Origin of the sequence: Halomonas sp., assembly GCF_034520545.1 — a bacterium.
Taxonomy (GTDB): Bacteria; Pseudomonadota; Gammaproteobacteria; order Pseudomonadales; family Halomonadaceae; genus Halomonas.
Genome location: NZ_JAXHNN010000016.1, coordinates 1 through 56226 on the forward strand (window position 1 = coordinate 1; position 56226 = coordinate 56226).

The window sequence follows — 56226 nt, forward strand, 5'->3', positions numbered from 1 at the left end:
AATATCTCAGCTTCCATTTTCGGCTTTTTTGGCATCCCCGCTAGCTTCAGTATCGATCTAACATAGCGTCGGGTAAAACTTGGATAGTGCCTATAAGTACCCATGCTTGCACCTCCCTTGTCTGTAATTTTCATGATTATTAATTAAGAAAATCAATTTTAAAATCTAGATCTTAACTTTTTTTTAGAGGTACCGTGTGTCTGAATCTCATAGGAAAACGTTGTACAGCCCTCGAAAGGTTAAGGGGTGCTCTTTTTCATTAAGAAATTTTAAATATTATCGAGAAGGTTTTCTTTAATGAGGTCAAAATCTCTATCAAGACGGTTCATATTTATCTCGAATATTTTGTATAAATTCAAATCGGAATTCCAGTCTTTTCAAGAATTTCATCATATGCTTCACCTAGCCGTCGCATTATTCCATAGATTTTTTGCTTCTTAATTGCAAGCTTATTGTATTGATAATCTTTGATAAGCTTGCGCATTTCGCTTATCATATCTCGTATGCTGTCACCATCAGATCGATACTCATCAATTATAATTCTGAATTTTTCTTTTTGCTCGAGCAGCTCTTTTTCTTTTCTTTGATTCTCCAAGAACAGCTCACTAACCTCAACTTCTTTTCTTTTTAGCTTCTTATTTTTCATTCGATATTCAGAAATCAGTGCTTCTTTATTTTTGATTTCCGCTACTAGATCAAAGCACGCTTTTCAATGGTTCTTATTGCTAAGTCAATGTCATTGTCTTCAGCTTCCATCTAATTTCCATTACCTCTCCTTCCACAGGAGCCATGCGAGCGCAGAAATTAATGGCTTTGTTCTTTGATACGGCTGTATTTTTCACAATCCATAACTTTTCCCATGCATCCCATTTTGCTGTCTTAAACACCTCTTTAAAGTCATTTTTTAGAGCAAATGGAATTTTTGCTTTAATGTTTTTTCATCTGGTGACAAAGAAAAAATCATGTGATCTGTGCTTGCTATTAGTCGTTCCTACTCCGGTGGATTGAGTGAACCATTCCTGGTTCACGTGGAAGATAATATAGCAACTATATGAACGGATTAAAAGTATGGAGAAATTTTCAATTTATGAGTCACACCCAGAAGACATGTAATTCCACCGGGACCTCAAAAACCATACTCAAAAGAAAATTGTCGTCAAGCTACCTCCATCACCTACCAGTAACTACCATGAGAGACCTGAAGGAATCAGCAGTCTTCTTCGCCTGTCTAGCTTGCCGACAAAGTCACTTTTCCACCAAATTTCCCGGAGAAAGAAGCAAGGACAAGGCTCCACCTTTTTCGCCAACATCATTTTGTAAAAAAGACGTAACGTGGAGGTGCAGGTATTGAGGCAACTGCGACATCGGCCTCCTCTCTCAGGGTTGTGCCTGAAAAAATGATTTTGAGCCCACAAGCACCCTCCTCCGGCTCCAAAATCATTTTGTGAAGGCGAACTGCCCCATGGCCACAGGTCCTTGGGCACCATCCTCATCGACCTTGTCTGGTCGTACCTGAAGAAAATGATTTTGCGCAGCACAACCACCCTCCACGTAAAATCATTTTTCTTACGGGCTCTGGGGCTCTGGGGCTCTGGGGCTCTGGGGCTCTGGGGCTCTGGGGCTCTGGGGCTCTGGGGCTCTGGGGCTCTGGGGCTCTGGGGCTCTGGGGCTCTGGGGCTCTGGGGCATCAGTGTGAGGGCCGGTCCCACATCAGATGCCAGACAATTCGTAATCCAAGCAGGCTCTCTGCCGCCGCCTCGATCAGGACCATGGGCAACATAAGCCAAAATAAGGCCAAATTTTGGATTCATGCCTCATATATTCCCTAAGGCATCACCAGAAACCAAGGAAATAAAAAGATAGATAATCAGAACGGTTACGAATCATTTCTTCATGTCTCCTTTAATTATTCCTCATCCTGGCTTGACCTATTATGAATTCCCGGAATATCATATAAACACAACGAGCCAGGCAACATCGAATTAGAAGCAGGGGCATACGCTTCTTCCATCTTCCCCGCTCATGTTGTGTGGTGATGTACTCACATACTTGCGCCATGGTATTCATCAAGCCAGCAGCCACGTACCGGAAGCACGGATGCCGACCACCCTCCTTCGAGAGGATTGTTCACCGCCCTGTGGGCGGCTTAGAGAGGAAAAGTAGTAGAAATAATGTCCGATCGTTTACCGCCCTGTGGGCGGCTTGGAAAGAAAATGTGGTCGAAATGGATGTCCGACCGTATACCGCCCTGTGAGGTTGAAAGAAGATGTGGTAGAAATGATGTCCGACTGTTACCGCCCTGTGGGCGGCTTTGAAGGGAGTGCTGATAGAAATGATGTCCGACTGTTTACCGCCCTGTGGGCGGCTTTGAAGGAGGATGTGATAGAAATGATATCCGACTGTTCACCGCCCCATGGGCGGCTTAGAGTGAAAGTCGTCGAAATGATGTCCGATAGTTACCGCCCTGTGGGCGGCTTTGAAAGAAAACGTGGTCGAAATGGATGTCCGACCGTATACCGCCCTGTGGGCGGCTTTGAAAGAAGTTGTGGTAGAAATGATGTCCGACTGTTCACCGCCCCTGGGGCGGCTTCGTGATCGAGCCACGACCCGGTGCGCAAAATGCTGCCACCCTCCTCCGAGGTGTTGCCCGCAACGTTTTAGGGTTTCGGGACGCGGCCGCGGACACCGTGACCCAAGGTCACGGTGCTCCGCACCAAGGTGGTTGATACAAAGGCAGTTTGTTGCTCGGTTCTCCCCACGCTAGCGGTTCGGGGGTCCATAGCACTGCCACCAGCTCCCTGGGGACCACGTTGACGCAATAGGGCAAATCAGGTGAAGCACACGGCAAGGACGCAGTAATCCATAATGCGAACCACTGATTCACCGCCTAATGGCGGTTTTTTCTTTTGAACACAAAATCACTTTTTTGAAGCGCTTGAGAGGCCAGCTGATGAATTGCCACTCCCTTATCAAAGAAAGTGATCTTCTCCATCTCTTCATAGAACGATTGATAGGGCGAATAAATGCCAGCAATCTCTTTCTCACTTTCTTTACCATTCCAAAACTCTTTCAATCAGATACTCGATAACTCGTATAAATATCTTAGGCTTTGCGAACACTGAATTGTTGACTAAGAGCATGGCTTCATCATACCATGTAATTACTAACTTTGCGACGAACTATGAAAGCTTGAAGACATTATCCAGGAACGAATCAGAAGAGTATCTTGATACCATTGGCCATGACAGCCTCTCCGGACTTTGATGAACCCGAGGCCAAAAAACTTATTTTTCGGTTGGCCTTTGCAGAATTTAGAGAGCTTGAGTATATCGATGCTAGAGATTCCTCACTGCCTCTACAAGGCTTTGATTGATCTGATTAGAGCACGACAAGGCGAAGAAATATCGTTCCGGAAAAAGCATATGTTTGATTGACCACCCATTTTCCACAGCATTAGGCCAATGGTGGGTTGTCGTTGCTCTCTTTCGCTGTTAGCCGTAGATGTAGCTTTCCATCTGGCCCTCGTCTCGATAGGTGGGCTACCCAGCTTGAGATCGACCAGCAGAGGCTGAAGGTTCTCGATCAGCCCCGCTCGAGGTCGGCCTCCAGATAGCGTTCACTGGGAAGATTCAGAAAGTCGAGCAGGTATGGGTTCCGCAAGAAGTGCTTGGGGGCATACTCAGCCAGCGCCTCAGCGCGCTCCTGTGTCATCCTGCTGCACAGCTGCCCGGTCGTGGCTACTGAGCAGCCGCTCGTAATAGAGCTTGCTGGTCTGTCGCTCCAGGGCCCGAGCGCTCCATATCTGCTCGATGGTTTCCTGCTGGTACCAGAGCCGCGCATCTTCACTCTCCACCAGCAACAGGACCGGTAGTGCGTTCAGCTCAATTCGAGACGCAGTGAGTCTCGAATAGGGAAACGCGCTGCTGGAGCTGCCGCTTCCCGTTAGCCACACGCGCCTCTCCGCGCTGCTCGACCTCGACTAGAAGGCACCAGTTAAGTCTCCACACCGTACCGTTGACGTCCTGCCCCGCCTCCTGGCGTGCCGACTCGACCAGATGTCGGATCTCCGCCACCGACTGCGGACTCACTCCTGCCCTTAAGCTGGACTAGTAGCTACACAAGAGCCATCACCGCCTGCCGTCACAGCCACGCAGCAGAGAAAATTCTCTACGTAAACGAAAGATCTTGCAATCATTACTAATGTAGGGTATGGTTTTCGTCGTTGGTTAAGCACGAGAGCGTAATTCTCGGCTTAGCAACCTATTATTAATTTTTTTTAAGAAGCAAGGGGCTGGGTCTGCTGTACCCACTATGCCCTCCCGGAAGATCTCCACCGGGACGCTCGTTGAATTGATGCCATCGCAATCAGGCATCGTTAGAAATTAACTCATCCACCAACTGCCACATGCCAACAAGATAGGAGCCTTTCTCATTTGGCATGACAGTACAGCCTTGGCAAAGCTACACAACACAACGAGCAAAGGAGATCGCTCATGCATCCGTCACAGCAAGCGGAGGCAGCACACCCTCGTCTCTCATTCTGTAGCGACGACAAATCCCCGTGCTTTTTTTACTGGGGATGCCTCGAACGATGCCCTATTCGGGATATATAGCGACCTGCACTGTTCGCGGGAGCGGGTTCTACTGCTGCTGTACGCAAATCCCGGACTACTCCTGACGCAAGATGAGGAATCTCAACTGATTGCTCTCGACATGGAGTACCGTCGCGTCCACCTCATTCTTGAGCGCATCGCCTCTGGTCGTCAGGATCAGGTGCATGTCACCGCTATTCGCTGCCTAATGAAGCGTCAAAATGTGACTAGGCAAGAGGACCTTCAAGGTCCACTCCCTGAAGCTGTAGCCGATAAGCAACTACGGCTGTATTGCCGTTCTGTCGTGTTGGTCGCCGCCATCGAATTCATTATTGGCGATCTCACAGCCCACCTGGTTAATTTACGATAAGACCAAGCTGGGCAAACAGCACAGAAGACAACAAGTGGCTGCTCATGTAGAACAGCCATAGTAGCGCTATCATGCTTCAGAGCACTCTCATGGCACAAATGATTACCTTGCTCGACCTGCGGATCATCTCGTACATCACCAAAGATGACGACCTCAACGGCGCACAAATTGATATCTGCATGGTCTTATCTCAAGGCGCTAAAGCTTTGTATGAATTTATGAGGAATGATGACCACACCGGGTTGTCCCCCTATACTGAGAAACAGTTTAAGGCGGCATTTGATAGAATTCGCGTAGCAAACTGGCCTCAGCTAACACCCGCTGCTTTTAAATATGCCGTGGGAAGGGACCGGATCATGCTGCCGCATGAGGTTTCCGTAGAGCAGCGCGTTCGCATTGCCGGATGCTGGATCGTACAAGAAAGAAATATTGCTGCGATGCAAGGTGTCGAGGAGGCCCTTCGTCGTGGAGATCCAATTAAAAACTTAACCGAGATGAGTGAGGAGACTGCTTTAACACTCCCCTCAAAAGATGCAACCAGGTCTTGTTCAATACCATCGGTGACGGAGGCATCTAAAATCTTTGATGTCGAACCCTCGGCTATCAAAGCTTCCTGGAAGAGCCCCATCCTGCCATAGAGACATTTTCAAAGTACCTTGAGCTAATGTCGAATTCTGAGTTTTGACACAAGCCCTCAATCGGTGATTATTCCCTTTCCTGAAAAACGCTTTGAAGCCTAGTCCGTCATTGCGTACATAGCATTGAGCCCTTGGTGTAGATTACTAGATCAGGGGCATCTATCGACGCACTGCCAGCGCGGTATGGCCGTGTGGGTAATGTGTGATAGTAGCTGCCTGATCAATCGGGTCAGGCACGGTACGTCAAAGCCAAAGAGGTTTCGGACGCCTCATCGAGATCACAAAATTTCGGTTTACTGATTTTTTTTTCAAATCAGACTTGCCGACCTCTTGAATCACACTATATTAACTCCACAACCCAACTGGAGACTCAACTATGAATACCCATCTGATCAGGCGGTTCGTTGAGACTAGTGCACTTCATCAGACCAACCGGATAAGTGAGCATGCTGCTATTGTCGCCGGGGTAAAGAATGCCGGAGGAACAAGACAGCACCCTTCCCTGGAGACCTATATCGACATCGCAGTACAGCATCCAATGGGCTATTGTAGCCGGTTCGGTATCCAATCAGCGATTATGGAGGATCGAATGCCGGCTTACCTCCTCGATGATGTACAAGTCAGAGAGTCCATTGATTTTCTGGTGATGGCTGGGCTGATAGCCAATTCAGACCATGCTGCAAATATGATCAGGCTCACGGCCGATGATACGATCAAGCAGGCCCTGAAGCTCATCTACACACCGAGCTAACCTTGAAGGCAAGGATGAGGCACTAGGGGCATGGATGCCCCACCCTAAGAGTATTAATTAATAATGCTCTTGCAGGAATTGATGAAGGCCAAGCGACGCTTGGCCTTTCCACGGCCGAAAAGTGATTTTCATCATGGTCTGCATAGAAGAAAGCCGTGTCGGAGAAGAATGAGTGACGATCGTCCCATTATCGGTACTCCCACCACACTATCTCACGCCAGGAGCGTTGATCATATCTGATCAAAATCACTTTTTGAGACACAGGCTTCCTGCTTACCACCTGAGAAGCTTGGCCTAATCGGTAATGAATAAAATGCTGGGAACCACCTTCTGGTGGTGATGCTCGACCATGCCCTGAAAAAACTGATTTTAGCCGAAAAAAGGATGGTTGATTGAGGAAACCATGAACCTAATCAATAAAGTAAGGCCGTCAAGAAAATAAATTAAAAATGTATGAAGTGCTTGACTACAACTGGATAGATTCCATATATTAGTACGCAGCTAGACAACGAATGAGGAGCCCACATGTCAGCAAACAACGAACGCCGTCCCCTTAAGCCAATTTAACGTAAGAATGTTAATAGACACTGAAGGATGGTCGGAGGTATGGGATACGGAGGTGCCAGGATTTCATGTGCGGAAAACGTCAAAATCTGCTTCGTATCGTTTATCCTACCGTCATCCAATTACGCACAAGCGCCATACCCTGACTCTCGGTCGAGCAGATCAAATCGCCTTCCGAGATGCGAAAGAAGCAGCAGTTCTGACAGTATCTCAACTTGCCAAGCAGGCGTTGGACCATAAAATCGAGGCAGTACATAACCAGTGTACAGCAGCTCTCCAGAATTCTTGAGCAGGTATCGCTGACTCATTCCGATCCAACCATGGGCCATGCAAAGTGGCCCATAACAGACGGATTAAATCCCCTTACTTACTCAAACTCCTTCATTGCAAAAGGGCGAAGCGCTTGATAGGTAATAACTTTCATATTGTTTACCCGATCACGTCCAAACTGAATATCGTCCATTACCCTCTTCCATCTGGGCCTCGCCGCAATACTCAAGCGGGCTTGCTGAGCTGCTAACCGAATTGCATACTCAAGCGCATGCACCGCCACATCATCCCCAGCTGCCCCTTGACGCATTAGATCCCAGCAAAACGTAACATTGCACTCGTATCTGATATGCGCCTTGCTGAGCAAATCAAGTGCATCACATAAACTACGAAACTTCATTGAAACAATAATGAAGTGTTCAGAAAACTTATCCTCTGAGATTATTCATTTATAAATACCATTTTTTTCATTATTTTACATATATCTATAGGTATGTCATCTGGAATTATCTTGATAAATAACAAACAGGGGTTTGGCTGACAGCTCTACCGAGCGTTAGCGAGAGTAGTGCGTCAGCCGCACAAGGAGGAATCCCTCGGCGAGCGACAGCGAGACCGGGAGGATGACGAGTGGTGCCGGGGTTAGGGGTAAGCGGGTACCATACTCCCCACGATATTCTGAATGGCGGGAGCGCAGCGACCAAAATGAAGCATTAACGTGGGAGTATGGGGAGGGGATTAGCTTTAGGAAGCTTTTATTGAAAAAGATCGAGTGAGCGCAGCGAGTCGAGATTGTGTCAATAAAAGATGACGACAAGCTACGAGATTCGCAAGCGAGCCCAAGCGAGTCTTGCTCGAATCGAAGCCCGACCCGCGATCTGGAGGGACCTGAGCACCGCTTGTAGCGCGTGGTTTTGCGCTACATAAGGAAGCGAAGGTGCCGAGAGGTCGCCCCGCCGCGAGCGCTCTGGCGAGGACACCGCAGACCTCAAGAGCGAAGGTGCCAGCTTGTCGCATTATGCGAGTGCGATATGCTTCAGGGTTCGCACTCACAGAGAGCGGAGATAGGTAGACATCGCAGTACCGAAGAGCGAGAAAAAACAGTCACCATGCGGGGTTGACAATGTATATGGCAAGAACTGAATTTGTCGGGTCAGATCTGACCCACGCTGGGCCAGGACTGGACCACCCTGGGTCAGGTCTGGACCACCCTCGGTCAGGTCTGGACCACCCTGGGTCAGGTCTGGACCACCCTGGGCCACATCTGGACCATCTACTTCAGGCAAGGTATCAGTTCGCGTGTACCAGGGACGATGCCTGTCCTACCCTGTTCGGGAAAGTCCACCAAACGGCTTGCGGCGTCACTGAAGAGCGTGTCCATCGACAAAAAATAGCGGCTTTGGGATTGCGCTCATGAAAATACTCCCATATCGCCATGCGATCAGCGACCGCCTCAGGCGTCCAGACCACCCTCATGCTTGCCTCTCACCCCGTGTGCGTAAAGCGGAGAACTGGTCTTCCACTTCAGCGTTGCTCACGCCCTCACCCGCTTGGAGCGAGCGGCGCGCGATATCGACCTTGCCGCGCAGAAACGCTTCGTACTCGCGCAGCTCCCGCTGACGCTGCACGTAGTCGCGCATCAGCTCACGGACAACCTGAGACGCTGGGCGGTGTGCCGCATCGGCTTCAGCAAGAAACTCGTCGCGCGGCTCTGGTTCAAGCTTCATTGTAAAAACAGCGTGCTTTGCAATGACAGCCACCTCCTGAACGATAGTATGAACGAAGTATATGCCTTGTTAGTACCGATAGCAGCGACCACGCTCAAAAAAACCGTTTGTGAGATTCTCAAAGACGCCACCGGTGCGTCCTTCACGCCTTATTGATAAAAGTTAATAACTGCGCACTGCTTAAACCATATAATAAAATATTCACGATGCAAACAAGTGTGAAAAAAATTCGATTGATTTGTATATAAGCATTGATCCTTTGGGGTAGTGGTTATATAATGAGAAAAATAAAGGATAAAGAAATGAAAACATTTAAAGAATTCAAAGAGCTAGAGAAAAACCTACCTGTTAAAAAAAACGGTCAATACGGGCGTCGTGCCTTAAACATGCTAGACCGTGCCGGTTATGCTTATATCGAGCTTTATTCTGGATCAGCCTCCGCGCTACACGATCAAGGCGATTATTTTAGAGTTTGTGGGTTTTTAAATGCAGGTAATGATTTTGCGCGGGAAGATGATGTCCATAAAGTTGTTAAAGTATTAATTGAGCACATTAACGAGCGTGGCGACAATATAGATAGCTACTAAAAAATAATCAGCCCTACCCCCGGCTGTTGGGGCAAGACAAAAACCACAAAAAAAAAGGGCAAGAAAAATGAATATCAATAAATTTAAGAAGATAGTTAAAGAATTACCGAAGAAAAAAAGGCGATTACGGAGTTAAGGCGCTAAGGAATCTATAAAAAGAGGGTGTTGCGTTTATCGATAACTATAGCAAAAAACACATATTTAAGGACATGGAAAGATAGACAATGGATTTTTAGCGCAATAACAAGGGCGCCGAAGGGACAGTATGAAGTCCATGAAGTTACTGAGATGATCTGGAACATCTGGAAAGTCAATCAGAAATAAGGGTGAACGATGAGGAGTTTACGTTTCTCAATAGCCCAGAGCTACACGAGGACCTAGAAGCGCCGATGAGCGTGCACGACTGAATCACCCCCGCCCTTTCCTTCCCCGCTGGCCTATGCTAATGGGGTTCTTTGTTCATCGAATCCCCCGTAAAATGATCCTTTCGCTAACTTTCTTGCTGGACCTCTCATATGACCGACTTCCGCGACTCTCGAATGGGCATCCGTAACGCCTCTCCGACGCTCGGCGTGAGGGTTACAGAGCTACGCGAAGCGATTCCAGGCTGAAAGCACTGTTCGCGGGGTAGCGCCTCCTCGGCCCTGGTACAGAGCGGAACAGCGAAAATCGGAAATGATGTTCCGCGCTGGAGAAGTAATGGATTTCGCCGAATGCTATTAAGAACCGTGGATGAGGATCCGCCTGGCTCGCCATGACGATGGCCTTGAGATACGCATTCAACGAGAAGCGCTCCACCATCCTGGCGAGCACTACCGGCGCCCTCGCCTCTTTACGACTCGATCCTGGGCGAAGCATCTTCACCAAACGGCGGAAAGCAGACGCTTCCAGCTCCGACACCAGCTGCACGTAATGACGGGTTGGCTCAAGCGTGGCTGATCATGCCGACATAGTGCTTGAGAAAGCGAGGCCCCTTAGGGACGGTGCGCAACGGCCACGGCGGACGCTTCAATAAGCCCTTCAAAAGTAAAATGCTTTTGTTGTTTTTCTTTGACTATGCCATACTAGGACTTACAAAGCCCCTAGAATAGAATCAAGACATTTGCCAGGGAGAAAGGTCATGAGCAAGATAAGCGTAGCAGTGGGTCATCTCAACACGCCGTATGGCAATGTCGTCACGGAAGAAGATTTTAAAGCTGTCTAAGAGCGGGTACGTTGAAAATAGACTCTCCTACCCTAACACCTTCCGCCACTCTAGCATCATCAGTCCAACAGATTACCGAAAATACCCCTAAATTTAATGATCATGTGCATGCATGAAGCTAGGAGCTGACGTCCGAGGTCTGTCAATCGGTTTTATCTCGAAACGCTGGAAAGGCAGGTGCGTACAGATCAAAAAATGGGAAGCGCACAGTTGCCCATTTTCTATAAGTGCTGTTAGAAACAAAAAAATATGTAGCGAATTTTAAATTAAAATATCAAAAGGCAATCGAGATAACCTAGTAAAGAAAACCAGTAAGACGCCAAGTAAGGATTATAAAATTTAAACTTTATTTATTTACCTTGTGAGTCATTGTTTAAAGTTAATTATAAGAGTAAGTAGAAGGATTAAAGATAATGCTAATACAACAAAAGGCGGGCGGCATATTTGATTTGCACACTAGAAGATTTTTACAGATTTAGAACACAGGACGGGTTTCACGATGGACGAGATCTGGCGAGGCTATCGGGCAACTTCTCACCGCAGGATTCGATCAGTCTTTTAGCCTGAAAGGGAGGGCGTTAATTTACGTGCCGCGAAAGCGCTTTATATAATGGAGAGGAATAAGGACAACCGGAAGATGAAAAAAAGGCGCTGAGGCTTGCTAATAGTGCACTTAAGAAAGCGAGGGGTAACTGACGCAGTTCTCTCGCTATGAAAATCGGGATTAGCCGGTCTTTCCTTGACTGAAGATTACCTCCAAGAAGGGCTTTGCGAACGAAGACGAAGCCTGGAGTCCAAGTCCGTTACACAATAGAACGAAAGGTCTTTTTAACTGCAACTGGCGAACCCTTTATTGACTTTATAGGGTTACATTATTCAGACTCAAAGCTTGATGTGGCAGAATAAAGATATACTGATGATAAAACCATGCGTCACACTGGAATTCAATTAGATCAAGCTCTTCAAGACATAACAATAAATTGAGCCAGGATCACAAACAAAAGACATTCTTAAAGAGAGCTGCCTATTATTCATACTTCAGGTGACGCGTCAGCTTTTTTAAACAAAGCCATCCTCGCAAACACGGCAAGCATCAAGACCAAAAAAGAACGCAAGAGTATGCTCGCCGAGCATCACGAACTAATCATGTTTGCCACGTTGAATCCACCGCTTACAGCAAGTCCAGATGGCACTCTTGGAGGCAGAAAGCTTGCACGGGCTTCTGACGAATCCACGTATGTCAAGGCTACCAGCAGCTAGTCCAGTATATGGTGATGAGATCCGTGCGATCGACAATCCTGCCCCAGTCTCTGAGCGCTCTCACAACACCAAGAAAAGCCGGCGCCTGGTCAAAGTCACTGACGAGGTGCTTAGGACCATGGTAACGGATCGGGAAGAGAAAGAGGATCAAGACTCTTTGGATTTAATTACTTCGGTAGGCTTTTAGGCATTCGACCGCAGTAAAGCTCAATCCCTTGAAATCATTAGCGCTGACGATGATAACGGGATCACTGTAAAAATCATGGGGAGTAAAAAGACCCTTCTCGGCAAGAAACAGAAAACGAAAGCCAGGGGATTAGACAGGGTTTTGACAGTTTCATACGACGAGTCGCTATACAAAGCACTACAGCGATCCAAGAATCTGGACCAGCTACGCATCAAGGCGGCTCAGATGCGTATTCATAGAGCTTCAAGGAGGATTTACGAAACAAAGGGTAAACACTTCTGCTTGTACAGCCTCCGATACACGTTTGGCTCGAATCTCAAGCGACTGCTCTATAAGACTGACGGAGGAAGAGTGATCACAGCCGCTATCATGGGGCATAAAAATACAAGCTCGATCTCAAGCTATGGTCACTACCGATCGGGCTCAGTGGGTGCTGACATCTCCACAGGTAGATGATGCGACTATTAAGAAAGTCAGGGATAACATAGGTGAGAGATTTGGCAAGGAAGGCCAGAATTTCGACATTGGCTCTTCAATTCGCAATAGGGAATACATCAAGACAGAGCCTGAATTCTCATGCAAGTATCTAGTCAAATTTTTCCTGAAATGCTCTATCTTCTGACATTTAATATTTCTGGAGGAGAGTGTCCAACTAGATTTCCTCCCATGAATAGAAGCGCTATACAGATGGATATCCAATCTGTATAACGCTTTTATATCTTTCGATCTCAACCAAATCACACAAGGTTATTTCCTAGTGCTTTTCCTGGTTGCTTAACTTATAACAAGCTGGCAGAATGTGTGAGATGTATTCTTGAATGTTTCAACATCCGACAACCACTCTATGACATCGGACAGCCTATAAAATACACTCCTCCCCAATTTTACGTACTTAGGTGTAGGCTTCCTGAAGAGATTTCCTGTATATCTACTCTTCCTTGCAGTAGTAGGCTGAGCAGGTATCAGTTGGGGAATACTTGATGTTCTTTAAGAAGGATCGTACTAAGCGGCTGCCCTAATCTATCTTTCCCAAGATATCTGAACTGAGCGTGCTGCGGTCGATAATTTCATTTTGATTCATGTTGGTACTTCATTCGTAAAGTCATATTCACATGATCGTTTGAAAATGTCAACACCCAGCTACAGACATTTTTCATCCTAGCCTATCACCAGCTACAGCAGAGACCATTTCAGCCATCATTAACGCGAAAATATCCAGCATGGCCACGACATAGCCCCCACCTGCGTCGTCGTGACACGAAGGCTTGCTAGGATCTAATCCTTTGTCCCTCACGCCTTCAAAAACACAGGCGCGGGCAGGATGAGGGGTGACTACCCTGCTGTTAATGGCCAAGTAAACTGACCCAGTACTGGCCAACGCTTTTGACCCACCCCCGAGGTGGCAGCGCTGCCACCATCCACCTACCGTGTCGGCTCAGCCAAGGGTCGGGACGGAGACGTGAAGGACTGGGGAATGATTCACAAGATCAAAGCATTACATGACGACGGACAGGGCCTGTCCATCCGTGCCATCGGCCAGGAACTGGGCATCTCGCGCAACACCGTGCGCAAGTACCTGCGTCAGGACGTGGCCGCCATCGAGGCGGCACAGGCGAACCGGGCGCGCGAGAAGAAGCTCGATGCTCACCGCGACTACCTCGCCTACCTGCTGCGCACCTTCCCGCGACTGAGCAGCGTCAAGGTGGCCCGCAAGCTGCGCGAGAAGGTCGGTGAGCTGGACGTGTCGGAGCGCACCCTGCGCCGCTACGTCCAGCAGATGAAGGCCACCATTGCCAGCCGCCAGCGCCGCTACTACGAGCCGGTGCTGGACATGGTGCCTGGCGTGCAGTGCCAGGTGGATCCCGGCGAACTGCGCGAGGTCGAGATCGGCGGCGAGCTGCGCACGCTGTACTTCGTGGTCTTCGTGCTTTCGTACTCGCGCCTGTCCTACGTCGGCGTCAGTCTGACGCCGCTCGACACCACCACCTTCATCCGCCTGCACGACGAGGCCTTCCGCTACTTCGGCGGCCTGCCCGAGGAGTGCGTCTACGACCAGACCAAGATGGTGGTGATCAGCGAGCAGTTCCGCGAGCTGGAGGTCAATCAGCGCTTCCACGAGTACGCCGCCACCGCCGGCTTCCGGATCCACGCCTGCTGTGGCTACGACCCGGAGAGCAAGGGCAAGGTCGAGGCCGGCGTGAAGTACGCCAAGCAGGACGCCTTCTATGGCGAGACATTCCGGGACGAGGGTGACCTGCGGGGTCATGTGCAGCAGTGGCTCGACGAGGTCGCCAACGTGCGCACCCACGGCACCACCGGCCGGCAGCCAAGGGCGCACTTCGAGGCCGAGGAGCAGGCGCATCTGCGCCCCTACCTGACGCCAGCCTGCGTGACACGAGGCGCCGACGACCTGGCCCCGCGTCAGGTCGACAAGACCGGCCTGATCGCCTGGAAGGCCAACAGGTACTCGGTGCCGATGGCCTACCAGCAGGGCCGCGTGGGTGCCCGGGAGCAGGACGACCGCCTGGTGATCCATGACCTGGAGAGCGGCGAGGTGATCGCCACTCACGCCCTGGACCTGGGCAAGGGCCACACGCTGCGCAACAAAGATCATTACCGCGATCACCGCCAGAAGGAGGCCGACCTGGAGCAGGCCATCGCCGCCTGCCTTGGCGAGCCGCTGGGCCGCAAGCTCTGTGCCCGCCTGCGCGAGAGCATGCCGCGCCACTACAAGGACCAGCTACGGGGCGCCAAAAAGCTGCTGGAGGCCGAGACGGAGCTGGACCTGGCCTTGATCGGCGACTGGGTCACCCGCGAGCGACTCACCGCCGGTGGTCTCAAGGAGCGCCTGGCGGCCGCTCGGCTGGCCAGGGCGCGGGGACGCGAGCGCGATGAAGACACCCCGGCCAACCCCGGTACGCCGCCTGATCTGCGTCAGTACGCCCAACTTGGCCGCTCCAGCGGCCAACAGGAGTTCCCGGCCAGTGGCCAATGCCTTGTCCTTGCAACGCAGCTCACGCTCCAACGAGCGGAGTTTCTTCTGTTCCGCCTTGCGAGCTTCTCTGCTGCTTCTCCTGTTTGACCGCATCGGCGTTGGCGTTCAAACAGGCCACGCGCCAGTCCTTCACCTACTACTCCGGGTTGAGACCATGCTCACGGCTGTAGGCACTGAACTCCCCCACGTTCATCGGAGCAGACTCCAGGACGATGCGGAATTTCTCCTAGCTGGACCGGTCGGGCGTGGCGGATCGTGATGGCTAAAACCTGTCCTCGTGCTCTGGCCTGTTTCTGCCAACTGTAGAGGGCTGCCGCCTAGATGCCTTTCTGCTCAGCCACTTCCGGGAAGGGCAGGTTCATAGGAGGCGCCATCTTCTTGGGGTTGGCCTCCTTACGCCTGGGGAAGTAACGCATGTGCGTCACCTATCGAACAGGGCAGCTGAAAACAACGTTGGCAGATAGGGACTGTGTCATCGTGAATATTTATCACAAAAATCTTGCACCGCCTTTTCTGCATGATCAATAATTAAGTGAGAATATGAGTTTATAGTCGTAGTTATATTCAAGTGCCCCATCAGCCTTGAGACTGTGAAAAGATCCACATTATTCTTTATCAACTGGCTTGCAAAATTATGCCGAAGCGAGTACAAATGCAAGCTTCCTTCAACACCTCCTAGCGTTTTTATAGTCTTCCAAGGCGTCCTCATTGCCGTTCTAGATAACCGCTTTCCTTCATTGACAGGTGATGGAAAACAAGTCCTGACCTAGGCTTACCAGACTGTTCCCACCAAGCTCAAGAACTTCTTTAAGCCTGTAGAGATAGGAAATTTCATTGGTGATGAGCGATGCCTTCTTATCTTCTCCACTACTTTTCTGATGTTTGATTCCTCCCAGTCTATATGCTCCCACTTCAACCCATAGATATCACCATTTCTAAATCCTGTATAGAACATGGTAAGGATCCATGGCTTAACGTGGTCCACAAACTCATAGAATCAAGATCTAGAAGATGCTTTTTCCCATGATATATACTCCTTCCTCTTCTGTCCTTCTTTTCGATATAGTTCTGAATTCCATTCAATATGCACTTCACTTCCTCGTCATCAAGGACCCTCCTTTCAGCGCTCATTTCTTCATCGTCAATATCGAGCGGCTTTTTTAGCTTAACCAGCTTGAGCGGATTATCTTTTATTATTTTCAATTTTTCAGCGTAATTCAGTGCTGCCTGTAGCGATGCATACCTCCTTTCCCACCCCCCAAAACTTGAAGGCCTACGGCCTTTTGGCTCTTCTTGGCGCGCCCAGGCGCTTAGCTCGTTCTCCTTTTTGCTTCTCCAGTTATCCACATCTTGCTCACAGAGAGAGTGCATTGGCTTATCTAGCCAGTCACTAAACTCTTTTTTGAGAGAGTCAATATCATTGTCGCCCTCTATGTCATATTTTTTATGAGACCTATACTTCTCTTCCAAGAAGTGGGAAAAGGTTATATCTTTATTTTTCTCCTTTTCAGCCTCAGCCCTAGGGTCTTTCTTCTCGTACCTCCTTTTAACCGCCAGCTTACCAGCTTCCGCTCTAGCTGCATCAACTGTCATCTCCCCATACAAACCTATCGTTACGGTTCTTTTTTTATATTTCCTCTTGCCGTTTTTAATTTCAGCCACAGGAGAATTATACACATAACGAAACACAATGCTTCTAGAGGTTCTTTTAATCCCAAACCCTGCCACTTCAGTATCCCAAGCGAAATCTCCCACATCCATAACTTTAGAAAGAGAATTAACCTCACCCTTTGTTAACTTATGAACTCCGTGAGACTTCACCGGCTTGTTTTTCTTTTTTTTCTTACCATTAACCCCCGGGCTGGGCTCCGGGCTGGTTTCCGGGCTGGTTTCCGGGCTGGCTTCCGGGCTGGTTTCCGGGCTGGCTTCCGGGCTGGTTTCCGGGCTGGCTTCCGGGCTGGCTTCCGGGCTGGCTTCCGGGCTGGCTTCCGGGCTGGCTTCCGGGCTGGCTTCCGGGCTGGCTTCCGGGCTGGCTTCCGGGCTGGCTTCCGGGCTGGCTTCCGGGCTGGCTTCCGGGCTGGCTATTGTGGCTACTGGCATCTTCCTGACTCGATCTCAGACTCCAACATTCATCGTCCCTGGCAATCATACAACGCCCCCGGACACATCACAACACGATACAGACCCGTTTTATCTTATTTTTTGATGATTTGACGTAGCCAGCCGTAGGTTGTGAGCACCCGATTTTCGGGTTATCATGCACTCGTAATGCGTAGGTCGGAGGTTCGACTCCTCTTTGCGGCACCAGAAACATATTGGAAAACGGCCACTTGGCGCATCATCGCGGCAGCCGTTTTTCGTTGCTCGGCTGCTAGGTAGCAAATAGGTAGCAGCCAGCGGAATCAGGCGGGGGCAGTTAGCAGACGGCAACCAGTCGGCAATGAAGCGAACCGCACCTACGTCACAATGCAATCGGCCCGGCTGGCGCTGATGGGGATTCACCCGGCGTGGGGCCAAGACCAAGCTGAACCAAGGCGTCCGTCAGCCGCAGCGGCGGGCATGCAGTTCAGGTGTTAATTTTCGTCTCCGTCTTCCTCCTCCTCCTCGGGAGGAAGCTCAAAGCTCTGCTGATCTGGCAACGGCGTGATGCTCGCCACTGATTTGGTCGATCCTCTCCACCAGGGCGGCGGCACGATCAGCGGCACGCTCTATTACTTCTCCGGTCTCAGGGTCTGTTAAATCGACCGGATCGGCATCACGCATGAATTGCACAAGGACGTTCGTGTAGATGACGGCTCGCATCTATCCCCTCTGATCCAATATCGACTCGTGAGGAGCTTCATTGCTGTGCCACAAAATGCCCCCCACGCCCCGCATGCGTTCGATAGCCGTCTTGAGTGACGCCTTTTCCAGGGGCTCATAGGAGCTGATATGCATTTTCTTCAATCGCCAACCACCTGTCTGGCGACGCTCCCATTCCCCCTTGCCGTGAATTCGCACCTGCTTGAAGAGCAGGGGTGCCAGCCGGGCAGCGGTGTCGATATCCGTTTCGCAGTTTAGGGTCTCACCATTGGCCCCTTCGAGCCGTACGGGTACGGTGTCATCCTTGCCGCCGATGGTGTACAGCCTTCCCTGCACGCTGCCAGTCTTGAATATCACCATCGGTTTTTGCTCTCTGGATATTCTGGGGAACTCAAAAATACGGGCTCCTTCAGATGTCAGCACCCCGGATGCGTGATCTTCCTCCATGAGTTCGGCCAGTCGCTGGTATGCCTTTTTCGCGGCTTGGAGCCCAGACCATGCGCTATCTCTCTGACTCGATGGAGCACCTCGGCATGGTGGTCGTCATCTACACGCACATTCAGCTTTGCCGAGCCCTCGCTGACAGACTCAAAATGCAAGCGCCCGCCCTTCCCGTAGAGTTCAGAGAGCTCGCACAGGTAATCAGCCAGGCGTTTCATGGAGAGATCCGCCGGCTTGATACCGTCTAGCTGAAGAGTGAGCGTTTTCATGGATGAATTATAGTCAATGCAGGTGATGCATGGATAGGCACCTTAGTCGAACGACTCCTACCAGAACACCCGGCCGACGATCGTAAGGTCTGAAAGGCCTGCCTGGTGAAAGACCTACCCAGGGTGTATTCCCTTTCGTGCTGCCCGCGTTGGCGCCCTGAGCCCCGGAGTGAAGGCCTCATCAGACAATAGGCACGAGCCTCCGCCTTGAAGCGCAGACAGATAGGGTGGTCATGGTCCGGATCGTCCGGACACCATTAGCCTTCTGATTTCTCTGACCATGACGCCCCTGCCCTGATTGGCAATCCCCGGGACCTGAGAACATACTGATAAGAAGTAGTACAGGCTACCCTCGACATGGACGCTGAAGAGCATGCGGATTCAACAATCATGCTGTCAGGAATGGCATTGGATAAGAATAAATAGCAATGCGACGCTGGCGAGCTTTGCCCTGGTTACCGCCTCCCTGACCACCATTGCGAACACCCACGAGCCCACCCGCCTTTTCGGTACCGAGACCCTCGGCGACCTACCGAGCCTGGTCGACGAGACGCCCAATGACCGGATAGCCCGATCATGAAACTCGTGCGCCTCTCCGTGGTCAGCATCACCGCTTGCGTGATAGGCCTTGTCGCCCTGGTCCTGGTAGGTTTGCACAGCATGGGCGAAATGCAGGAAAAACAGGCGGAGATCAAGGCCCTGATGGATCTCCACCATCGCATCGGGGAGTTCTCGGTGGCAAGCGATGCCCTGCTTGTCAATCACGCCGACCCGGCGCGCCTGGAGAGCTATCGTGCCGAGGCCACATCCTTGAAGCATACCTTGGCAGAGCTTGCGGAGGTCCATCCCGACGCTCGTCGCGCCATCCACCACATCGACTTCCTGGTCGGCACCCTTGCAACCGTCTATTCGCAACCCACCCGGCTCCGGGAGGAAAGCGACACCCAACGCCAGGCAGACAGTCCCCTGCTCCTGCCCTTGCGTAGCCAGGTCATCATGAATCAGGTTGCCGGCTATGGCATCGAACTGGACACCGCACTTCGGGAGGTGACGAGTCAGCGCCAGACGATGATCGCCCGTGATGCCAACTGGATTGCCAGTGGCTTCGCCACCGCCGCGGGGCTCTTCGGGGCCCTTTGCGTCGTCGCCTTCGGGCTGATGTATCGGCGAATCCACGGCCCCCTGCGGTCCCTTTACCACGCCACCCGGCGGGTGGAGGCCGGGGAGCCCGATGTCCGCGTCCCGGTTTCGGGGTCGGATGAATTCGCCGACCTGTCGCGCACCTTCAACCGCATGCTCGACCGCCAGGACGGCATGCTGGAGACCCTCTCCGGGGCCCTGGCCACGCGCCGCGCGCTGATCGACGCCCTGCCCGCCCATATCGCCCTGCTCGACGGCGACGGCAAGATCCTCGACGTCAACGACCAATGGCGGCACTTCGGCACAAACAATGACTCTCGAGATACCACCTTCGGCGTCGGCAGCAACTACCTTAGCGTTTGTCGCGCTGCCAACGGCGACTGCGCCGAGGAAGCGCTTGAAGCGGCCGAAGGATTGAAGGCCGTGCTGGCTGGCCACCAGGCCTCCTTCGCCCTCGAGTATCCCTGCCACTCCCCGGACCAGCCCCGCTGGTTTCGCATGATGGCCAGCCGGCTGATGCCGGGCCAGGAAGCCCAGGGCTTCCTGGGCGCCGTGGTGATGCATGTGGACATCACCGAGCGCAAGCTGGCGGAGCGCGAGCTCAAGCGCCTGGCGTACCGGGATCCGCTGACCGGCCTCGCCAATCGCCTGGGCTTCATGGAGGCCTTTTCACGCCACATTGCCCAGCACGGCTGGAACCCGGCGGCCCTCATCGTCTTGCTGGATATCCGCGAGATGCGCAACCTCAACGATGCCTATGGTTATGACACCGGCGACCACCTGCTAATCGAATTGGCGCGTCGCCTCGAAAATGGCCTCGGCAAGGACATCCTCATCGGGCGCATCAGCGGCGACCAGTTTATCCTCTTCCTGCCCGATGACGGGAGTTCACACCCCCGCGAGCGTCTCGATCACCTTGACGACCTCTTCCATACGCCCCTACAGGTAAAAGACTTCATCATCGAGATCGCGGCTCGCGGCGGCTATACCTTGCTCGGCGACAACGAACGCGGCGCCGAAATTCTGCTGCACGAAGTGGAGATCGCCCTGCACGAGACTCGCCTACGCGACAACGGTGAGTTCTATCGCTACAACCGAGAGATGGATCGACTCGCCCAACGGCGCATTGACCTTACCCGCGACCTTCGCCAAGCCCTAGAGGATGACCAGTTCGAATTGCACTACCAGCCCAAGGTGAATCTCGCCACCGGTGAGGTAATCGGCTGCGAGGCGCTGATCCGCTGGAATCATCCCCAACGCGGGATGCAGATGCCCGGCCAGTTCATCGGCGTGGCGGAACAGAGCCAGCTGATCGGCCCGATCGGTGACTGGGTGCTCCTCCAGGCCTGTCGCCACCTCCGCGAGTGGCAGGAGGCCGGACTCGATTTGGTCCAGGTCTCGGTGAACGTCTCGGTGGATCAGTTCCGCCTGGGTGACTTCACAGAGAAGGTGCGTGAGGCCCTCGAGACCCATGACATCGACCCGTCGTCCCTGACCCTGGAGATCACCGAGAGCGTGTTCAGCGAGGAATCCGTGCAACTGCGACAGCAGATCAACGACCTGCATGCGCTGGGGGTACGGCTCTCCATGGATGACTTCGGCACCGGCTATTCGTCGCTGCTCTACCTCCAGCAATACCCCTTCGACGAGATCAAGATCGACATGGGCTTCGTGCGCAAGATCCTCGACGAGCCTCTCAACCGCAACATCGTGTCGATGATCCTGGGCATCAGCCAGGTGCTGGGCGCCGATACCGTGGCGGAAGGCGTGGAGACTCCCGCCGTGCGTGATGCGCTGCTCGAGTTGGGCTGCCGCATCGGCCAGGGTTACTATTACAGCATGCCCCTGGAAGTGGAGGACTTTCGCTGGTTGTTGGAAAAACAATCCCGTCTGCCTCTGGAACTACGCCCTTCCCCCGGGGTGTCATGAGGTGGCACCGGAAGATAGCGGAACCCCGCCACAAGGAAACGCAATGAACGACACCGAAACAACAGCGGAGTACGGGCTCGTCAAGCGAGCCACCGGCATTCGCGATCTGGATACCGTCACCCACGGCGGCTTGCCGGCCGGGGGCGTGACCCTGGTGATCGGCGAGCCGGGCTGTGGCAAGACCATCCTCGGCCTGCAGATCCTCGCCAGCGCCCTGGCAATGGGGGAAGGCGGCGTCTTCATGAGCTTCGAGGAATCCCGCGATCAGATGCTGCGCAACGCCGACGCCTTCCGCTGGGGACGGAGCCTGCGCGAGTCGGCGCGCTGCGAGATCATCGACGGCCAGTCGATGAAGGAGGCGGAATTCTCCGGGGCCTTCGATATCGAAGGGCTGCTCGCCGTGCTGGATCACTGCGCCAGGCGCGTGGAAGGCACCTGGATCATCCTCGACGGCATCGACCAATTGCTGCGCCGCCAAGCCGACAGCCAGATGGCCATCGACCAGATCGTCCAACTCAATGACTGGAGCATCGCCCAGGGGTATAGCCTGCTGCTGACCGGTAAGCACACGGGCAATGAGAGTTTCCAGCCGGATCACCTCGCCGGCATCGAATTCATGATGAACACCATCCTGGTGCTGTCGAGCGGCCTGGTGGACAAGCGCCTCAACCGACGCTTCCGCATCGCCAAGTACCGGGGCACGCGTCACAACCCCGATGAACTAGCCATGCTGATCGACGACGATGGCATTCGTCTGCCCTATGCCGAGCCCTTCATCGCCGAGGCGGTGCCGGCCGCCGGCGAACGTCTCAGTACCGGCATCGAGCGCCTCGACAAGATACTCGATGGCGGCGTCTATCGCGGCTCGATCACCCTGGTCTCCGGCCAACCCGGCACCTCCAAGACAACGCTCGGAGCGGCCTTCGTCGCGGCCGCCGCCGGGCGAGGCGAGCGGGCCCTGCTGATCAGCTTCGACGAGTTCGCGCCCCAGATCGTGCGCAATGTCGCCACCCTGGGCATCGACCTGCAATCGCCCATCGACAGCGGCCTGCTGAGAGTCGTCGCCCGCGCCAGCTGGAATGCCATGGTCGAGGAACACTACCTGGCCCTGCTGAACCTGATGGATGAATTCCGGCCCGACTGCCTGGTGATCGACCCGGCCTCGGCCCTGCTCAAGGCGTCCGGTGCCGAGAGCGCCTTCCTCGCCCTGGAGCGCCTGCTAGCCGCGACACGCACCCGGGGCATCACCACCATGCTGACCTCGCTGTCCGAGGCCGATGACCCCTTCGGCGAAGCCAGCCTGAGCCATGCCTCGACCCTGGCCGATACCTGGATCGTGCTGCGCTACCAGATCAACGGCGGCGAGCGCAATCGCTCGCTGTCGGTGGCCAAGTCACGCGGGACGGGACACTCCAACCAGGTCCGCGAGATGCTGCTTTCCGCCGATGGCGTCGACCTCGCCGACGTCTACCCCTTCGGCAGCGAGGTCCTGATGGGCACCGCGCGCGTCCAGAAGGAAAGCGAGGAAGCCGCCCTGCGACAGCGCCTGGTCAAGGAACGCCTTCGCCAGAGGCAACGGCTGGAACGGGAGATCGACAAGACCCGTACCCTTATCCAGCAGGGGCAGGAGGAACTTGAACGCCTGCAGGAGGAACTGGTAGCCGAGCATGACGACCAAACGGACATCGATCGCGGAACGGACCGTCACCAGGACGATATACTGCGACGTCGCAATCCCGGCGAGGGAGGGCAGGACCGATGAACAGCCCGCTCGCCGACGATACCCACCCGGAGCGTACCGCTCTAATCTTGTTTGTTACCGGAGAGGCGCCCCGCTCGCAGCGGGCCCACCTCAACCTCGCGGCCGCCCTCGAAGCCGCCGGTATCGGTGACACCCCGGCTCGCGAGGTCGACCTGCTACGTGATCCGCAGCAGGCCATCACCTTCGGCATCTTCGCCACCCCCGCCCTGATGCACATCGATGCCTCGGGAGAGCGCCGAGTGCTCTATGGAGACCTCTCCGATGAACACCGCCTGAACGACTTTCTCTCGGCGCTCTGACGGCACTGCGGAAAATACCCATGCCGATGAAAAGGCTCAGCCGATCTTGACCCACTTCGGTCTTTTCGGCCAAGCCAGGCCTCAGGACTTGCCGGCAGTGAAACCGCCATCGACCATCAGGTGGGCACCGGTGACGAAGCTGGCCTCATCGCTGGCCAGAAACAGAAAAGCGTTAGCCACCTCCTCCGGGCGGCCCAGACGACCCAGGGGATGCAGGCTGATAAGCCCCTGCAGCATCTCGTCATCCAGCGCCTCTAGCAGCGGGGTGTCGATATACCCCGGGCCGATGGCATTCACTCGCACGCCCTTCGGCGCCGCCTCGATGGCCAGCGTGCGTGTCAGATTGACCACTCCGCCCTTGGCCGCCGTATAGGCGGCGGTCTGCGACTGGCCGAACACGCCGAGGATGGAGGCGCAGTTGACGATGCTGCCACCACCCTGCTCGTACATCACTCTCAAGGCCGCCCGGGCCACACGAAAGACGCCGTTGAGGTTGATATCGATAACCCTGAGATAGTCTTCATCGCTCAGCTCATCGGTGGGACAGATGCCACCGATCCCGGCATTGTTGAACACCGCCTCCACGCTGCCCAGCTCCGCAACGGTCTCCTCGAACAGGCGGTCGACCTGGGCTGTATCGGTAACGTCGCACGCCATGAACAGGCAGCGGCCGTCGTACCGTCCATCGAGTTCAGCGGCCCTTGCTTGACCGTCGCTGTCCTCGAGGTCGGCGATGACCACGCTGGCGCCCTCCTGCAGGCAGCGCTCCACGCTGGCCAGGCCGATGCCGCTGGCGCCGCCGGTGACGATGACGTTCTTGCCCTTGATGCGCATGGGTCTTCCCCTGTCGATGACCTTCCGGCGCGACGAATAACCGCGCCTTTGCGCCTCCAGTGTAGTCAATCACCTCGCCGCGGAAACCCCGCACCGCCGCAGCTTCCGATACTTTTTCAGCGTGTCTTGACCCGCATCAACTCATCCCAGCGAGTGGTATAGCGCGAGGTGCGCCGCTCGCAGCGCAGCGCCCAGGCGGTTCCCTGGCGAGGCAGGCCGAAGCGCACGGTGTCGCGACCCATCTCGCGATTGAGCCGGTCCACCGTCGCCATCAGCCGCTGGCTGCGCCCGCGCGCCGCCTCGCTGCGTGGCGCCAGCAGCGAGAGCTGGTGGCGGTCGGCCTCCACCAGGTCGAGCAGCATCACCCCGCACTTCTGGTAGCGCACCCCTTCGAGGAAAATCGCCGCAAGCCCCTTGCCTGCAGCCTCGAGCAGCTCGCGGCTGTCGTCGCTGGGGGCCGGCAACGGTACCACCACGCTGTTGCGGTACTGGCGCTCGCCGGCCAGGTGCGGGTTGGTGCGCAGGAAGACCATCAGCGCTCGCGCCTGGCTGCCCTGGCCACGCAGCTTCTCGGCGGCCCGGGCAGCGTGCTGGCGCACGGCCTCCTGCAGGTCGGCGAACGCGTCTGTCAGCCGCCCGAAGGAGCGCGAGACCATGATGCGCTGGCGTGGCTCATTGATGTCATCGAGCACGATGGCCGGGCGGCCGCGCAGCTCCCAGACGATACGCTCCAGCACTACCGAGAAATGGCGCCGGACCTGCTTGGGATCGGCCTGGCGCAGCTGCCAGGCGGTGTGGATGTCCATCAGCGCCAGCCGTTCGGCGGTGCGCCGCGCCACGCCCCACAGCTCGGTCACCGGCAGCCCCCTGAGCAGTGCTCGGGTGGCGGTCCCGTCGGCCTCCAGCAGGCAGACACCCTCGTAGGCAGGCATCTTCTTGGCCGCCCGGTTGGCCACCTTGGCCAGCACCCGAGTCGGCGCCAGCCCCACGCAGACCGGGATGCCGGTGTCGCGGCGTACCGTCTCGCGCAGCCGCTGGGCATGCGCCTCCAGGCGGCTCAGGGCGAAGCCGGAAAAGCCCACGAAGCTCTCATCGATGGAGTAGGCCTCCACATCCGGCGAGAATTCGGCCAGCACCAAGTTGACCCGCCGGCTCATGTCGCCATAGAGCGCATAGTTGCTCGAGAGCAGCACTGCCTGGCGGCGAATGGCCGGTGGCAGCAGATGCATCGGCGCGCCCATCGCCACGCCCAACGCCTTGAGCTCGTTGGAACGCGCCACCACACAGCCATCGTTGTTGGAGAGCACGCCGACCGGGCGTCCCTCCAGGCGCGGATCGAAGACCCGCTCGCAGCTGACGTAGAAGTTGTTGCAGTCGACCAGGGCGATCACGGCTCGCCCCCCGGCAATGCATGGATCACATGGGTGACCACGCCCCATACCTCGCATTCACGGCCCGCCAGGGGGATCGGCGCGAAGCGCGGGTTGCTGGCCACCAGGAAGGTCCGTTCACCGCGGCGCTCCAGGCGCTTCACGGTGGGCTCACCATCCACGGCGATCACCACCACCCGCCCGGGCAGCGGCTCCAGGCTCCGATCCACCACCAGCAGGTCGCCATGGTGGATGCCATCACCGAGCATGGAGTCGCCCTCGGCCCGTACGAAGTAGGTGGCGGCCGGGCGGCGCACCACATGGGCGTGCAGGTCGATCTCCACATCCAGGTGGTCGTCGGCGGGGCTCGGGAAGCCCGCCCGCACCCGGCAGCCCATCAGTGGCTGGGCCGTATCGCCGGGGAGCAGCACGGCACGGCCGATCACCCGGGCGGTGGTGGATATCGGCAATATCATGGGCCTCTCCATCAAAAACTGTATATATAGACAGTATTCGACACTTCTCCCCTGCCTGGCAAGCCCTGCCGGTACACCACGACGCGTGCTACCGTGAAGGAGCGAAAACAAATAACCATTACAAAGAACGATCACCAGGACGTCCGCCATGCCCCATCCCCTGCTCTCTCGTCAGCCCTTCACCGAAAAGGGCAAGGTGGTCTCCGCCCGTGAGGCCGTGAATCTGATCCGTGACGGCGACGCCCTGGCGACCGGCGGCTTCGTCGGCATCGGCTTCGCCGAGGGGCTAGCGGTGGCGCTGGAGGCGCGTTTCCTGGAGACCGGCGAGCCCTGCGACCTGACCCTGATGTATGCCGCCGGCCAGGGCGACGGCAAGACCCGCGGGCTCAATCATTTCGGCCATGAAGGGCTGGTCGCCAAGGTGATAGGCGGGCACTGGGGCCTGGTGCCTACCCTGCAGAAACTCGCCATCGAGGGGCGTATCCAGGCCTGGAACCTGCCCCAGGGAGTGATCTCGCACCTCTTCCGCGACATCGCCGCCGGCAAGCCTGGCACCCTCACCCGGGTGGGGCTGGGTACCTTCGTCGACCCGCGCCTGGGCGGCGGCAGGATCAACGACGTCACCCTCGAGGAGCGCGTGTCGCTGCTGCCCGTCGACGGCCAGGAGTACCTCTTCTATCGCGCGCTGCCGCTGCAGGTGGCGCTGCTGCGCGGCACCACCGCCGACACCCTGGGCAACGTCAGCATGGAGCGCGAGGCCCTGACCCTGGAGGCACTGGCCATCGCCACGGCGGTACGCAACTCCGGGGGCGTGGTGATCGTGCAGGTGGAACGGCTGGCCGAACACGGTACCCTGCACCCCAAGGACGTGAAGATTCCCGGCATCCTGGTCGACTGCGTGGTGGTCTGCGAGGACCCAACCCATCACTGGCAGACCTTCCGCACCGCCTACAACCCGGCCTATTCCGGTGAGATCCGCGCGCCCATGGCAACGCCCGAGCCGCTGCCGCTCTCGGCGCGCAAGATCATCGCTCGGCGTGCGGCCTTCGAGCTCAAGCCCAACAGCGTGGTCAACCTGGGGATCGGCATGCCCGAGGGGGTCGGCGCGGTGGCAAGCGAAGAGCGCCTGCTCGAGCACCTGACCCTGACCGCCGAACCCGGGGTGATCGGCGGCCTGCCGGCCGGCGGGCTCGACTTCGGCGCGGCGCTGAACACCCAGGCGATCATCGACCAGCCGGCCCAGTTCGATTTCTACGACGGCGGCGGGCTCGATATTGCCTTCCTGGGCATGGCCCAGGTCGATGCCGCGGGCCACGTCAACGTCTCACGCTTCGGCCCGCGGCTGGCCGGCGCCGGCGGCTTCATCAACATCAGCCAGAACGCCCGCAAGGTGGTGTTCATGGGTACCTTCGTGGCCACCAAGGAGGCGCTCGCTATCGTCGATGGACGGCTCGAGTCGCCCCCGAGCGGCCAGGGCAAGTTCGTCGAAGAGGTGGAACACCGCACCTTCAGTGGAACCCTGGCAGCCGCGGACGGCAAACCGGTCTGCTATGTCACCGAGCGGGCAGTGTTCGAACTCACCCCGGAGGGGCTCACTCTCACCGAGATCGCCCCGGGGGTCGATCTGGAGCGCGACATCCTGGCGCTGATGGCCTTCACCCCGCGGATGCCCGAGCCGCCCCGCACCATGGACGCGCGCATCTTCCGCGAGGCGCCTATGGGGCTCGCCGACGAACTGCTCGACCAGCCGCTGGCGCAGCGCTTCAGTCTCGACGAGAGCGAGGACGTGCTCTTCATCAACTTCGAGCACATGCGGGTCGCCTCCCGGGCAGACATCGACGCCATCGAGCGGGAGGTCGAGCGCCGCCTCGCCCCGCTGGGTCGCCGGGTCCAGGCCGTCGTCAACTACGACCATTTCCGCATCGACGACGCCCTGCTCGCTCCCTACACCGAGATGGTGCGCGGCCTCGAGCAGCGCTTCTACAGCCGGGTGACCCGCTACACCACCAGCAGCTTCATGCGCCGCAAGCTCGGCCACGCCCTGGAGGCGCGCGCCGTCTCGCCCCATATCTACGAGAGCGCCGAAGAGGCCCGCCGACACCTCAAGGCGTGATCTCGGGAGGGCTCGGCGCTGAACCGCAGGTTCGCGCTGTGGCGATGCAGGGCCAGGCGAGGCATTACATCGCCACTTCCGCTGGTTTCACGAGCCGATCGAACACGCCGTAGGCAAGTTGCATGACCTCGTGGTGGCTACCGGCGCTGAACGCGATGATGTCGGCTTCGGCCAGATGCGGCGATACGAAGACCTCCAGGTCGAAGAGGTTGCCGAAGGGGGGCATGGCGCCGGGCTCGCAGTCGGGGAAACGCTCGCTGAACGCGCTCTCCTTGGCCAGTTCGACGGATTGGGCGCCGAGAGACTGGGCCAATCGCTGCAGGTCGACCCGATCGGAGGCCGGCAGCACCGCCAGCGCAAGGCGACCGTCGACGTTGACCATCACGTTCTTGGCGAAGTGGCGGCCGGGCACATGGGCTGCCTCGGCAACCTCCTGGGCGGTATAGGCCGGGGAATGCTGCTGTATGAAGTATTTTACGCCATTCTCGTCGAGAAACTGCGTGACGCGTTTCATAGCCATGGGAATCCTCCTCCCGTGTGTCGTTCAAGGATCTGTCGACAAGTCTCGTTCAGCCGCTTTCCCAACAGCCTGGCACACCCGGCCATCTTTCACACGACGGCCATGAGGCTCGCCACTCACGTATCCAGCGGCAGCTCATCTACCGGCATCGGCCAGCCGAACAGGTAACCCTGGAATGCCCGGCAGCCGTGAGCCATCAGCCAAGCCTGCTGGGCCTCGGTCTCGACGCCCTCGGCAATCACATCCAACTGCAGGCTATGCGAAAGAGTGATGATGCTGGCGACGATGGCCGCACTCGCCTCGTCCTCGTGCAGGTCGTGCACGAAGGATTGGTCGATCTTGAGCTGGTCCAGGGGCAGGCGCCTGAGGTAGGAGAGTGAGGAGTAGCCGGTGCCGAAGTCGTCCAGGGAAAAGGTCACGTCGTGCTCCCTGAGGAGCCGCATGATCTCGCGGGCCTCGTCACGATCATCGACGAACAGGTTCTCGGTCACCTCGAGCTTGAGCTTCTCGGGGCGGGCACCGGTGAGCTCCAGGGTGGTCAGCACCCGCGCGACGAAATCGGTCTCGCGGAACTGCTGGGGGCTGACGTTCACCGCGACAGTGAGATCGGCCGTAGCGGGATCCTTGGCCCAGGCCGCCAGCTGCCGACAGGCGGTCTCCAGCACCCAACCGCCGATGGGCACGATCAGTCGGTTCTCCTCGGCCAAGGGAATGAACTCGCCCGGTGAAACCAGGCCTCGCTCCGGATGCTCCCAGCGCAGCAACGCCTCGACCCCGATCATGTGTCGGTCGGCATCCACCTGGGGCTGGTAGTAAAGCAGGAACTCGTTGTTGGCCAACGCTTGGCGCAGACCCGCCTCGAGCCGGGAACGCGCATGAAGCTGTTCCTGCATGGCCGGATCGAAGAAGCGCAGAGTATCGCGCCCGGCCTGCTTGGCCTGGAAGAGGGCCATATCGGCCTGCTGGAGGATCTCGTCAAGGGTCGTGCCATGATCGCGGTAGAGAGTGATGCCGATGCTGCCGGTCATCGTCACCGAGCTCCCGGCCAGGCTGCTCGGCACCCTTAGCGCCCCGAGCAGCTTGTAAGCGATGCGCTCGACGACAGCCGCCACTCGCTGTGTATTGCGGCCCAGGTCGTGGAACAGCACCGCAAACTCGTCACCGTCCAGCCGAGCCAAGGTGTCACTCGCGCGGAGTGACTCGCCCAGTCGGCTGGCAACCTGCTGCAGCAGCTGGTCGCCGGCGTGATACCCCAGGGTGTCGTTGACCTGCTTGAAGTTATCCAGGTCGAGATAGAGCAGTGCGCCAAACTGGCTGCTGCGAAAGCTGTCCTTGAGCGCACCCTCCAGGCGGTCCAGCATCAGCCGGCGATTGGGCAAGCCGGTCAGGGGATCATAGAAGGCGAGCTGATGGATCTCTGCCTCGGCGGCCTTGTGCTGAGAGATATCGCTGAAGGTAGCCACATAGTGAGTCAGCTCGCCTGCCTTGTCATGCACCGCACTGATGGTCAGCCATTCGGGGAACACCTCGCCGTTCCTGCGCCGGTTCCATATCTCGCCCTGCCAGCTGCCTTTCTCCTTGACGCACGCCCAGAGATGACTATAGAAGGCCTCGTCATGATGGCCAGAACTGAGCAGGCTGGGGTTGCGACCCAGCACCTCGGCCTCGGAATAGCCGGTAATACGAGTGAAGGTGTCGTTGACCTTGAGGATCCTGGCCTGGTCATCGGTGATGACCATGCCCATGTGCGTCTCGAAGGCGGTGGCGGCGATGCGCAGCTGGGCCTCGGTAGCACGGAACTGGGTCACCTCACGCACGACGGCCAGCACACCGCTATAGCCGTCGCCCTCCTCGACCAGCGGACTGATGATGGCCTGGAAGTCACGGGGCACGCCGGCCAGGGTGACGCGATACTCCGTTTCCACCGGTTCACCGGTGACCTGCAGCTCGGCCAGAGCCTCATCGAACCGCCGTACCACTGCTACGGGCAGGACTTCACTGTAGTGGCGCTGCAACAACGCCTCGGGTTCCTCGAGCAGCTGGTCTCGGTCCACGGCATGAACATAGACGAAGCGGCCCTGGGCATCGAACACGAAGATCATGTCCTGGATCGAGCTGACGAGGGCCCGCAGCTGCGCCTCGCGGTCCTGAACCGTCCGACGGACCTGCTCACGCTCCACCAGGCGCCGGCTCAGCTCGCTCTCCAGCCGCAGCCGACCCAGGTAGTGGCGCAGCAGCCACCAGCCCAGTGCCGCCACCACCAGAAAGATGCCGACCAGCAGCCAGAGCCGCTGCCACCAGCCGGCGAGCAGGACCTCGAGTTCCTCGCCCACTACCACTAGCAAGGGCAGATTCGCTACGCGCTGCATGGCATAGAGTCGCTCACTGCCGTCCAGCGGCGAGGCCGTGCGCAGGGTCGTAGATGCCTCGCCACTGTCGAGGAAGGCTCGTGTCAGCGGCTCGCTGAAGGGGGTGCCGAGCACGCCCATGGCGCCACCCTCATCGAATGCTGGCCGGCGGGTGATCAACCGCATCTCGGTGTCTGCGATGGCGATGCTCTCGCCGCGGGTCATACCCAGCCGCGCCAGTGATTCGCCGAAGATCGCTGGATTGAGCCGCACCACGGCCAGGCCACGGAACTTGCCATCCGGCCCCAGCAGGCGGAGAGCATGGACGAGATGGTAGGTCTGCCTGAACGGAGACCAGTAGAGCGGTGTCACCAGGGATTCGAGGCTGGGATCTTCCAGGAAGGCGAGATAGAACTCCCGGCTGCTGACGTTGTAGTCAGGCGGCCACCAGGGCGCGGATGAGGCAATGACACTGCCAGCTGCATCGACCAGGCTCAACTCATCGATGAAGGCGAGACGATCACGCTGACCAGCCAACAGGGCCTCGAAATCGCTAGGGGTGACCGCAAGCCTCCCCCCTCCCTGCTGCTGAGGGGCATCGAGCAGCTGCGACAGCCCTCCCAGAGCATGCTCGCTCACGGCAAAGGTAGTGGCCACCCATTCGGCCACCAGGTCGCTGCGAGCGCTGGCACGCTCCCGGCCCACCTCGAGGTCACGCCGATGCTGGTCCCGCAGGATACCGGCAAACATCAGGAGCAGAATCAGCAGAGCCAGCACGTAGAGGGCGATGGCGCGACGACGTATATCCCGATGACGCCTCTCGGGCAACGCCTCGGAGGGAAACGACTCGCCACTCATGTCATGGGAAATCCTTGCGTTGGATCCAGAGTCAGAAGATATCAGCCTGACCCAGCAATGTATCCGGGCCAATGACGGGACGCCTTTCTATATAAGCCATTGAAGCAGACGTCGCCTCGGGCCACCATGAAAGAGTTCACCGATCACTAGACGGCGCCAGGAAGCCCTGCCCATGGATGATGTCGCCAGCCAATTCCTCGCTGCCAACGATTCCGCCATTCGGCTGGGCGTGGCGCTGCTGCTGGGTGCGCTGATCGGTATCGAGCGCGGCTGGACGGCTCGGGAGCAGAAATCCGGCGAGCGCGTCGCCGGTATCCGTACCCACGCACTCGTCGGGCTGCTCGGTGGTATTGCCGCGCTGCTCTCGGAAACCGTCAGCGAGTGGGCCTTCCCGCTGATCTTCGTGACCGTGGCCGGCATCAGCCTGGTGGCCTGGCGTGCGAAGCTGGCCGAGCAGCATGACTACAGCATCACCGGCCTGGTAGGCCTGCTGCTGACCTTCTGCTTCGGCGCCGTGGCCGTATCGATCGACTTGGCCCTGGCCGCCGCTGGCGCGGTGATCACCGCGGTGATACTGGACAACAAACACGAGATCCACGGCCTGTTGAACAAGCTGCAGGCTCATGAGCTCGATGCCGGGCTCAAGCTGCTTCTGATCACGGTGGTGATGCTGCCGCTGCTCCCTGATCGCGGCATGGGGCCCGGCGAGGCGCTCAACCCCTACGAGATCTGGTGGATGGTGGTACTGATCGCCTCGATCTCTTTCGTCGGCTACTTCGCCATGCGCCTGGGTGGCGCCGAAAAGGGCATCCTGTTTACCGGTCTATTCGCCGGACTCTCCTCCTCCACGGCGCTGACCCTGCACTTCGCGCGGGTATCACGCCAGAGCAGTGACCTCGAGGCCATGCTGGCCGCCGGCATCCTGCTGGCCTGCGGTACCATGTTCCCGCGCATCCTGATCTACACCGCGCTGATCAGTCCCGGCCTGCTGCCAACGCTGCTGCTTCCGGTCACCGTCATGGGGGCGATGCTCTACCTGCCCGCGCTGTATCTCTGGCACCACCACCGCAAGACCCTTCAGGTCGACAGTCCGACCCCCATCCAGAACCCGCTGGAACTGCGCACGGCTCTGCTGTTCGGCGGCCTGCTGACCGCGATCATGCTGCTCGGCGAGTGGCTGCGTGGATGGCTGGGCGAAGCCGGCATCTATCTGCTGGCAGCCTCATCGGGGGTAGCCGACGTCGATGCCATTACCCTGTCGCTGACCCGCATGTCGCTGGAGGACATCGATACCTCCACCGCCGTGCTGGGCATCGTGATCGCTGCCGCCGTCAACAATCTCTTCAAGTCAGGGCTGGCCACCCTCCTGGGCACCAGGCAACTCGGCAAGCGAGTGGCCGTGCCAATGATTGCTTCCATGGTGACGGGGCTAGGGATCGCCCTGGCGGTGTGATCCGTCGGCACGCTTAGGGGAGCTTCGACAACAGCTCCTCCACAAAGCGCGGCCCGAGCCCCGGCTCGAGCAGCAGCATGAACGCCACGCCCCAGGCACCGCCCCAAAGGTGAGCGCTGTGATTGATCTTGCTCCCCCCACGGTGGCTGGCGTGAAACGAATAGGCTACGTAGACGATCGCAAAGACGATCGCAGGTACCGGCACGAAGAAGACAAAGAGCAGCGACCAGGGCTGCAGGAGAATGTAAGCGAACAGCATCGCCGCCACCGCTCCCGACGCCCCAAGGCTACGGTACTGGCTGTCGCCACGATGGTGAAGATGGCTGGGCAGGATGGCAACGAGAATGCCCGACAGGTAGAAGAGCAGAAAGCCCAAGGCACCGATGCGTGGCGTCAAAACCTGCTCCATGACCCTGCCGAAGAAGTAGAAGGTGATCATGTTGAAGAGCAGGTGGGCTCCGTCGGCATGGATGAAACCATGCGTGAGCAGCCGCCACCACTGTCCCTTGGCCACGCCCGGTGGCCAGTAGATCAGCGACGCGAGAAGGGACGGCGACCGCCAGGCCGCCAAGGACACGATGACGGTGAGAGCGATGAGGGAGAGCGTGATCATGGGCTCCTGGATAACGAGATCCTTTCAGGTGGAAGGCTGTGGTGAAGTGACATGAAAAAAGACACCTCCAGCGGACGCCCGGTCAGCTGGAGGCAGCACAAGTGTTACGCAGCGTCTTGCCTGATTGAGCGGCTTAGTCCTCGTAAGGCGCCGAGCGGGTGTCATTCGGCTCGTGGCGCTTGAGGATCTCCTCTGCCTCAGGCTGCGACGAGTCGGGAACGATCACCTTGACTTCGCCGGCCTCCTTGTCGAGATACAACTTCTCCCGGGGAAAGCCCTTGGAAATCAGCTCATCGTATGCGTTGACGGCCTTCATGGCATCGTCGTAGGTAGCTGTCACTGTTTGCGTCATGCGTTCCTCCAAGGTGATGGTCGATACAGAAAGAGCCCGATCGGCCCTGTCATGGAACCTCTGCAAGCTACGCTTGCCGTCATCGGTCTCCTAATATATAGATGTTCGTGCGCAGAATGCCATCAGACCAGCGTCCTGCTTGATCCTCGTCATGTCCAGGTTTGCCTTGCCAATTCATGCTGCAGGAGAAACGTCATCGAGTGCAAATCAGGAGAAAGCTCGGGCCAACACGCTGTTAAACGAAGGACGTCGCGACATAAGGCTCACAGGCGACCCTCCACATAGCGCTTGAGCGCCAAGGCATCGTGTATGGCGTGAGCCGCCTCGTCATTATTGAAGTAGGCATGGACGCCGTGACCGTCCTTGAGCAGATCGGCCAGCCGATCCGCCTCGGCGGTCAGGAACTGGTGCGTATAACAGCCGGCATGGCGATCGCCGTGATAGCGCAGGTAGGTCCAGTCCGTCGTCAGCTCGCGCGGATGGTTATCCAGCATGTCGTGGATGCAGAGGGCCGCACCGTGCTCACGGAGCACGCTGAAGATCTCCTCATTGAGCCAGCTCGGATCGCGCACCTCGACAACCCAGCGGAAGCGGCCCGGCGCCTCCGCCAGGAAGGCGTCGAGACGGTCCGGTCTCGGCTTCCATTTCGGCGGCAGCTGCACCAGCACCGGTCCGAGATGCCCCTCGAGGCGAGCGGCAAGGTCGAGAAAGGGGGGGATGCTCTGCCCGGGGTCCTTGAGCCGCTTGATGTGGCTGCCGTAACGGCTGAACTTGAGGGCATACTCGAACGATGACGGCGCGTCCTCCCGCCAGCCGTCGACGGTATCTGCACGGGGCAGATGGTAGAAGGTGGCGTTGATCTCCACCGTATCGAAGCAGTCGGCATAGTAGTCGAACCACGCCTTCTGCGGCAGGTCGGCGGGATAGAAACGTTCCTTCCAGTGTGGGTACTGGTAACCGGACGTGCCTATCCTCAGGCGCCCCCTGCGATTCGGCTCCCGGCGTGCTGAGCTGGCCATGGTTCACCTCGCGTCTCTGACGGCGTTCTCAGCCCAGGTCAGGGTTTCCCTGGGGGCGTGGTGCACCTCAGAGGCGCTCATGCAGCTGCCAATCATTGTCGGTGAGCGGCTGCCCACCGTCGGGGGTGACCCGAACGGTATCGCTGAGGCCGATGCCCCACTGCCCCGGCAGTCGCAGGCAGAGAGGCAGATGGAAGACCATGTCGGCAGAGAACTCGCGATGCTGGCCACGAGCGATGTAGCCGGTACCCTCGACCCAGCTCGGCGGGAACTGTGCCCCTACCGCATAGCCGAAGACTCCCGAGAAAAACACGCGCTCGGCGTGAGGCGCCAGCACGGCCTCGGCAGCACGGGCAGCATCGTCGAAGGTTCGGCCGGGCCGCATGGAGGCTATCAACGCCTCGAACATCTCGCGACAGACATCGCGCAGCGCCTGCATCTCGGTGCTGGCCCGGCCAGCCACGGCGGTGCGCATCATTGGCGCGGTATAGCGGTGAAAGGCCGAGCCGAACTCCAGGAACACCGGCTCATCCGCGGCGATTGCATGGCGCTTGTGGTTGACGTGGATGACGCTGATGCGCCGGCCGGTGGTAACGATGGGCTGCAGGCTCATGAACTCGCTGCCTGCCGCCAGCAGCGCCCGGCTGCCCTCCGCCGCAACGTCGTTGTCGGTCACGCCGGGCGCGATGACCTCGATGGCCGCCCGCAGCCCAGCGGACGTGATGCGCGCGCTCTCGCTGAGGCAGTCGAGCTCCGCGGGCGTCTTGACGATGCGGATGCGGTCGAGCAGTTCACCGCCATCGTCGCGAAAGCGTCCGCTGCCAAGGCGTGCCTGCAGTTCGCGAATGACCCCGTGGCGCAGGCCGGCCCCGAAGACATCCAGCCCGATGGCAGGGAAGGGGGCGAGGATCTCCGCCAGCGGCGATATCACCTCCTCAATGCCTTCCCAGCGATAGCCCAGAATCTCATCCACCTTGGCGGTGACCACGGCCGGGCCGGTCTCGATAGAGGGCACCTGCAGCACCAGCCGGTCGGCCGAAACGACCAGACAGGTGTACACCGAGACCTCGAAGGTGTGATAGCCAGTCAAGTAGAAGATGTCGGCAGGATCGGTCAGCAGCAGTGCATCGAACCCGACGGCCTGCATGGCCTGTCGCACCCGGCGCCGACGCGCCGCGAACTCCTCGGGGGCAAAGGGCAACTCGCTCTCGGCGAGACAATCGGCCAGCGCATGGCGGTAGGCATGATGATCCATCGAATGACGCTCCAGCGTGAATAAGTCTTCCTGGCAGTGTAGCCATGACGACTGCCAGGTCCTGCATGAATGACGACAAAATATCCCTGTTCGCCTCCGCCCCGGTTTCGTAGAATCCAGCCTCGTATTTCAACGCCACAGGACAGTGCAATGGGCAGGGCCTTCCAGAACCGCAAGGAATCCATGGCCAAGACGGCCGACGCCAAGACCAAGGTCTACAGCAAGTACGGCCGCGAGATCTATGTCTGCGCCAAGCAGGGCGGCACCGACCCCTCGGGCAATCTCTCCCTGCGCGGTTTGATCGAACGCGCCAAGAAGGACCAGGTACCCAGCCATGTGATCGACAAGGCGCTCGACAAGGCCAGCGGCGTGGGCGGCGAGGACTTCTCTCCCGCCCGCTACGAGGGCTTCGGGCCGGGCAACTGCATGGTCATCGTGGAGTGTCTGACCGACAACCCGAACCGCACCTTCGGCGACGTGCGCGCCTGCTTCAACAAGGCCAAGAGCAAGCTCGGCACCCCGGGCAGCGTCAGCCACATGTTCGACCACTGCGCCATCCTCGCCTTCCCGGGGAATGACGAGGACGCCACCCTCGAGGCGCTGATGGAGGCCGATGTGGACGTCACCGACATCGAGAGCGAGGAGGGCCATATCACCGTCTTCGCGCCCCATACCGAATACGCCAAGGCCAAGCAGGCGCTGATCGACGCCTTCGGTGAGCTCGACTTCGAAATCGACGAGATCCAGTTCGTGCCTCAGACCACGACCTCGATCGAAGGTGACGACGTAGCGATGTTCGAGAAGCTGCTCGATACCCTCAACGACCTGGACGACGTGCAGAACGTCTTCCACAGCGCCGAGCTGCCCGAGTGATCCATGGCCCTGTCGCTCAGCCGGCGGCCACCACCAGCCGCAGCCAGAGCCACAGGGCCACGGCCAGCGAATAGAGCGCCGTCAGACCCAACAACGCATTGAGCGCCGCGCCGTCGCGGCGCTGCATCTCGCGTATCAGTCCCAGCGCCGCCAGGCCGATCAATCCCCAGGTCCCCCAGGCCCAACCCGGCAGCGCCAACGGCACCGTGACCGCCAGCGGTCCCAGCATCATGAGTGCGAAAAACCGACGGGTCGCCACCGCCCCCCAGCGTACCGCCAGGGTCAACTTGCCGGCCCGGGCATCGGTATGGCGGTCGCGCAGGTTATTGACCACCAGGATGGCGGCCACCGGCATGCCCACCAGCACGCCGGCCGCCACCGCCTCGAGCATGATCGGGCTCTGCTGGGCCAGCAGACTGCCGAGCACTGCCACCGGGCCGAAGAAGCACCACACCGCCACCTCCCCCAGCCCCCGGTTGGCGTAGGGGCACCGCCCGCCGCTGTAGCCGAGCACGCCGAGCAGTGCCAGGCCCCCCAGCACCCACAGCAGCCAGTGGCCAAACAGCACCAGCCAGAGCCCCGTTACTACGGCAACACCCAGGGTCACGGCGAGGCCAGCGCGCAGCTCAGTGGCCCTGAGCCAGCCCGCCTGCAAGGCGCGAGTGGGGCCCAGGCGGTCGGGCTGGTCAACGCCAGAGAGGCCATCGAAGAGGTCATTGGCCAGGTTCACCGCCAACTGCAGCGCGAGCGCGCAGAGCAGGCAGAGGACGGCAGTCAGCCAGTTGAAGTGTCCGGGCATCACCAGCCCCTGGCCAAGCAGCACCGGCCCGACCGCCGCCGGCAGCGTGCGCGGGCGTAGCGTCTGAACCCAGATGGTTACCTTGTGGCTCACCGCCACGGACATTGTCTTCCTCCCTGAAAGCGCTATCTGTCTTCGCAGCAACGCATGACATGGGGCATACTCTGTGGCGTATCCCATGTCCCTGCAAGGAGAAAGGATGTCCGCAGCCTGGTTGTCCCAGGTGGCCCTGCCTTGGGTGTTGGCCAGCGTGATGATGGCCATGGGGCTCAGCCTGATCGGGGCCGACTTCGCTCGCACCTGGCACCACCCTCGGCGCGTCCTGCTCGGCATCGGCCTGCAGATGCTGGCACTGCCGCTGCTCGCCTGGGGGCTGGTTCTGCTGCTTCCCCTGCCGCCGCTGGCAGCGGCCGGCCTGCTGCTGGTGGCCCTGGTACCGGGCGGGGCCACCTCCAACATGTTCAGCTACCTGGTTCAGGGCGACCTGGCCCTGTCGGTCACCCTGACCGCCATCGCTGCCGTGCTGGCTCCCTTCACCCTCCCACTGGTCATGGGCTGGAACCTCGAGCTGTTGGGCCTCACTTCCGGCGGTCTCGCGCTGCCCTACTGGCACACCGTCGGCCAGCTGCTGCTGGTCACCCTCCTGCCGGTGCTGGCCGGCATGCTGCTGCGTCGGGCCCTGCCGGCCACCTGGCACGAACGTATACTGCCCGGCGTGAAGGGATTCACGGGGGTGGCGATGGTCTCGGTAGTGGTGGCGCTCTTCATCAGCCACGTCGAGCGACTGCCGGCCCTGATAAGCATCGAGACTCTCGCCGTGCTGCTCCTTTGCCTGCTGAGCATGTTGCTGGGACACGGAGTCGCCCGGAGGCTGCATCTGCCTCACGATAGCGCACGCGCCATCACCGTTGAGGTGGGCGTGCAGAACGCCGGCGTAGCAATGATGGTGGCTTTCGTATTGCTGCAGCAACCGGCCATCGGCCTGGTGCCGCTGCTCTACGGCCTGCTGATGAACGTGCCGGTATTCGTGTGGATGTTTGCCTGCCTGTGGCGCGATCGCCACCCGGCACCCGCGGTCGCCGAGAGGCGCTGACCGCGGTGCCTGACGGCCGGCAGTCCTACTCCACCGTTACGGTGATGGCGTCGGAAGCCACAGGCGGGTCGAAGCTGACATGGCTGGCATCCATGAACAGCAGCTGAAGCGTATGTTCGCCGGGCTCGAGTTCCAGGGTAGTTTCGGTCTGGCCGCCGCCGAAGTGACGCATCGCCTCGTTGGCCGGCAGGGGCTGGTCGAGGTCGACCTCGTTCAGCGGCTTGTCCACCAGCAGGTGGTGGTGGCGGGTAGCCCCCGCCTGGATGCCGGCAGGCGCCACGCCCATGCCAGTGAGACCCATGCGCACGGTCAGCGGGCTCTCGACGGTAGCGCCGTCCTCAGGTGAGATGAAGTAGACCTCGGTACCCTGCGGAGCCGAGGAGCGTTCTATCTGGGCCAGAGCCGGACCGGCCAGCAGCATGCTGCCCGCCAGGGCCACGCCCGTAATCCACTTGTTCATTGCCGTCTCCTTACCGATTACCCGGGTGTCGCCCGCGGCGGGCGACACTCGCCTACAGCGTAGTCGAGCCGGACCGGGACCGTGCACGACTAGGCGCGGGGTCGCGGCTGGGTACTGCCGAGAAGGTCACGATCGCATCGGCCTCCAGGGTTTCTTGCTCCTCCAGGGCCGAGGCCAGGGTGTCCAGATCATCCCGATGCGCTTCGAGAAGCTCACGGCCGTGCGCTTCGAGTTCGGCTCAACAGCCGTTTTATCTCCTCGTCGACCAGCCCCGCCATGGCTTCGCTGTGTTCGCGAGACTGAGCCATCTCCTTGCCCAGGAAGACATGCTCCTGGCTCTCGGGCGAACATCACCGGCCCGATGCGTTCACTCATCCCCCAGCGTGCCACCATGCGCCGTGCCAGCTGCGTGGCCTGCTCGAGTTCTTTCTCGGCGCCGCTGGACACCTCCCCGAAGACCGGATGGATTCCGCCAGGCGACCACCGAACATCACGGTGATGCGGTCCCGCAGATAGGCTTCGCCATGGTTGTAGCGCTCCTCGTCGGGCACCTGCGCGGTCACGCCCAAGGCGCGGCCGCGTGGCAGCACCGTGACCTTCTCGAGGGGGTCGGCCTTGGGCAGCAGGTAGGCGAGCAGCGCATGGCCAGACTCGTGATAGCCACGATATGACCTCGCTGCGGAGAAGCCGACGTCCTTGGCCTCACCCAGCAGCAGGCGGTCGCGGCCGCCGAGAAACAGGCCCAGTCCACCTCCTTCTGGTCGTTGACGACCCGCCTGCAGGGCGGCTTCGTTGGCCAGGTTGGCCAGGTCCGCCCCGAGAAGCCGATCGTGATCTCGGCCAGTCGCTCGAAATCGACGTCATCGGCCAATGGCATGTCGCGAGTATGGACACGCAGAATATCGCGGCGCGCCTCGCGATGCGGATTCTCCAGAGTCACCTTGCGATCGAAGCGACCCGGCCGCAGCAGTGCCGAGTCGAGCACGTCGGGCCGGTTGGTGGCGGCCAGGACGACGACGGGCTCATCCGCCTGGAACCCATCCATCTCGGAGAGAATCTGGTTGAGCGTCTGCTCTCGCTCATCATGACCGCCACCCATGCCGGCGCCTCGGGAGCGACCGATGGAATCCAGCTCAGTCGATGAAGATCACCGCCGGCGACTGCTCCTTGGCCTGCTTGAAGAGATCGCGGACACGCGATGCCCCCACGCCCACGAACATCTCGATGAACTCCGAGCCACTGATGCTGAAGAACGGCACGGCGGCTTCACCCGCTACCGCCTTGGCCATCAGCGTCTTGCCCGTCCCGGGAGGCCCCATCATCAGGATGCCGCGAGGAATCTTGGCGCCCAGCGCCTGGAAACGCGCCGGCTCCCTGAGAAACTCGACCACCTCGAGAACTTCGCGTTTCGCGTTCTCCGAGCCTGCCACGTCGTCCAGGCGCACCTGGCTCTTCACTGCTCACCTGGCGGGCACTGGACTTGCCCATGTTGAACAGTCCTCCACCCGACATGGCACGCTGCTGCATGCGATTCCAGAACCGAACAGCAGGCCCAGCATCAGGGATCCACGGCAGAGCACCGACGAGAACGCGTTGCCACCAGGGCGGGTCAATGGGCTCGGCGTCTATACGTACGCCGTTCGACTGCAGACGCTCGAGCAGGCGCTCGCCCTCGACATTCGGGGCGCGTAGCCTCGAAGCCCTCCTCGGTCTCGTCCGAGCTCCTCGTGCCTCACGCCCGATGTCGCTGAAGGTCCCTTCCACCGACTGGCCGCGCAGCGTGACCGACGTCGACATGCCCCTGCTCGACGGCCGTCGGGAATTCGGAATAGGTGAGCTCGACCTGCTGGTGACGCTGCGCCGAATCAGGTGATAGTGGAACAGCAGCACGATGACCAGGGCGATGCAGATGAAGGACAACCACTGCCGACGAGAGGGCTGAGCTTCTTCGGGATCCCAGAGAGGCGAACGCTTGGTTTTGTTGCGCTGCTGGTCGGATGAGGCGTCATTATCGTATCGGGGCATGGTGAGCTCAGCGATGGGGGCAGACCGCTTAACATGCCGATCCCCACCATGGATTACAAGGCCGGGGGCGGGCCTCAACGCTCGCGGTCGAGTTTCCCGCCACTCCTCGGCGGCTTCCTCTACGCCGGGCTCCTGATCGCGGGAGAGTGAGGCGCGGCGCTCGGCTTCCTCCTCGCGCACGTCGTCGATCACGGTCATCAGCTCGTTCACGTCCACGGTAGTCGGTGTCGTGCTGGAAACAGCCGGTCAGCTGGATGCCCGGGTGCAGTTCACCGGCCTCGTAGAGCGCCCAGATCTCCTTGCCGTAATCGGTGGCCAGCAGTTCCGGGGCGAAGCGGCCGAAGTAGCGACGCATGTTGTCGACGTCGCGCTCGAGCATTCGTCTCGCGCGCTGTTGTTGCCGGCGGCCTCGACCGCCTGGGGCAGGTCGATGATCACCGGGCCCATCGGCGGCGAGCAGCACGTTGAACTCGGACAGATCGCCATGGATCAGGCCGGCACACAGCATGCGCACCACGTCATCGATCACCTTGGCGTAATAGTGCCCGGGCCTCGTCGGCCGTCAGGGTCACGTCGTCCAGCCGCGGCGCGGTCAGGCCTTCGGCATCGGTGATCAGCTCCATCAGCAGCACGCCGTCGACGAAGCCATCAGGCTTGGGCACCCGCACGTCCGGCCGCGGCCAGCCGATAGAGGGCGTCGACCTCGGCGTTGAGCCAGGCCTGCTCCTGCTCCTTCTGGCCGTAGCGGGTCTTCTTGGCCATCGCCCGGGACGCGGCGGCTGTTGCGCTCCTTGCGTCCCTCCTGGTACTGCACGGCCTGCTTGAAACTGCGCTGCTTGGCCTCCTTGAAGACCTTGGCACAGCGCCGCTCGCCGTGGGAGCGCACGACGTACACCTGGGCTTCCTTGCCGCTCATCAGTTGGCTCTCGACCGCGTCGATCAGGCCGTCGTCGACCAGCGGTTGTAATCTCTTGGGTATCTTCATGTCACCACGTTGGCATAGAACCCTGCCGCCGGTGATTCCGCGGGCGTATCACGTTGTTTTCCGGTCAGCGGCTGATGCGGCGGGCACGAAAGTTGCGCCCCTTGAGCTTGCCGCTGCCCAACTGGTCGAGGGCCGCGTCGGCGACATCGCGTCGCACGGCCACATAGGCACTGTTGGCGAGCACCTTGATCTTGCCTACCTGCTCCCCGGCAATCCCGCCTTCGCCCGTCAGGGCGCCGAGGATGTCGCCGGGGCGCAGCTTCTGCTTCTTGCCGCCGCCGAGCTGCAGCGTCGCCATGGCGGGGCGAAGAGGCTGGCGCTCCAGCACCGCGCGGGGAGGCAGCGGCTCGGTCTCCAGAGTCTCTCCGAGGAGCTCGGCGAGCTTTGCCAGCCGGTAGTCCTCCTGCTCGCTAAGCAGGGTACAGGCCACTCCGGAACCGCCGGCCCGGCCGGTACGCCCGACACGGTGGACATGCACTTCAAGCTCGCGGGCGATGCGGTAGTTGAACACCGCATCCAGGGCATCGATGTCCAGCCCGCGCGCGGCCACGTCGGTGGCCACCAGGATCGAGGCGCTGCCGTTGGCGAACAGCACCAGCAGGCGATCACGGTCCCGCTGCTCGAGATCACCATGCAGCGCCAGGGCACTGAAGCCCGCCGTCATTCAGGGCCTCTGCCACTTCGTCGGTCTCGCGCTTGGTATTGCAGAACACCACGCTGGAGGCGGGACGCAAGTGCAACAGCAGGCGGCGCAGCGCCTCGAAACGGGCCGTCTCGTCCGCCACCCGGTAGAAGTGCTGGCGGATGGTGGTCGCATCATGGGACTCGGCCACCTCCACGGTGACCGGCTCACGCATCATGCCGCTCGGCGATGGGCCGGATGCCCTCGGCATAGGTGGCGCTGAACAGCAGCATCTGGCGGCTCGCCGGGGTCTCGGCGATGATCGCCTCCATGGCCGCCTGGAACCCCATGTCGAGCATGCGATCGGCCTCGTCCAGCACCAGGATCTCGAGCGCCCCCAGCGCCAGCGAGCCCTTGCGCAGGTGCTCCTCTACCCGCCCCGGCGTGCCGACGACGATATGCGCCCCGTGCTCCAGCGACGCCAGCTGCGGCCCCAGCGGGGCACCTCCGCACAGGGTCAGCACCTTGACGTTGGGCAGGCTGCGCGCCAGGCGGCGAATCTCGCCGGCCACCTGGTCCGCCAGCTCGCGGGTCGGGCAGAGCACCAGCCCCTGCACCCGGAAGTCCGCCACCGACAGCCGTGACAGCAGTGCCAGGCCGAAGGCGGCGGTCTTGCCCGAGCCGGTCTTCGCCCGGGCAATCACGTCGCGGCCAGCCAGCATGGGCGGCAGGTCTCTCGGCCTGAATCGGCGTCATGGCGTGATAACCCAGCGAGGCGAGGTTGCTCGAGCAATTCCGGCGCCAGCGACAGCGTGGCGAAATCGGGAGAGGAATCAGACACGTGATAGACCTGCAAGGGAAGGCGGGCACCGGGACAGCGCGCGACGACGGCGGACGCCATCGGGCCGGGGCCGTGGGAGCGATAATGGGAAGACGCGCGCAGGAGAGCAGAAAGTGCCGCGTATCACCCCGACCCGATGATGCTGTCACGGACTTCTGCAAGTCCCGTCTCCACCTGGCCACGATCGATGTCCCCCTACTACGGCCCTCTTCGATAGCTGGTGAAGGGCGAGGCCGGTGTGGCCGCGAGTATGCGCAGCATGCGCCGTTTCATCGACGGCCGATCGTCCAGTACCAGCGACGATCACCTCGTGGGGAGTGGCGAGAGGATCATGTGCCTGGCGATTCCCATGCAGATCACCCGCATGGACGGCGAGACGGCGGCGCGCGGCCTCCCGTGGCATCGAGCGCCGACATCGACCTGATGCTGGTCCAGGACCAGGACCTCGCCGTGGGCGACTTCGTCATCGTGCATGTCGGCTACGCCCTCCAGCGACTGGACGCCGAGGAGGCCCTGGCGACCTGGCGACTGCTCGACGAGATGGACGACGCCACCCCCGCAGAGACGGGCGACGGAGGCCAGATGCATGCATGAACTGAGCCTCTGCCGCTCGCTGGTCCGCCAGGCCGGCCTCGGCGGGGTCGCCTTCGCCGAGCACGGCGCGCGCGCGCATTCGTCGCGTCTGCCTCCGCATCGGGCCGCTCTCCGGGTAGTCGAGGCCGCGCTGATGCACGAGGCCTTTCCGCTCGGCCAGCGGCCATACGCGCCGCCGAGGGCGCGCGGCTGGAGATGACGACCCTGGCCGGTCCGGGTGCACTGCCCGCGCTGCGCTCAGGAGGCCGAGGCCAGCGTCAATGACCTGGCCTGCCCCCTCTGTGGCCATCGGCAGACCCGGCTGACCGGCGGCGACGAGCTCCTGCTGGTCAGCGTCGACCTCGCCGCTACCCTTCTCCCCCGACCGGATAACAGGAGCCTCCATCGTGTGCCAGACCTGCGGCTGCGCCTTCCCCGACCACCTGCAGCACGCCTCGACCGAGCACGACGTCCACACCGTGGAGGTGCTCGAGGGGTTGCAGGCCGACATACGTCGCTGGTCGCGCGCCACAACCGCGAGCACTTCGACCGCGCCGGGCTGCTGGTCGTCAACCTGATGTCCTCGCCCGGCGCCGGCAAGACCAGCCTGCTGGAGGCCACCATCGAGGCGCTGGGCGTCACGCTGCCGCCTGGCGGTGATCGAGGGCGACCTGGAAACCGAGAACGACGCCCGGCGCATTCGTGCCAGGGGCGTGCCTCGCCGTCCAGATCACCACCGGCAGCGCCTGCCACCTGGATGCCTCCATGGTGCCATCGCGCGGCCCATGCGCTGCCGCTGGACGAGCTGGACATCCTGTTCATCGAGAATGTCGGCAACCTGGTCTGCCCCGCGAGCTTCGACCTGGGCCAGCATGCCAATGTCACCCTGCTCTCGACCCCGGAGGGCGACGACAAGCCGCTCAAGTACCCGGTCATGTTCCGCGCCAGCGACCTGGTGTCTGGTCACCAGACCGACCTGCTCGCCGGTCCTCGACGACTTCGACGTCGAGGCGGTGGCGGCGCGCATGCACCGGGTCGCCTCCAGCGCCCCGGTGATGGCGCTTGAGCGGCAAGTCGGGCCCGCTCGATGCCCGGCTCGCGTGGCTCGAGGCCGGCCTCGCCGAGCGGCGCCGACCGGCCTTCCGCCTGGCCCCGCTCGGCTGGCGAGAGCCTGGCTGCACCCGCCCCCACGGCGCTGCCTGACCCATGATGTCCCCGTCTCCCGGCGAGTGGCTGGACCCGGATACGCGCCCTGCCCCGGCCCCCGTCGGGCCAGCTGCGGATCATGAACGTCTGCGGCGGCCACCTGAGCGCACCATCACCCAGGCCGGCCTGCGCAAGGTGCTGCCCGACTACCTGGAGCTGATCCCCGGGCCGGGCTGCCCGGTGCTGCGTCTGCCCGAGGAGGACATCCATGCCGCGGTGGCGCTGAGCCTCGCGGACGGCGTCATCGTCGCCACCTTCGGCGACATGGTGCGGGTGCCCTGCAATGCGCCTCGGCGGGAGCCCCGCTCCCTGCAGGCGGCCCGCACCCTCGGCGGCCGGGTGGTCCCGGTCGCCTCCCCCGGCGAGGTGCTGGCGCTGGCCCGCCGGCATCCCGGACCAGCGGGTGGTCTTCTTCGCCGCCGGCTTCGAGACGACCACGGCGCCGATCGCCGCCCTCTTCTCGCGGACGGACCTGCCGGACAACCTGCTGCTGCTGCTCAGCGCCCGCCAGACCTGGCCAGCCATCGCCCACCTGCTCGAGGACGGCACCGCGGGCTTCGATGCGCTGATCGCCCCGGGGCATGTGGCCACCATCATGGGCGCCGAGCAGTGGCGCTTCGTGGCCGAGACGCACGGGTTGCCCACCGCGGTGGCCGGCTTCACCCCCGGCCTGATCCTGGCGGGCCTGCATGCGGTGCTGCTGCAGGCGCTCGCTACCGGTCCCCGCGGCTCGACAACGCCTACCCGCAGTGTGTCACCGCCAGCGGCAACCGCCGGGCACAGGCGCTGATGGCCTCGCGGTTCGAGGTCAGCGACGCCGAGTGGCGCGGCATCGGCTCGCTTCCCGACTCAGGTTATGCCTGCACGGACGCCCTCGCCCACCGCGACGCCCGCCGGCAGTTTCCCGAGGTGTTCGAGGCCGCCTATGCCCGCCGCGGCGAGATGCCGCCCGGCTGCGACTGCGCCGAGGTGGTGCTGGGCGAATCCGACCGCCAGAGTGCCGGCTCTATGGCAGCGCCTGCCGGCCGGACAGCCCCGTGGGCCCCTGCATGGTCTCCGAGGAAGGGGCCTGCCGGATCTGGTGGAGCCACGGCGTCCGCTCGGCCCAGGGCCCGTCCACCCGGCGGATCGCCGCCACCTCGGTCGACGCTGCGCCTGGTAGACGGCCCCGGTCGAGCCAACGCCCGGGCTGGAAGCGCGACGCTGGCGGCTGGCCGGGGTCGTCCAGGGCGTGGGCTTTCGCCCCTTCGTCCAGCGCCTGGCCAGCCGGCTGGCGCTGGCCGGCCAGGTGCGCAACCATGGCGGCGAGGTGGTGATCGAGGCCCAGGGAGCGCCGACCGGCTGGCGACGTTCGAGCGCGCCCTGCTCATTGATGCCCCGCGGCTGGCGCGTCCGCGCCTCGCCTGTCGCGAGACGATCGCGGCGAGGCTGAGCTCTTCGTTCATGCCCCAGCCCTTCGTGATCCAGCCAAGCGATGACGAGGACGAACAGGCGGGCCCGGTCCACCTGCCGCTGGATACCCCGGTCTGCCCGGCCTGTCTGGCGGAGCTGCACGACCCGCAGGACCGCCACTACCGCTACCCCTTCACCCACGTGCGACCAGTGCGGCCCGCGCTACAGCGTGATCGAAAGGCTGCCCTACGATCGTGCGCGCACCAGCCTCAAGGCCTTCCCGCTCTGCCCTGCCTGCCGGCGGGAATACGAGGACCCGGAGAACCGGCGCTTCCATGCCCAGTCGATCGGCTGCCCGCAGTGCGGGCCCCGGCTGAAGTTCAAACAGGGCTTCGTGCAGGGCGAGCGGACGCTGCCGGTCCTACGGGAGGCACGCTGGATGCCGCCATCGCGGCGCTGGCCGATGGCCGGATCGTGGCCGTCAAGGGGGTCGGCGGCTACCACCTGATGGCCGATGCCGGCCGACCGGCATCGGTTTCAACCCTGCGCGAGCGCAAGCACCGGCCGCACAAGCCGCTCGCCGTGATGTTTCCCTGGCGGGGCGAGGATGGCCTGGACGCCGTTCGCGAGCACGCCCGGCTCGAGCCGCTGGCCGCCGAGGCCCTGCGCGCCGACGAGCGTCCGGTCGTGCTGCTCCCCCTGCGGGCCGATCACGGCCTCGCGGAGGGGATTGCCCCGGGCTCGATGAGGTCGGCGCCCTGCTGCCCTATGCGCCGCTGCATCACCTGTTGCTGGAGGCCCTGGGGCGCCCGCTGGTCGCCACCTCGGCCAACCTCGCCGGCGAGCCCATCGTCACCGACCCCGCCGTGGCCGAGCAGCGCCTCGCCCGGATCGCCGACGCCTTCCTGCATCATGACCGGCCCATCCTGCAGGGCGTCGACGACGGCGTCCGGCGGCCCATCGCCGGCCGGGCGCGCCCCCTGCGCCTGGGGCGAGGCGCCGCCCCCCTGGAGCTCGAGCTGCCCTGGCCCCTGTCCTGTCAAGAGTCCCGGGCCGTGCTCGCGGTGGGCGCGCACCAGAAGGCCACGGCTTGCCTCGCCTGGGAGGCGCGACTGGTGCTGTCGCCACATATCGGCGACCTTTCGAGCCTTGGCGCCCAGCAGGCCTTCGAGCGCCAGGTCGCGACCCTGTCGCGGCTCTATGGCGTGCGTCCGGAGCGGATCCTCCACGATGCCCACCCGGGCTACCACGGCACCCGCTGGGCCCGCGACAGCGGCCTGCCCTGCCGCGAGGTCGCCCACCACCACGCCCATGCCGCCGCCCTGTGCGGGGAACATGGCCGCTTCCGGGAGCCGACCCTGGTGTTCACCTGGGACGGCACCGGGCTGGGCCCGGACGGCACCCTGTGGGGCGGCGAGGCCCTGCTCGGCCGACCCGGTCGCTGGCAGCGCCACGCCTCCTTCGCGCCCTTTGACCTGCCCGGCGGCGAGGCGGCCATCCGGGAACCCTGGCGCCTGGCCGTCACCCTGGCCTGGCAGAGCGGGCTCGCGACACCGCAGGCCCCCGCGACCGACGACGAGCTGGCGCTGCTGCGGGGAGGCTGGGAGCAACGCCTCAACGCCCCGTCATGCTCCGCCGTGGGGCGGCTCTTCGATGCCGCCGCGGCCCTGCTGCTGCCGATTCGCCGGATCAGCCACGAGGCCGAGGCCGCCATGCGGCTGGAAGCCCTCGCCGACGGCGACGGTTGTGCCCTGGACCTGCCTCACCAACGCGACCCAAGCGGGGTGCTACGCTGTGACTGGCGTCCGCTGATCCGCCACCTCCACGACACGCGGCTCGCCCCTTGCCGGCGCGCTGCGGACTTCCATGCCACCCTGGTCCAGGTGCTTCGCTGGCAGGCCAACGCGGCCCGCGACGCGAGCGGGGTGGATACCCTCGGCCTGACCGGGGGCGTGTTCCAGAACCGGCGGCTGACCGAGGCGGCCGTGAAGGCCCTGGAACGCGACGGCTTCACGGTGCTGCTGCACCAGCGGCTGCCCTGCAACGACGCCGCCATCAGCGTCGGCCAGGTCATGGAGACCCTGGCGCGTCACGACTGGCCAGGCATGAGGAGAAGTGAGTGACACAGCCTGCACGGGACACGGCCACCATCACGCTGGCCCACGGCAACGGCGGGCGCCTCATGCGCCAGCTGATCGAGTCGGTCTTCGTCCGCCACCTGGGCAACCCCTGGCTGGCCCCGCTGTCCGATGCCGCCGTGCTGCCCGCCGCCACGGAGGAGGACCAGGAGCTGGTCTTCACCAGCGACGGCGTCACCGTGCAGCCGCTGTTCTTCGCCGGGGGCGACATCGGCAGCCTCGCCGTGCACGGCACCGTCAACGACCTCGCCGTCGCCGGCGCCATGCCGCGCTACCTGAGCGTCAACGCCTTCCTGGAGGAGGGGTTGGCGCTGGAGCAGCTCGAGCGGATCGTCGAAAGCCTCGCCGCCGCAGCCCGGGCCTGCGACGTCCAGGTGGTGGCCGGCGATACCAAGGTGCTGCCGCGCGGCCTGTGTGGCGGGCTCTACTTCGGGGTCTCCGGGATCGGCATGCGCCCGCGCGGCCTGGCCCTCGGCCTCGACGCCATTCGCCCCGGCGATGCGGTGCTGGTCAGCGGGCCGGTGGGGGACCATGGCATTGCCGTGATGCTGGCCCGCGAGGAGTTCGGCCTGAGCGGCACGCTGGCCTCCGACAGCGCCAGCGTGGTGCCCCTGACCCAGGCACTGCTGGAGATGCCCGGCCTGCGCTTCATGCGCGACCCGACCCGCGGCGGCCTGGCAACCGTGCTCCACGAGGTCATCCATGCCACGGGCCAGGGGGTGACCCTCGAGGAGGCGCGGCTGCCGATCCGCGGCAGCGTGCGCAGCGCCTGCGACATGCTCGGCTATGACCCCCTCTATATCGCCTGCGAGGGACGGGTGGTGGCCATCGTGGCCGAGGACCAGGCCGACGAGGCCCTGCACCGCTGGCAGTCGCTGCCGCAGGGGCGAGGGGCGCAGCGGATCGGCACGCTCGACCCGCACCACGACCGGCTGCTGCTGGTCAACGAGTGGGGCGGCGAGCGCCTCCTGCTGGAGCTCGAGGACGACCCGCTGCCGCGCATCTGCTGAGGCCCGGCGACGTCGGCGCGCCGGCCACCTGACGACCTTTGAACGGGACATGGCACCATGAAGGTACAGCACTTCCTGACAAGAGAACGCCTCCAGTCACTCCTCGACCGGCTGGTGGAGGCGGGCTATGAGGTCATCGGGCCCCGGGTGCGCGATCATGCCATCCTCTTCGAGCCCCTCTCGCGGGTGGAGCAGCTCCCCCTGGGGATCACCGACGAGCAGGCCCCCGGCCACTACCGGCTCGAGCGCACCGACACCGGACGCGTCTTCGACTGGGCCACGGGCCCCCAGGCGATCAAGCCACTGACCTTTGCCCCTCGCGAGACCCTGTGGCGAAGCGAGCGACAGCCCGACGGCCGGCTGGTGTTCCGCGAGCAGCCTCCCGAAGCCCAGCCAACGGCGGTCATCGGCGTACGCGCCTGCGACCTCGCGGCGCTGGCGATCCATGACCGCCATTTCCTGCATGACGCCCACCCGGACCCGCACTACCGCGAGCGACGCCAGAATCTCTTCCTGGTCGCCGTCAACTGCATGCGCTCCGCCGCCACCTGCTTCTGCACCGCCACCGGAGACGGCCCCAGGTCCAGCACGGCTACGACATGGCCCTCTCCGAGCTCGACGACGGCTTCGTGGTGGAGGCCCACACCCAGGAGGGTCAGGCCATCCTCGACACCCTGGAGACGACCCTGGCCAGCCATGACCAGCTCGAGCAGGTGGAGGCCGGGATCGAGCGGGCCATCCGCCAGCAGGCGCGCAGTCTGCCTGACGGCTCGGTGCCGGAGATGCTGCAGGCGGCCGTCGACCATCCACACTGGCAGAGCCTCAACGACCGCTGCCTGACCTGTGGCAACTGCACCGCGGTCTGCCCCACCTGCTTCTGCCAGACCCACGTCGACGAACTCTCCCTGGACGGGAAGACTTCCGAGCACGGCCGGCAGTGGGGCAGCTGTTTCGACCCCGACCACAGCTACATCCATGGCACCATCATCCGGGCCGAGCGGCCCCAGCGCTATCGCCAGTGGCTGACCCACAAGTTCGGCACCTGGGTGGAGCAGTACGGCCGCAGCGGCTGCGTGGGCTGCGGCCGCTGCATCGCCTGGTGCCCGGTGGGCATCGACGTGATCGAGGAGCTGGCCGCGCTGTCCATGGCGCCCGACGACGCGCCTCCCAAGGCGCCCGGGAGCGCGTCCCCCTCTCGACCCACCGATAGGGAGGACACACCATGACCAGCGCGCTGGTGCCCTTCGAGGCTGAGGTCGTCGGCTGCAGGGACGAGACCCCGGACATGTTCAGCCTGCAGCTGCGCTTCACCGACCCCGAGGTGCAGGCCGCCTATCGCTTCGCCATGGGCCAGTTCAACATGCTCTGCCTGCCGGGCATGGGCGAGGTGCCGATCTCCATTGTCTCCGACCCCGACGAGCGGGAGATGGTCGACCACACCATCCGCAAGGTCGGCTCGGTCACCCGCAACCTGGGGCGGCTCGAGGTCGGCGACCGCCTCGGCCTGCGCGGCCCCTACGGCCGCGGCTGGCCCACGGAGGAGGCCGAGGGTACCGACCTGGTGATCGTCACCGGGGGGCTGGGCTGCGCCCCGTCGGTCTCACTGATCGAGTACGTGCTGCACCGGCGCGGACGCTACGGCCGCATGCACATCATCCAGGGGGTCAAGCATCTCCAACGACCTGATCTGGCGTGATCGCTACGACGCCTGGCGCCGGCACCCGGACGTCGAGGTCTACCTGACCGCCGACACCGGCGATACCTTCTGGCCCTGGCATGTTGGTCCGGTGACCCAGTTCTTCGACCGCATCGACTTCGACCCGACGCGCTGCTCGGTCTTCATCTGCGGTCCCGAGGGCATGATGCGGGCGGTGATCAAGACGATGCGCCAGCGCGAGGTGCCGGAAGAGCGGATCTGGCTCAGCATGGAGCGCAACATGCACTGCGCCATCGGCTCCTGCGGCCGCTGCCAGCTGGGCCCCAAGTTCGTGTGCCGCGACGGCCCAGTCTTCACCTGCCGGGAGCTGGCGCCCTACCTGTCGCACAGGGGAGTCTGACCATGACCACCGCGACCCGCCGCGCACGCATCGCCGTGCACAAGTTCAGCTCCTGCGACGGCTGCCAGCTGGCCTTTCTCAACCTGGGCGAGCCCCTGCTGACCCTGGCCGAGACCGTCGACATCCTGCATTTCGCCGAGGCCGGTCCGATCGACGACGAAGCCGAGGTCGACATCGCCTTCGTCGAGGGCAGTGTGGCCACCTCCCAGGATGCCGTGCGCCTGCGCGGCATCCGTCAGCGCAGTCGCTACCTGGTCACCATCGGCGCCTGCGCCACCGCCGGCGGCATCCAGGCGCTGCGCAACCTCCACGACGCCGACGCGTGGGTGTCCGGGGTCTATGCCCAGCCCGAGCATATCGACCTGCTCGCCGACTCGACCCCGATTGCCGAGAGCGTCAAGGTCGACCTGGAACTCTGGGGCTGCCCGGTCAGCGGCGAACAGGTGCTCGGCGCCACCAAGGCGCTGCTGGCCGGCCACCTGCCCCGGGTCGACCACAGCGCGGTGTGCATGGAGTGCAAGCGCCAGCAGGCGGTGTGCGTGATGGTCGCCCAAGGCCGGCCCTGCATGGGCCCGGTCACCAGCACCGGCTGCGGGGCGATCTGCCCCCGCTGGCAGCGGGACTGCTACGCCTGCTACGGGCCCGCCGTGCAGGCCAACGTCTCGGCACTGGCCACCCACCTGGCCGATACCGGCATGCCGGCCGACGAGGTCGCCCGGCGCCTGCTGTTCATCAACGGCCATGCCGAGCCGTTCCGGAGTCGAAGGCCTGGACCGGCAGGCACGGGTCATCAAGCGTCAGGGCAGAGAGGAGGAGCAGGGATGAGTCACGACACGCGAACCGGCGAGATCCATGTGCCCATCCTGGCACGGGTCGAGGGCGAGGGCGCCCTGGATATCCGCATCGAGGCCGGCCGCATCGAGGCGTTGACGCTGCGCATCTTCGAACCGCCCCGGCTGTTCGAGAAGCTGCTCGAGGGGCGCAGCACCCAGGACGTGATCGACAGTGTGGCCCGCATCTGCGGCATCTGCCCCGTGGCCTACCAGATGAGTGCGGTGACGGCGATCGAGTCGATCCTCGGCGTCACGCCGAGCCCCTGGGTGGAGGCGATGCGCCGGGTGATGTACTGCGGCGAATGGCTGCAGAGCCACAGCCTGCACATCCACCTGCTGGCCGCCCCCGACTTCCTCGGCTACGACAGCGCCCCGGCGATGGCCAGGGACTACCCGGAAGAGGTGCGCCGCGGCCTGCGGCTCCAGGGGCTCGGCAACGAGATCATCCGGCACCTTCGGCGGCCGCTCGGTGCACCCGGTCGGCATCTGCCCGGGCGGCTTCTTCCGCGCCCCGGATGCCGGCGACCATGCAGGCCCTGCGTCAGCGCCTGGCGGCAGGCCTCGAGGAGGCCCGCGCGCTGATCGCCTGGACAGCGGGACTGCCGCTTCCCGAGGACGACCAGGCCTTCGTCTCGGTCTCGCTGCGCCATGACCACGACTACCCCATCACCGCGGGGCGGATCGTCTCCGACCAGGGGCTCGACATCGACCCGGCCGACTTCGAGCAGCACTTCACGCGAGTTCCAGGTCCCCCACTCGACCGCGCTGCACGCCCAGCTCGACGGCCACCCCGATCTGGTCGGCGCCGCTGGCCCGGCTCAACAACAACCTCGACCGACTGCCCGCCGACCTGCGACAGCTGCTCGACGACGGCGGCGTGCACTTCCCCAGCCGCAACATGTTCCACAGCATCGTCGCCCGGGCGGTGGAGATGCATGTCGCCCTGGGCGAGGCGCTGCGCCTCACCGAGGACTACGACCCCGCCGCCGAGCCCCATGTCGAGGCGCCCGCCCGGGCCGGGGTCGGCGTCGGCTGCACCGAGGCCCCCCGCGGCATCCTCTGGCATCGCTATGCGCTCGACGGTGAGGCCCGGGTCGTCGAGGCCCGGATCGTCCCCCCGACCAGCCAGAACCAGGCGCGGATGGAGGAGGACCTCGCGGCGAGCCTGACGCGCTTCGGCCTGGAGCGCGACGACGACGCCCTGCGACTGCACGGCGAGATGGTGATCCGCAACTACGACCCTTGCATCTCCTGCGCCACCCACTTCCTGGACTTCAATGTCTTGCGAAAATGTCTTGCGAAAATAAGCCACGCGGAATGACCCGGGCGCGACCGGGGCGGGCCTGGCCGGGCAGGACGGGGCCGACGACCTGCCGAGGGGCCATGCCTACCTCTTCGGGCTCGGCTCGCCCCATGGCGGGGACCGGCTGGGCTGGCTCGCTGCGGAGTGGCTGGGCGAGGCGCTGGGCGAGCGCGATGACATCACTGTCGCGCGACTCGACCAGCCCGTCGACCTCTTCCTCCACACGGTGACACCACGCGACCGCCTGCTGCTGGTCGATGCCATGCAGGGCCAGGGACCGCCCGGCACCCTCAAGGTCTTCACTCCCGGGGAGCTCCCCCCGGCTGCCGCGCGGCTGTCATCACACGGGCTCGACCTGACGGGCACCCTGGCGCTGGTCGAAGCCCTGGGGCTCTTCCGGGCGGGCATCCGGATCATCGGCATCGAGATGCCTGACCCCGACATGACGGCACCCAAGCTCGACGAGGCGCAGGCCCGACAACTGCACGCGACGGTCCTTGGCTGGCTCGATGCCGGTTAGTCGCCGACCCGTCAGCAGCGACCCTCAGGGGCGTCGGCCGACCGGCATCGCCTCCCGGCCCTCGCCCTAGAGCCGGCCCAGGGGCAGTGGCCCGTGCTCCTTGACGGTCTGGATGGCGAAGTTGCTGCGGATGTCGCTGACGCCTGGCAGGCGCAGCAGGGTCCCGGTCAGGAAGCGTTCATAGGCTGACAGGTCCGGCACTACTACCTGCAGCAGGAAATCCGACTCGCCCGATACCAGGTGGGCGGAGACCACCTCCGGCAGTGCGATGACCGCCTCGCGGAAGGCATTGGCCTCAACCTCGTGGTGGCGCTCCACCTTGATGCCGACGAAGACGGTGAGGCCGAGGCCCACCCCGCCGCGGTCCAGCTCGGCGTGATAGCCGCGGATCAGCCCCGCCGCCTCCAGCTGGCGCACCCGGCGCAGGCAGGGCGAGGGCGAGAGGCTCACCTCCTCGGCCAGCTGCACGTTGGTGAGCCGCGCATCGCGCTGCAGCGC

The 56226-nt window shown here is 61.4% G+C and carries 52 protein-coding genes, 1 tRNA gene and 7 pseudogenes (1 of these 60 only partly in view); 32 read left to right on the forward strand and 28 right to left on the reverse strand.

Annotation, left to right across the window (positions count from 1 at the left end; translation table 11 throughout):
• Positions 1–355: 355 nt before the first annotated feature.
• The 3 genes from U5L98_RS17120 to U5L98_RS17130 all read right to left on the reverse strand — a co-directional run bounded on the left by U5L98_RS17120 (position 356) and on the right by U5L98_RS17130 (position 3952).
• A complete protein-coding gene (locus U5L98_RS17120) occupies positions 356–646 on the reverse strand; it encodes a hypothetical protein (protein ID WP_322559469.1) in 291 nt (96 codons plus the stop codon).
• 2241 nt (positions 647–2887) lie between these two features.
• Positions 2888–3073: a hypothetical protein gene (locus U5L98_RS17125; RefSeq protein ID WP_322559470.1), complete on the reverse strand. Its 186-nt coding sequence runs from the start codon at positions 3071–3073 to the stop codon at positions 2888–2890.
• 618 nt (positions 3074–3691) lie between these two features.
• Positions 3692–3952 carry a hypothetical protein gene (locus U5L98_RS17130; RefSeq protein ID WP_322559471.1) on the reverse strand — a complete coding sequence of 87 codons (261 nt, stop codon included), beginning with the start codon at positions 3950–3952 and terminating at the stop codon, positions 3692–3694.
• A gap of 1099 nt (positions 3953–5051) precedes the next feature.
• Here U5L98_RS17130 and U5L98_RS17135 point away from each other — a divergent pair.
• The gene (locus tag U5L98_RS17135) at positions 5052–5600 is read left to right on the forward strand and encodes a hypothetical protein (RefSeq protein WP_322559472.1); all 549 of its coding nucleotides are present in this window, start codon (positions 5052–5054) and stop codon (positions 5598–5600) included.
• A 376-nt stretch (positions 5601–5976) separates the two neighbouring features.
• Complete coding sequence (locus U5L98_RS17140; RefSeq protein WP_322559473.1) at positions 5977–6351, forward strand: hypothetical protein; 375 nt, start codon at positions 5977–5979, stop codon at positions 6349–6351.
• Between the two features lie 2306 nt (positions 6352–8657).
• Here U5L98_RS17140 and U5L98_RS17145 read toward each other — a convergent pair.
• Positions 8658–8912, reverse strand: coding sequence for an antitoxin of toxin-antitoxin stability system (locus U5L98_RS17145; RefSeq protein ID WP_322559474.1), 255 nt, complete (start codon positions 8910–8912; stop codon positions 8658–8660).
• A 302-nt stretch (positions 8913–9214) separates the two neighbouring features.
• On the opposite strand from U5L98_RS17145, the gene U5L98_RS17150 reads away from it, so the two are divergent.
• Both U5L98_RS17150 and istA read left to right on the forward strand, forming a co-directional pair.
• Positions 9215–9499 (forward strand): hypothetical protein, encoded by a 285-nt coding sequence (locus U5L98_RS17150; RefSeq protein WP_322559475.1) that lies wholly within the window; start codon positions 9215–9217, stop codon positions 9497–9499.
• A gap of 4125 nt (positions 9500–13624) precedes the next feature.
• Positions 13625–15121: pseudogene (gene istA / locus U5L98_RS17155) on the forward strand (IS21 family transposase); the annotation flags it as partial.
• 496 nt (positions 15122–15617) lie between these two features.
• Here istA and U5L98_RS19110 read toward each other — a convergent pair.
• Positions 15618–15890, reverse strand: a pseudogene (locus tag U5L98_RS19110) (tyrosine-type recombinase/integrase); the annotation flags it as partial.
• Positions 15891–16057: 167 nt separating this feature from the next.
• Positions 16058–17245: an integrase arm-type DNA-binding domain-containing protein gene (locus U5L98_RS17160; RefSeq protein WP_322559476.1), complete on the reverse strand. Its 1188-nt coding sequence runs from the start codon at positions 17243–17245 to the stop codon at positions 16058–16060.
• A gap of 122 nt (positions 17246–17367) precedes the next feature.
• On the opposite strand from U5L98_RS17160, the gene U5L98_RS17165 reads away from it, so the two are divergent.
• Positions 17368–17452 (forward strand) — tRNA-Thr (locus U5L98_RS17165).
• Between the two features lie 309 nt (positions 17453–17761).
• Here U5L98_RS17165 and U5L98_RS17170 read toward each other — a convergent pair.
• Positions 17762–17947 carry a hypothetical protein gene (locus U5L98_RS17170; RefSeq protein WP_322559477.1) on the reverse strand — a complete coding sequence of 62 codons (186 nt, stop codon included), beginning with the start codon at positions 17945–17947 and terminating at the stop codon, positions 17762–17764.
• Positions 17948–18394, reverse strand: a complete 447-nt coding sequence (locus U5L98_RS17175) for a hypothetical protein (RefSeq protein ID WP_322559478.1) — start codon at positions 18392–18394, stop codon at positions 17948–17950. It abuts the gene before it with no gap.
• A gap of 50 nt (positions 18395–18444) precedes the next feature.
• Here U5L98_RS17175 and U5L98_RS17180 point away from each other — a divergent pair, with 50 nt between their 5' ends.
• The 5 genes from U5L98_RS17180 to U5L98_RS17200 all read left to right on the forward strand — a co-directional run bounded on the left by U5L98_RS17180 (position 18445) and on the right by U5L98_RS17200 (position 23787).
• Positions 18445–18636, forward strand: coding sequence for a hypothetical protein (locus U5L98_RS17180; RefSeq protein ID WP_322559479.1), 192 nt, complete (start codon positions 18445–18447; stop codon positions 18634–18636).
• A gap of 394 nt (positions 18637–19030) precedes the next feature.
• Positions 19031–19237 (forward strand): hypothetical protein, encoded by a 207-nt coding sequence (locus U5L98_RS17185; RefSeq protein WP_322559480.1) that lies wholly within the window; start codon positions 19031–19033, stop codon positions 19235–19237.
• Positions 19234–21726, forward strand: coding sequence for an EAL domain-containing protein (locus tag U5L98_RS17190; RefSeq protein ID WP_322559481.1), 2493 nt, complete (start codon positions 19234–19236; stop codon positions 21724–21726). The genes U5L98_RS17185 and U5L98_RS17190 overlap by 4 nt, the downstream gene beginning before the upstream one ends.
• 43 nt (positions 21727–21769) lie before the next feature.
• Positions 21770–23488, forward strand: a complete 1719-nt coding sequence (locus U5L98_RS17195; protein WP_322559482.1) for an ATPase domain-containing protein — start codon at positions 21770–21772, stop codon at positions 23486–23488.
• Positions 23485–23787 carry a circadian clock KaiB family protein gene (locus tag U5L98_RS17200; protein ID WP_322559483.1) on the forward strand — a complete coding sequence of 101 codons (303 nt, stop codon included), beginning with the start codon at positions 23485–23487 and terminating at the stop codon, positions 23785–23787. The genes U5L98_RS17195 and U5L98_RS17200 overlap by 4 nt, the downstream gene beginning before the upstream one ends.
• An 81-nt stretch (positions 23788–23868) precedes the next feature.
• Here U5L98_RS17200 and U5L98_RS17205 read toward each other — a convergent pair whose 3' ends face one another.
• From U5L98_RS17205 to U5L98_RS17215, 3 genes are all read right to left on the reverse strand, one after another.
• On the reverse strand, positions 23869–24621 hold the full coding sequence (locus U5L98_RS17205; RefSeq protein WP_322559484.1) for an SDR family NAD(P)-dependent oxidoreductase: 753 nt from the start codon (positions 24619–24621) through the stop codon (positions 23869–23871).
• Positions 24622–24737: 116 nt separating this feature from the next.
• Complete coding sequence (locus tag U5L98_RS17210) at positions 24738–26012, reverse strand: Y-family DNA polymerase (protein WP_322559485.1); 1275 nt, start codon at positions 26010–26012, stop codon at positions 24738–24740.
• Positions 26009–26467, reverse strand: coding sequence for a translesion error-prone DNA polymerase V autoproteolytic subunit (locus tag U5L98_RS17215; RefSeq protein WP_322559486.1), 459 nt, complete (start codon positions 26465–26467; stop codon positions 26009–26011). Before U5L98_RS17215 ends, U5L98_RS17210 begins: the two co-directional genes overlap by 4 nt.
• A gap of 148 nt (positions 26468–26615) precedes the next feature.
• Between U5L98_RS17215 and U5L98_RS17220 the strand changes: the two genes are divergently transcribed.
• Positions 26616–28580 (forward strand): acyl CoA:acetate/3-ketoacid CoA transferase, encoded by a 1965-nt coding sequence (locus U5L98_RS17220; RefSeq protein ID WP_322559487.1) that lies wholly within the window; start codon positions 26616–26618, stop codon positions 28578–28580.
• A 64-nt stretch (positions 28581–28644) separates the two neighbouring features.
• Here the strand turns inward: U5L98_RS17220 and U5L98_RS17225 are convergent, their stop codons facing one another.
• The gene (locus U5L98_RS17225; RefSeq protein ID WP_322559488.1) at positions 28645–29100 is read right to left on the reverse strand and encodes a YbaK/EbsC family protein; all 456 of its coding nucleotides are present in this window, start codon (positions 29098–29100) and stop codon (positions 28645–28647) included.
• Positions 29101–29216: 116 nt separating this feature from the next.
• Positions 29217–32306 (reverse strand): EAL domain-containing protein, encoded by a 3090-nt coding sequence (locus U5L98_RS17230; RefSeq protein ID WP_322559489.1) that lies wholly within the window; start codon positions 32304–32306, stop codon positions 29217–29219.
• A 172-nt stretch (positions 32307–32478) separates the two neighbouring features.
• On the opposite strand from U5L98_RS17230, the gene U5L98_RS17235 reads away from it, so the two are divergent.
• Positions 32479–33759: an MgtC/SapB family protein gene (locus U5L98_RS17235; RefSeq protein WP_322559490.1), complete on the forward strand. Its 1281-nt coding sequence runs from the start codon at positions 32479–32481 to the stop codon at positions 33757–33759.
• Positions 33760–33772: 13 nt separating this feature from the next.
• Here the strand turns inward: U5L98_RS17235 and U5L98_RS17240 are convergent, their stop codons facing one another.
• From U5L98_RS17240 to U5L98_RS17255, 4 genes are all read right to left on the reverse strand, one after another.
• Positions 33773–34372 (reverse strand): rhomboid family intramembrane serine protease, encoded by a 600-nt coding sequence (locus U5L98_RS17240; protein WP_322559491.1) that lies wholly within the window; start codon positions 34370–34372, stop codon positions 33773–33775.
• Between the two features lie 133 nt (positions 34373–34505).
• Entirely contained in the window at positions 34506–34724 is a 219-nt protein-coding gene (locus U5L98_RS17245) for a hypothetical protein (protein ID WP_322559492.1), read from the reverse strand.
• Positions 34725–34987: 263 nt separating this feature from the next.
• Entirely contained in the window at positions 34988–35743 is a 756-nt protein-coding gene (locus tag U5L98_RS17250; RefSeq protein WP_322559493.1) for a DUF72 domain-containing protein, read from the reverse strand.
• A gap of 67 nt (positions 35744–35810) precedes the next feature.
• Positions 35811–36998, reverse strand: a complete 1188-nt coding sequence (locus tag U5L98_RS17255) for a Xaa-Pro peptidase family protein (RefSeq protein WP_322559494.1) — start codon at positions 36996–36998, stop codon at positions 35811–35813.
• A 150-nt stretch (positions 36999–37148) separates the two neighbouring features.
• Here U5L98_RS17255 and U5L98_RS17260 point away from each other — a divergent pair, with 150 nt between their 5' ends.
• Entirely contained in the window at positions 37149–37871 is a 723-nt protein-coding gene (locus tag U5L98_RS17260) for a YebC/PmpR family DNA-binding transcriptional regulator (RefSeq protein WP_322559495.1), read from the forward strand.
• A 16-nt stretch (positions 37872–37887) separates the two neighbouring features.
• On the opposite strand, the gene menA is transcribed toward U5L98_RS17260, so the two are convergent.
• Positions 37888–38775, reverse strand: coding sequence for a 1,4-dihydroxy-2-naphthoate octaprenyltransferase (gene menA / locus U5L98_RS17265; protein ID WP_322559496.1), 888 nt, complete (start codon positions 38773–38775; stop codon positions 37888–37890).
• A gap of 94 nt (positions 38776–38869) precedes the next feature.
• Between menA and U5L98_RS17270 the strand changes: the two genes are divergently transcribed.
• Positions 38870–39763: a bile acid:sodium symporter gene (locus tag U5L98_RS17270; protein ID WP_322559497.1), complete on the forward strand. Its 894-nt coding sequence runs from the start codon at positions 38870–38872 to the stop codon at positions 39761–39763.
• Positions 39764–39788: 25 nt separating this feature from the next.
• Here U5L98_RS17270 and U5L98_RS17275 read toward each other — a convergent pair whose 3' ends face one another.
• The 5 genes from U5L98_RS17275 to U5L98_RS17295 form a co-directional block, all read right to left on the reverse strand.
• Positions 39789–40223, reverse strand: a complete 435-nt coding sequence (locus U5L98_RS17275) for a DUF4399 domain-containing protein (RefSeq protein WP_322559498.1) — start codon at positions 40221–40223, stop codon at positions 39789–39791.
• 126 nt (positions 40224–40349) lie between these two features.
• A complete protein-coding gene (locus U5L98_RS17280; RefSeq protein ID WP_322559499.1) occupies positions 40350–40670 on the reverse strand; it encodes a hypothetical protein in 321 nt (106 codons plus the stop codon).
• On the reverse strand, positions 40595–40861 hold the full coding sequence (locus U5L98_RS17285; protein WP_322559659.1) for a hypothetical protein: 267 nt from the start codon (positions 40859–40861) through the stop codon (positions 40595–40597). Before U5L98_RS17285 ends, U5L98_RS17280 begins: the two co-directional genes overlap by 76 nt.
• Positions 40783–41355 (reverse strand): AAA family ATPase, encoded by a 573-nt coding sequence (locus U5L98_RS17290; protein WP_416208278.1) that lies wholly within the window; start codon positions 41353–41355, stop codon positions 40783–40785. The genes U5L98_RS17285 and U5L98_RS17290 overlap by 79 nt, the downstream gene beginning before the upstream one ends.
• A gap of 1 nt (position 41356) precedes the next feature.
• Positions 41357–41680 (reverse strand): AAA family ATPase, encoded by a 324-nt coding sequence (locus U5L98_RS17295; protein WP_322559501.1) that lies wholly within the window; start codon positions 41678–41680, stop codon positions 41357–41359.
• A 284-nt stretch (positions 41681–41964) separates the two neighbouring features.
• On the opposite strand from U5L98_RS17295, the gene U5L98_RS17300 reads away from it, so the two are divergent.
• On the forward strand, positions 41965–42096 hold the full coding sequence (locus tag U5L98_RS17300) for a hypothetical protein (protein WP_322559502.1): 132 nt from the start codon (positions 41965–41967) through the stop codon (positions 42094–42096).
• A gap of 180 nt (positions 42097–42276) precedes the next feature.
• Here U5L98_RS17300 and U5L98_RS17305 read toward each other — a convergent pair whose 3' ends face one another.
• The 3 genes and pseudogenes from U5L98_RS17305 to dbpA all read right to left on the reverse strand — a co-directional run bounded on the left by U5L98_RS17305 (position 42277) and on the right by dbpA (position 44756).
• The gene (locus U5L98_RS17305) at positions 42277–42756 is read right to left on the reverse strand and encodes an RIO1 family regulatory kinase/ATPase (RefSeq protein ID WP_322559660.1); all 480 of its coding nucleotides are present in this window, start codon (positions 42754–42756) and stop codon (positions 42277–42279) included.
• A gap of 10 nt (positions 42757–42766) precedes the next feature.
• Complete coding sequence (locus U5L98_RS17310; RefSeq protein ID WP_322559503.1) at positions 42767–42910, reverse strand: hypothetical protein; 144 nt, start codon at positions 42908–42910, stop codon at positions 42767–42769.
• A 387-nt stretch (positions 42911–43297) separates the two neighbouring features.
• Positions 43298–44756, reverse strand: a pseudogene (gene dbpA, locus U5L98_RS19115) (ATP-dependent RNA helicase DbpA).
• Between the two features lie 336 nt (positions 44757–45092).
• Here dbpA and U5L98_RS17330 point away from each other — a divergent pair.
• From U5L98_RS17330 to hypE, 11 genes and pseudogenes are all read left to right on the forward strand, one after another.
• Positions 45093–45290 carry a HypC/HybG/HupF family hydrogenase formation chaperone gene (locus U5L98_RS17330; protein ID WP_322559507.1) on the forward strand — a complete coding sequence of 66 codons (198 nt, stop codon included), beginning with the start codon at positions 45093–45095 and terminating at the stop codon, positions 45288–45290.
• The gene (locus U5L98_RS17335; RefSeq protein ID WP_322559508.1) at positions 45283–45489 is read left to right on the forward strand and encodes a hypothetical protein; all 207 of its coding nucleotides are present in this window, start codon (positions 45283–45285) and stop codon (positions 45487–45489) included. The genes U5L98_RS17330 and U5L98_RS17335 overlap by 8 nt, the downstream gene beginning before the upstream one ends.
• Positions 45490–45507: 18 nt before the next feature.
• Positions 45508–46335: a hypothetical protein gene (locus U5L98_RS19120; protein ID WP_416208275.1), complete on the forward strand. Its 828-nt coding sequence runs from the start codon at positions 45508–45510 to the stop codon at positions 46333–46335.
• A gap of 143 nt (positions 46336–46478) precedes the next feature.
• A pseudogene (locus tag U5L98_RS19125) lies at positions 46479–46850 on the forward strand (hypothetical protein); the annotation flags it as partial.
• Positions 46759–47265, forward strand: a complete 507-nt coding sequence (locus U5L98_RS17345; protein ID WP_322559509.1) for a hypothetical protein — start codon at positions 46759–46761, stop codon at positions 47263–47265. The pseudogene U5L98_RS19125 and the gene U5L98_RS17345, both read left to right, overlap by 92 nt.
• Positions 47256–47791: pseudogene (locus tag U5L98_RS19130) on the forward strand (hypothetical protein); the annotation flags it as partial. The gene U5L98_RS17345 and the pseudogene U5L98_RS19130, both read left to right, overlap by 10 nt.
• Complete coding sequence (locus U5L98_RS17350; protein WP_322559661.1) at positions 47686–47907, forward strand: acylphosphatase; 222 nt, start codon at positions 47686–47688, stop codon at positions 47905–47907. The pseudogene U5L98_RS19130 and the gene U5L98_RS17350, both read left to right, overlap by 106 nt.
• 11 nt (positions 47908–47918) lie before the next feature.
• A pseudogene (locus U5L98_RS19135) lies at positions 47919–48059 on the forward strand (hypothetical protein); the annotation flags it as partial.
• Positions 48060–48096: 37 nt separating this feature from the next.
• Complete coding sequence (locus tag U5L98_RS17355; RefSeq protein ID WP_322559510.1) at positions 48097–48375, forward strand: hypothetical protein; 279 nt, start codon at positions 48097–48099, stop codon at positions 48373–48375.
• 5 nt (positions 48376–48380) lie between these two features.
• Positions 48381–49990, forward strand: a pseudogene (locus U5L98_RS17365) (Sua5/YciO/YrdC/YwlC family protein); the annotation flags it as partial.
• Entirely contained in the window at positions 49987–51015 is a 1029-nt protein-coding gene (hypE, locus tag U5L98_RS17370) for a hydrogenase expression/formation protein HypE (RefSeq protein WP_322559511.1), read from the forward strand. The pseudogene U5L98_RS17365 and the gene hypE, both read left to right, overlap by 4 nt.
• 96 nt (positions 51016–51111) lie before the next feature.
• Here the strand turns inward: hypE and U5L98_RS17375 are convergent, their stop codons facing one another.
• Entirely contained in the window at positions 51112–51462 is a 351-nt protein-coding gene (locus tag U5L98_RS17375) for a hypothetical protein (RefSeq protein WP_322559512.1), read from the reverse strand.
• Positions 51463–51614: 152 nt separating this feature from the next.
• Here U5L98_RS17375 and U5L98_RS17380 point away from each other — a divergent pair, with 152 nt between their 5' ends.
• The 6 genes from U5L98_RS17380 (at position 51615) to U5L98_RS17405 (ending at position 55728) form a co-directional block, all read left to right on the forward strand.
• Positions 51615–52241: a 4Fe-4S dicluster domain-containing protein gene (locus U5L98_RS17380; RefSeq protein WP_322559513.1), complete on the forward strand. Its 627-nt coding sequence runs from the start codon at positions 51615–51617 to the stop codon at positions 52239–52241.
• Complete coding sequence (locus U5L98_RS17385) at positions 52238–52711, forward strand: FAD-binding oxidoreductase (RefSeq protein ID WP_322559514.1); 474 nt, start codon at positions 52238–52240, stop codon at positions 52709–52711. The genes U5L98_RS17380 and U5L98_RS17385 overlap by 4 nt, the downstream gene beginning before the upstream one ends.
• 91 nt (positions 52712–52802) lie before the next feature.
• Positions 52803–53072, forward strand: coding sequence for a hypothetical protein (locus U5L98_RS17390; RefSeq protein ID WP_322559515.1), 270 nt, complete (start codon positions 52803–52805; stop codon positions 53070–53072).
• 2 nt (positions 53073–53074) lie between these two features.
• Positions 53075–54487, forward strand: coding sequence for a nickel-dependent hydrogenase large subunit (locus U5L98_RS17395; protein ID WP_322559516.1), 1413 nt, complete (start codon positions 53075–53077; stop codon positions 54485–54487).
• A 295-nt stretch (positions 54488–54782) separates the two neighbouring features.
• The gene (locus tag U5L98_RS17400) at positions 54783–55226 is read left to right on the forward strand and encodes a nickel-dependent hydrogenase large subunit (RefSeq protein ID WP_322559517.1); all 444 of its coding nucleotides are present in this window, start codon (positions 54783–54785) and stop codon (positions 55224–55226) included.
• A 49-nt stretch (positions 55227–55275) separates the two neighbouring features.
• Complete coding sequence (locus tag U5L98_RS17405; protein WP_322559663.1) at positions 55276–55728, forward strand: hydrogenase maturation protease; 453 nt, start codon at positions 55276–55278, stop codon at positions 55726–55728.
• Positions 55729–55794: 66 nt separating this feature from the next.
• Here the strand turns inward: U5L98_RS17405 and U5L98_RS17410 are convergent, their stop codons facing one another.
• Positions 55795–56226, reverse strand: partial view of an Lrp/AsnC family transcriptional regulator gene (locus U5L98_RS17410; protein WP_322559518.1) — the 3' portion only. Its footprint extends 45 nt past the window's final position; 432 of the gene's 477 nt are visible here — the last part of the coding sequence; the start codon falls outside the window, past its right edge — the gene reads right to left on this strand; it ends in the stop codon at positions 55795–55797.

What these genes read in the sequence shown, in the direction of transcription:
- U5L98_RS17240 (WP_322559491.1), bottom strand. Translation starts at nt 34,372, where the DNA reads ATGATCACGCTCTCCCTCATCGCTCTCACCGTCATCGTGTCCTTGGCG.
- U5L98_RS17185 (WP_322559480.1), top strand. Translation starts at nt 19,031, where the DNA reads ATGCGGATTCAACAATCATGCTGTCAGGAATGGCATTGGATAAGAATA.
- U5L98_RS17180 (WP_322559479.1), top strand. Translation starts at nt 18,445, where the DNA reads ATGCGCTATCTCTCTGACTCGATGGAGCACCTCGGCATGGTGGTCGTC.
- U5L98_RS17245 (WP_322559492.1), bottom strand. Translation starts at nt 34,724, where the DNA reads ATGACGCAAACAGTGACAGCTACCTACGACGATGCCATGAAGGCCGTC.
- U5L98_RS17300 (WP_322559502.1), top strand. Translation starts at nt 41,965, where the DNA reads ATGTCGCTGAAGGTCCCTTCCACCGACTGGCCGCGCAGCGTGACCGAC.
- U5L98_RS17190 (WP_322559481.1), top strand. Translation starts at nt 19,234, where the DNA reads ATGAAACTCGTGCGCCTCTCCGTGGTCAGCATCACCGCTTGCGTGATA.
- U5L98_RS17220 (WP_322559487.1), top strand. Translation starts at nt 26,616, where the DNA reads ATGCCCCATCCCCTGCTCTCTCGTCAGCCCTTCACCGAAAAGGGCAAG.
- U5L98_RS17160 (WP_322559476.1), bottom strand. Translation starts at nt 17,245, where the DNA reads ATGCCAGTAGCCACAATAGCCAGCCCGGAAGCCAGCCCGGAAGCCAGC.
- U5L98_RS17230 (WP_322559489.1), bottom strand. Translation starts at nt 32,306, where the DNA reads ATGAGTGGCGAGTCGTTTCCCTCCGAGGCGTTGCCCGAGAGGCGTCAT.
- U5L98_RS17200 (WP_322559483.1), top strand. Translation starts at nt 23,485, where the DNA reads ATGAACAGCCCGCTCGCCGACGATACCCACCCGGAGCGTACCGCTCTA.
- U5L98_RS17305 (WP_322559660.1), bottom strand. Translation starts at nt 42,756, where the DNA reads ATGCTGTGTGCCGGCCTGATCCATGGCGATCTGTCCGAGTTCAACGTG.
- U5L98_RS17145 (WP_322559474.1), bottom strand. Translation starts at nt 8,912, where the DNA reads ATGAAGCTTGAACCAGAGCCGCGCGACGAGTTTCTTGCTGAAGCCGAT.
- U5L98_RS17170 (WP_322559477.1), bottom strand. Translation starts at nt 17,947, where the DNA reads ATGCGAGCCGTCATCTACACGAACGTCCTTGTGCAATTCATGCGTGAT.
- U5L98_RS17135 (WP_322559472.1), top strand. Translation starts at nt 5,052, where the DNA reads ATGGCACAAATGATTACCTTGCTCGACCTGCGGATCATCTCGTACATC.
- U5L98_RS17375 (WP_322559512.1), bottom strand. Translation starts at nt 51,462, where the DNA reads ATGGATCGCCAGCGCCGCGAGGTCGCAGGCGCGTACGCCGATGACCGC.
- U5L98_RS17215 (WP_322559486.1), bottom strand. Translation starts at nt 26,467, where the DNA reads ATGATATTGCCGATATCCACCACCGCCCGGGTGATCGGCCGTGCCGTG.
- U5L98_RS17335 (WP_322559508.1), top strand. Translation starts at nt 45,283, where the DNA reads ATGCATGAACTGAGCCTCTGCCGCTCGCTGGTCCGCCAGGCCGGCCTC.
- U5L98_RS17175 (WP_322559478.1), bottom strand. Translation starts at nt 18,394, where the DNA reads ATGGAGGAAGATCACGCATCCGGGGTGCTGACATCTGAAGGAGCCCGT.
- U5L98_RS17140 (WP_322559473.1), top strand. Translation starts at nt 5,977, where the DNA reads ATGAATACCCATCTGATCAGGCGGTTCGTTGAGACTAGTGCACTTCAT.
- U5L98_RS17120 (WP_322559469.1), bottom strand. Translation starts at nt 646, where the DNA reads ATGAAAAATAAGAAGCTAAAAAGAAAAGAAGTTGAGGTTAGTGAGCTG.
- U5L98_RS17270 (WP_322559497.1), top strand. Translation starts at nt 38,870, where the DNA reads ATGTCCGCAGCCTGGTTGTCCCAGGTGGCCCTGCCTTGGGTGTTGGCC.
- U5L98_RS17260 (WP_322559495.1), top strand. Translation starts at nt 37,149, where the DNA reads ATGGGCAGGGCCTTCCAGAACCGCAAGGAATCCATGGCCAAGACGGCC.
- U5L98_RS17250 (WP_322559493.1), bottom strand. Translation starts at nt 35,743, where the DNA reads ATGGCCAGCTCAGCACGCCGGGAGCCGAATCGCAGGGGGCGCCTGAGG.
- menA (WP_322559496.1), bottom strand. Translation starts at nt 38,775, where the DNA reads ATGTCCGTGGCGGTGAGCCACAAGGTAACCATCTGGGTTCAGACGCTA.
- U5L98_RS17150 (WP_322559475.1), top strand. Translation starts at nt 9,215, where the DNA reads ATGAAAACATTTAAAGAATTCAAAGAGCTAGAGAAAAACCTACCTGTT.
- U5L98_RS17195 (WP_322559482.1), top strand. Translation starts at nt 21,770, where the DNA reads ATGAACGACACCGAAACAACAGCGGAGTACGGGCTCGTCAAGCGAGCC.
- U5L98_RS17275 (WP_322559498.1), bottom strand. Translation starts at nt 40,223, where the DNA reads ATGAACAAGTGGATTACGGGCGTGGCCCTGGCGGGCAGCATGCTGCTG.
- U5L98_RS17255 (WP_322559494.1), bottom strand. Translation starts at nt 36,998, where the DNA reads ATGGATCATCATGCCTACCGCCATGCGCTGGCCGATTGTCTCGCCGAG.
- U5L98_RS17395 (WP_322559516.1), top strand. Translation starts at nt 53,075, where the DNA reads ATGACCACCGCGACCCGCCGCGCACGCATCGCCGTGCACAAGTTCAGC.
- U5L98_RS17345 (WP_322559509.1), top strand. Translation starts at nt 46,759, where the DNA reads ATGCGCCTCGGCGGGAGCCCCGCTCCCTGCAGGCGGCCCGCACCCTCG.
- U5L98_RS17225 (WP_322559488.1), bottom strand. Translation starts at nt 29,100, where the DNA reads ATGGCTATGAAACGCGTCACGCAGTTTCTCGACGAGAATGGCGTAAAA.
- U5L98_RS17380 (WP_322559513.1), top strand. Translation starts at nt 51,615, where the DNA reads ATGGCCCTCTCCGAGCTCGACGACGGCTTCGTGGTGGAGGCCCACACC.
- U5L98_RS17205 (WP_322559484.1), bottom strand. Translation starts at nt 24,621, where the DNA reads ATGCGCATCAAGGGCAAGAACGTCATCGTCACCGGCGGCGCCAGCGGC.
- U5L98_RS17235 (WP_322559490.1), top strand. Translation starts at nt 32,479, where the DNA reads ATGGATGATGTCGCCAGCCAATTCCTCGCTGCCAACGATTCCGCCATT.
- U5L98_RS17385 (WP_322559514.1), top strand. Translation starts at nt 52,238, where the DNA reads ATGACCAGCGCGCTGGTGCCCTTCGAGGCTGAGGTCGTCGGCTGCAGG.